Here is a 57,671-nt window from a genome sequence, read left to right as displayed (position 1 = left end):
CCCGGAGGCGGGTTCGCCAGTGCCCAGGACTCCGAGAGCACCGTCGCCGGGCGCCGCGTGGAGGGCGTCTACTACACCCTGGACGAGGATGCCCGGCGGCGGGAGGAGCCGCCCGCCCTCGATGAGAAGGTGCTCACCGGCTGGAACGGCCTCGCCATCGCGGCCCTGGCCCGCGCCGGGTTCGCATTCGCCGATCCCTCGCTCACACAGGCGGCCGCGACGGCTGCCGACCACCTGCTCGACCGCCACCTGCGCCGGGACGGCAGCCTCGTGCGGGCCTCCATCGCGGGGCGCACGTCTGCCGCCCAGGCCACCCTGGAGGACTTCGGGATGTGTGCACTGGGTCTCCTCGAGCTTGCTCTGGCCACAGGCGAGGTGCGCTATGCCACGGCCGCGCGCCGGCTCATCGACGGCACGCTGGGGGGAACGGATGCCCGAACGGTACCGTCCGCCGCCGACACTCCTGCCCTCGGCATTCCCGCCGCCGGACTCACCGACACCGACGCCGACACGGACACCCACGCCGACGCCGACGGCGACACGGTCGGCGGGATGCCGTTCCGCGCCACCGACGGGCCGGACCCGGTTCTGGAGGGGCAGGGACTCGCCCTTGACGTGGACCCGTCGGAGGGGGCCTACCCGTCGGGGATCACGGCGACCGCCGAGGCGGCGAACCTGCTCTACCAGCTGACCGCCGACGACCGCTACCGCACGGCCGCCGCCGCAGCGATGGCAGCGCTGGCGGAGCGCGCGCTCGAACGTCCGCTCGCTTTCGGAGCGACCCTGCGGCTGTCGGGTGTGCTGACCGGCCCGGTGGAACAACTCCTGGTGGTTCGGCCGGACACGGCCGGTTCGGACTCGGTACTGCCGGACGGGGGCGCCGCAGGGGAACCCGCCGCACTGCTCGACGTGGTGCGCCGACGCGGTGCCGGGCTCGTCGCATCCGTCACCGAGGCCCAGGCGCAGGCCTTCGCCGACGCCGGCTTCGAGCTGTTCCGCGACCGGGTCGCGCAGGGTGGCAGGCCGACGGCGTACCTCTGCCGCGATTTCGTCTGCCGCCTGCCCGTCACCGACCCGGCCGACCTGCCCGCCGCCTGAGCCCGAACCTGAACCTGAACCCGAACCCGCACCCGCACCCGAACCCGCACCCGAACCGGAACCCGGCCACTGATGCCGCGCGAGAGTGCCCGTTCCGGTCGAGAGTGACCGGCGCAACGGGCACTCTCGACCGGAACGGGCACCCAGCGTGGTCCCGGGGCTGGTCGAACGGTGGCCGCGCCGGGAACAGAATGGGGGGATGGGCATTCAGATCAAGCGGGTCTACGACGAACCATCCTCGAGCGACGGGACCCGGGTTCTGGTCGACCGGCTGTGGCCGCGGGGCGTCTCGAAGGAGGATGCCCGGCTCGACGCCTGGCTCAAGCAGGTTGCGCCCAGCCCGGACCTGCGCCGGTGGTGGGACCACGACCCGGCCCGCCTGGAGGAGTTCGGGGCGCGCTACCGGGCCGAGCTCGACACCGAACCCGAGACGGCGGCGGCCGTGCAGGAGCTTCGCACGCTGATCACCTGCGACGAGAGGACGAAGACGACCACCACGCTGCTCTACGGCGCTCGCGACCCGAAGGTCAACCATGCCGCAATCCTGGCCGAGTATGTGATCGGCGGGGCCTGACCGGTCCGGCCCGACGTGACCCCGGAACGAAAAATCGGGCCGGCTGCCCGGCCACCGCAGTAACCTCAATCCAGCCGACCTCACCGGGCGGCGCCGCCGACCGAAAGGACTCCTGCGATGGTTCCCGAAATCAACATCTGGGCCGTGCTCCTGGCCACAGCGTCCAGCATGATCGTCGGCGCGATCTGGTATTCCCGCCGGGTGTTCGGTGCCTACTGGATGAAAGCCGTCGGTCACGACGAGGAAAGCATGCGCACGGGAGCGACCGCGCCGCTCGTCGTCACCGTCGTCGTCAGCTTCATCACCGCCTGGGTTCTCGCCGGTGCCGCTGCGATCGCCCAGGCGTTCTACGGCGGGAATTTCCTGGTCAACACCCTGCTGACGGCCGTGATCCTCTGGGCCGGCTTCACCGCCGCTCGCATGGTCACCCACGACGCCTTCGACCGCCGGCCGTCCGGACTCACCGTGCTCAATATTGCCCACGAGCTGGTCACCCTGCTCCTGATGGCTCTGATCATCGGCCTATTCGGGATCAACGCCGGGTAACGGATGCCGCGCGAGAGTGGCCGTTCCGGTCGAGAGTGACCGGCGCAACGGGCACTCTCGACCGAAACGGGCACAGTGCCGCCGGGGCGGGAGTCCGGGCCGGGGTGCGGGCGGCATAGAATGAGGACGGCGCCACCGCGTTCCACCGGCTGCTCCCGGGCTCTGAACCGGTCGTCGCTGTCCGGCATCAACGGACGCACTCTCCCCGGCATTGCATGTGGTTGCCTCGTGAACGAGTGTTCCCAATTCTTCTCGAGGAGGACCATGACCACGTTCGATCGCCCGGAAACCGAGCGTCGCTCCTCGAACGACCCGGCAGGCAACCTGCCCGTGCTGACGCTGAGTCCGGAACCCGAGCTCGTGCTGCTCTCGCCCGACCCGCGCACCCGCCGGTTCGACCGCGACGACGTGGTCGTGCGCAAGGGCGAGATCAACTTGATCAACGGCCACTTCACCCCCCACGAGTCGATGGTCAAGGACCTCCTCGCGGTGCGCGACGCGCTCGAACGGGCGGGCATCGACTTCCTGCTCGTGCGCGGCGACGGGGACCGTCCAGTGATCGCGGTCGACCGAAAATGTCGCAAGAACCTCACCCGCATCCTCGCGGAGGCCTTCGCGAACGAGCCCTTCTACGCCAAACCCCTCGACGGGAACCTGACTCCGGCCCTGCTGCTGGCCGACGGCGCCCTGACCACGCTGCGCAAGTCATCCGTCTTCCGGGTCTACCGCCCTCGCATCGAGCCGATCGGCCGCCTGCGCTACGGCGCCGAGACGGCGTTCCAGTTCGAGCTCTGGCACTTCGGCGACGACGAGATAGTCGCGCCGGTCGAGAATTCGCTGATGCGGGCCCGGCTGCCGCGTTCCGAGGCCCGCGAGACCACGATCGACCTCTTCGGGCGCAGCTGGCGCACCCTGCAGCACATGTTCGACGACTTGGCCAGCGACATCAGCTTCGACATCGACATGGTCTTCTCCTGGGTCGACGGGTCGTCGAGCGACTTCCAGCGTGAACGGGCCAAGCGCATGAAGTCCTACGTCGTCGGTGACGGCGACGATTCGGATGCCCGTTTCCGCCAGATCGACGAGCTCAAGTACGCCCTCCGCAGCGTGTACATGTTCGCGCCCTGGGTGCGCCGCATCTTCATCGCCACGGATTCGCCTGCCCCGGCGTGGCTGGCCGAGCACCCGCGCGTCACGATCATGCGCAGCGAGGATTTCTTCCCCGACCTGAGCGTTCTGCCCACGCATAACTCGCACGCCGTCGAGAGCCAGCTGCACCGCATCCCCGGGCTGGCCGAGCATTTCCTCTATTCCAATGACGACATGTTCTTCGGTCGCCCCGTCGGACCGGAGCTGTTCTTCTCTCCCGGCGGCGTGACGAAGTTCATCGAGGCGTCCACCCGGATCGGTCTCGGTGAGAACAACACCAGCCGCAGCGGTTTCGAGAACGGGGCCCGCGTCAACCGCGCCCTGCTGCGGGACCGGTTCGGCAAGGTCACCACGCGGCACCTCGAGCACACCGCGGCGCCGCTCCGCAAGAGCGTGATGCAGGAACTCGAGGCCGAGTTCCCCGACGATTTCGCCCGCACCGCGGCCAGCCAGTTCCGCTCGGCGACCGACATCTCGGTCACGAACTCGCTGTTCCACTACTACGCACTGATGACGGGGCGCGCGGTCGAGCAGACCCAGGCGCGCTCGCTCTACATCGAAACCACGCTCAAGCTCGCGCTGCGTCAGATGAACGCCCTGCGCAAGCGCCGCGACCAGGACATGTTCTGCCTCAACGACGGCAGCAATCCGGAGATTTCCGACGAGGTGCGCCGCGCGGCCGTGACCGACTTCCTCGAACGGTACTTCCCGATCGTCGCCCCGTGGGAGCGCGAGAACCAGGTCGGCCCCGGTCAGGCCGCCCATACCCTGCCGTCTAGTGCAGAACCGGGATCGGCGTGGTCATCGGGGGTTCGCGGAACGCTGGCAGAGTACCCGCGGGCATGATCCGGATGCCGTCGCCGGCCAACCGGCGCGCGCTCTCCGTCGCGTCGATGTAGTCCAGTGCCGGGAAGTCGCCCAGCGGAACGACCGAGTGCAGAACCGTGTCCGCGAAGACGTGCACGAGGTTGAAGGTGCGGGCCCCGTCGCGGCCGCGCGTTCCGCCGACCGGCACGTTCAGGTCCTGCGTGTAGCAGGTGGCCGACGCCACCGACACCGGAATGCCCGCGAACGTCGCCATCGAGGAGTAGTGCAGATGCCCGGCGAGGATGCTGCGCACATCCGTGCCACGGAGCACCTGGGCCAGGCGGGTCTGGTCGCGCAACTCGACCGACACAGCCAGGTCGAGCACGCTCGGCACGGGCGGGTGGTGCATGGCGAGGATGGTGCCGTCCGGCGCGGGAACACTCAGCTGGTCGGCCAGCCAGCTCAGTTGATCGTCGGTCACGGCGCCGTGGTGGTGGCCGGGAACGGAGGTGTCCAGCGTGATCAGGCGCAGGCCGCCGATGTAGTCGACGTGGTCGATCGGCTCGGTGGTCGCCGGTTCGTTCAGAAGGGTGCTGCGGAACGACGCCCGATCGTCGTGATTGCCCATCACCCAGAAAACGCGGGCGCCGAGCCGTGCGGCGGCCGGCTCGACGATCTTCTGCAGGGCACGGTAAGCCTCCGGTTCGCCCTTGTCGGCCAGGTCACCTGTGATGATGATGGCGTCAGGTCGTCCGGAGGAGGCCTCGACCTCCGCGAACAGCTGCGCGAGATGGGCGGTGCTGTCGACCTGGTCGTACAGGCGACCGCCGTTCGCAAGCAGGTGGGTGTCGCTGAGGTGGAGCAGAAAATGATCCGGCCTGGGGTATTCGGCCGTTCGAATGTTCACGGAGCATCCATTCGTTGGGGCTAAGAACTCTTCGATGAGTTCGCTGACTCTACTCTGATTATTTGAGCAGCAGGGGCTGAACCGTGGGTGAATGGCAGGCGAACACAGTGAAGGGTCGCACGGGGGGTACCCTCCGGGCCCGCCCTCATCGCTGATCAGGACTGGATCCTCGTCGTGCTCTCCTTCACCTGCAACGGCTGCACGGTCGAGGCCTTGACCCCGGTCCGGCGCGCCCGCCCCGCTCTGCAATCGGCTGACGGTACCGATGTGTTCGCGCTCAGCGAAGAGGCGAAAATCACTACGGGTGAGTCAGCCCAGAGGTCGAATCGGGGAAGACCGGCTTGTCGAGGCTGTCGTCCTCGTAGGGCTCGGTCTGCTCATGGGCCGCCGCGGCGGCGCGACGCCGTTCCGCCTCGAAGTCTCCCTCCAGACCGGTGAAACCACCGATCTGTGCCTCACGCTGCCGACGCTCTTTTCGGGCGGCCCGTGCCTGCCCACGCTTTCTTGCGACCATTCTCGAAAAGCTACGCCGATGCCGAACGGAGTCAACCGTGCCGTCGCGTGCGAAGCTATACCGTGCGCACCTCTTCGACGATCAGCCCCGTTCGCTATCTGGTGGCGGCGTTCGCCGCGATCATTCTCTTCGCCGGGCTCTACCTTTACTTCGTGCGCACCCTCTCCGGCCAGGCGATGGACCAGCTCGCCTTCGACGGCGCCGAGTTCGGACGCCGCAGCGTCACGCCGCTCGCACAGGAGCTGTTGGATGCCGTTCCGCTGGTCTCCGTCATCGTCGGGTTGCTGCTCACCGGGGTCGTGACCGTCGTGCGGCGCAACGGCAAGACCCTGATCGTGGCCTTCGGGGCGGCTCTAGCCGCCGTCGTGAGCACGCAACTGTTGAAAATGATTCTCCTGACCCGGCCGGACCTCGGCGTGGAGGGCTACGACGGCAATTCATTCCCCTCGGGGCATACAACGGTGGCGGCGGCATCCGCTCTCGCTGTATTCCTGGTCGCGAGTCCCCGCACGCGCGGTCTCGCAGCCCTCGGCGGATCCGGGTTCGCCATCCTGGCCGGGGTGGCCACGCTCGCGAACGGCTGGCATCGTCCCAGTGACGTCATCGCGGCGCTGCTCGTCGTGGCGCTCTGGGGCTGCGTGGCCGGGCTTGTGCTGACCCGCGGGCCGTGGTCCAGAGGCGTCGCATCGCTCGGTGGGAAGAACGCGCGCCCGCCCGGGGTCGACCGTCTGCAGCTGCGTATCCTGATTCCATTCGCCGTGGTCGCAGTCGCCGCGTTCCTGGTCACCTACTTCCGCGCGTTCGGGGACACCCCGGGAACCCTCATCGCCTACATCGGCGGCGTCACCGCGATCGTCGCCGCGGGGCTCGGAATCGGGCTCACGGGCATCCGTCTGTTTGCCCCGCTGCCCTGATCTGACGGTGTTTTCAGGGTGTGCCGGGCCGGGCCCGCGTGTAACACTGGGGGCTATGTCCGTCACTCTCAGAGCGCTCCAGACCGTGGTCCCCCCGACAGTACTGATCCAGGATCAGGTGCGCGACGTCTTCGCCGCCCAGCCGGGACTCAGCCGTCTGGCCCAACGTCTGGTGAACGCGTCGTTCAACCTGTCCGGGATCGACACCCGGCACACCGTCATCGACGAGCTCACCCTCGACGGGGCGTCGCCCGATCCCCAGTTCTTCGACGCCGCCACGCAGGAGCTGCTCAAGCCGAGCACCCGGGTGCGCAACGAGCTCTACATCGTTGAGGCGACGAAGCTGTTCGTCGAGGCCGGGCGGCGGGCCCTCGCGGCGTGCCCCGGTATCGCGGCGGCGGACATCACGCATGTGGTGACCGTGTCGTGCACCGGGTTCTACGCACCGGGGCCGGATTACATGTTGGTGCGCGAGCTGGGCCTGAACCCCGCGACCCAGCGCTATCACCTGGGATTCATGGGCTGCTACGCGTCGATGCCCGCCCTGCGAACGGCGAAGCAGTTCGTCGACGCCGACCCGAACGCCGTCGTGCTGGTCGTGAGCGCCGAGCTGTGTTCCCTGCATCTGCGTACCTCGGACGACCCCGACACCATCGTGGCCTCCTCGCTGTTCTCGGATGGCGCGGCCGCCGGCATCGTGAGCTCCCGCGCCCCCGCGGCAGACGAGAAGGCCCTCAACCTCGACCTGTTCGAGACCGTGATCACCCCCATCGGCGAGGGGGACATGGCGTGGAAGATCGGCGACGAGGGGTTCGAGATGATCCTCAGCACCTACGTGCCGCACATCATCGACCAGCACATCGAGGGGGCGCTCGCCCCGCTCTTCGCCCGGGACGCCGCGCTCACCGCCGCACTGGCTCCGTCGCCGGCACCGCCCGGAGTGCAGGCCGGGGTGGCGCCGCTCGTTTCCGCCGGAGTGCCGGCGGGTGTGTCGGCGGGTGTGTCGGCCGGGTCGGTCGCGACCCTGGTCGCACCGGTTGCGGCCCCGACCCCGCCGGCGACACCGGCGACCGCGATCGCGCACTGGGCGATCCACCCGGGCGGACGCAGCATCCTGGACAAGACCGAGGCGAAACTCGGACTCAGTGAGGCGCAGCTGGTGCCCTCGCGGGAGACCCTGCGCAACTACGGCAACATGAGCAGCGCGACGATCCTGTTCGTGCTCAAGGCGATCCTCGACGCCCCGGCCACGGATGACGGCGAGCGGGTCTGCGCGATGGCGTTCGGCCCGGGGCTCACGGTCGAAACCGGGCTGATGACCGTCGCCGCCGGGTAGCGGGCGTGGGCATCCCGTCGCTGCGTGGCAAGTCACCGCGTCTGCCGTCACCGCGCTTGCCGTCACTGGACCGGCGCGCGATCGACGCCGTCGAACTCATGGACGACCCCGACTGCGACCCCGGCAAACTCGCCAGCACCTACGCGAACTTCCGGTTTGTGAACGCCGTGGTGTCGGGGTGGCGCGGGATGTACCGCCGTGACATCCGGCCGGCACTGTCGAGCACCAGGGAGAGCACGCTGCTCGACGTCGGCTGCGGCGGCGGGGACGTGGCGCGGTCGCTGGCCCGCTGGGCCGCCCGGGACGGCCTGCGCCTGAACATCACGGCCGTCGACCCGGATGCCCGCGCGCACGCCTACGCGACCGGCCTGCCTCCGCTGCCCGGACTCCGGTTTCGGCGGGCGCTCAGCTCGGACCTCGTCGACGAGGGGCATCGATTCGACTTCGTCGTCTCCAACCATGTGCTGCACCACCTCACCGGCGAACAGCTCGGCGGGCTGCTCGCCGACTCGGAGCGGCTCGCTGCGCGGCGGGTGCTGCACGCCGACATCGAACGCAGCCGGTTCGGGTACCTCGGGTTCGGGCTCGGCACCTGGCCGTTCTTTCGCCGGTCGTTCATCCGCGACGACGGGCTCACCTCCATTCGCCGCAGTTTCACGGCCCGGGAGCTTCGCGCTGCGGTGCCGCCCGGGTGGCAGGTGACGCGTGAGCATCCGTCGCGCCTCGTGCTGCGCTGGGAGGCGCGGACGGCCGCGGTGTCCGATGCTTCTGTCCCTGCCGAGGCGGATGCTGGCGGGCACGGGCACGGGCACGGGCACGGACGGGAGCGGGAGCGGACGTGGGAAGCAGCGGCCAACAATCCGCTTGGCTCGGGGCCGCGGATGCGGGAGGTGATCGTGGTCGGCGGGGGACCGGTGGGCATCTTGCTCGCCGGGCTTCTCGCGGTGCGCGGCGTCGACGTGGAGGTGCTCGAGCAGCGGGCCGAGCCCTCGCTGCGGTCTCGGGCCATCGGCATCCACCCGCCGTCCTTGCGGGCGTTGGAGCAGCTCGGGGTGGCGGAAGAGGTGCTCGACCGGGCGGTCCGGATCCGCGGCGGTGTGGTGCGCTCGGATGGGCGCACGCTGGGCCGGCTGGCGTTCAGCGCGACCACCGACCGGATGCAAAGCGTGATCTCGCTGCCGCAGTCCGAGACCGAGGCCGTGCTGCGCGCGCGGCTCGCCGAACTCGCACCCGGTCGGCTGCGCGGCGGCATCACCGTGACCGGGGTGTCCGACCGGGGCGATCGGGTCGCGGTCGAGACGGTCGCGGACGGCATGCCGTCCGGCGAGACTCTCGAAGCTCGCTATGTGGTGGCAGCGGACGGCGCCCGCAGTCTCGTGCGCGACCTGCTCGGCATCCGCTGCACGGCGCGCACTGGCGGTGAGACGTATCTGATGAGTGACTACCCCGACACGGGGGAGTATCTCGGGGAGGCCGTGCTCTACTTCGAGCGGGACGGAGTGGTCGAGTCCTTCCCGCTGCCCGGAGGCCGGCGCCGCTGGGTGGCCATGACTCCGACCCTGCTGACGGATGCGACGTCCGGCGACCTGGCTGCGCTCATCCGTGCCCGCACCGGCACGCAGCTGCCTCCGACGACCGCCGCGGCCAGCGCCTTCTCGGTGCAGCAGCGCCTCGCGACCAGTCTCGTGGCCGGACGGGTCGTGCTCGTCGGCGATGCGGGGCACCAGATCAGCCCGATCGGCGGGCAGGGGATGAACCTCGGCTGGCTCGACGCCCTGCAGCTGGCCCCGGCGCTGGAACGGGCGCTGCGGGAACCGGATGCCGCTACCAGCGTGCTCCGGGACTACGACCGCCGCCGTCGGCGCAGCGCCCGGATGGCCGCCCGGCAGGCCGGTTTCAACATGGCGATGGGCGGTCCGGTGGAGGGGCTGCGGCTGCGCGCGCGGAACGGGCTCGTGCGCACCCTGGCGGTGCCGCCCGCCAGCGCCGTGCTCGCCCGGGCCTTCACCATGCGCTGGCTGTAGTCCGCCGCCGGTCCGACCGGGCTCGGTCGGGGTGCGCGCTCGGCTCGGTCGGTTCGGTCGGTTCGGTTGGTTCGGTTGGTTCGCTCATCGGGGGCCAATTCAGGAGAATCCTGCGGATGGTGCGGCAGCCCCCGCAGAACTCCGCAGAACTCCGCAGGAACACGCGGAACTCTGCGGGGGCGCAGCCACCGCTCCCCGGAATCTCCTGAGTTGGCCACACACGTGGCCGGTCAGTCAGCGGTAGCCAGGCTGCCAGCCCCCTGGCCGGGTACAGCTAGCGGACCGGGGCCGAGACCAGCGGGGTGTGGAGGCCGCGCACGGTGACGTCGCCGACGACGGCGGGGGTGATCGGGGTGGAGGTGACACGGCCGGTGACCGGATCGGGTTCCAGACCGAGCACGGTGCCGAGCACGGACACGGCCGCCGCCGCGGACCAGGCCTGCGGGCGGCAGGCGGCCGGGTAGGGCACCGCCGCCGCGACCAGGCCGGACGCGTCGCCGGAGTGCAGCTCCGGCAGGCGGTAGTCGAACGATTCGGCCGCGGCGAGCAGCCCCTCGATCAGGCTGCCGGCCTCGGCGCCGAATCCGGCGCGTCCCAGTCCGGCGATCGCGATCGCGGTGTCGTGGGTCCAGACCGAGCCGCCGTGGTAGCTCAGCGGCCAGTAGCCGACCGAGTCCGTCGACATGGTGCGGAGGCCGTAGCCGGAGTTCAGTTCCGGGGACACGAGCCGGGCGGCGACGAGGGCGGACTCCTCCGCGGAGAGCAGCCCGGTTCCGAGCAGGTGGCCGATGTTGCTGGTCACGGTGTCGATGGGACGCTTGAAGGCGTCGAGGGCGACGGCCGGGTAGCGGCCGGCCGGCGAGTCGATCCAGAACGACTCCCGGAACCGGGTCTGGAGGGCTTCCGCCCGGGCACGCCAGGTGTCGCCGCCGGGCCGGTTGAACGCGTCGAGCAGGTCGGCACCGCCGATATACGCCTCGTAGGCGTACGCCTGCACCTCGCAGAGGGCGATCGGGCCGTCGGCGAGGCTGCCGTCGCGCCACTGGATGGAGTCGCCGGAGTCCTTCCAGCCCTGGTTCGCGAGGCCGTGGCCGGTGATGTCGACGTATTCGAGGAACCCGTCGCCGTCACTGTCGCCGAAGTCGCGCATCCAGCCGAGGGCCGCCTCGAGCGCAGGCAGCAGGGCCTCGACCTCGTCGGTGGCCAGACCCCACCGGTAGGCGTCGCGCAGCAGGCAGATCCAGAGCGGGGTGGCGTCGACGGTTCCGTAGTACAGCGGCGGCAGCGACAGGCTCTCGCCCGGCATCGAGAACACGTCGGGACGCAACTCGTGCATGATCTTGCCGGGCTGCTCAGCCGTCTCGGTGTCGCTCTTGGTGCCCTGCAGCTGCGCGAGCAGGCGCAGCGTGGAGCCCGCGATCTCGGTGCCGAGGGGCAGCAGGAAGCGCGCCGCCCACAGCGAATCCCGGCCGAAAAGGGTGAAGAACCAGGGTGCGCCGGCGGCCAGGAACGGCTCGTCCGGACTCTCGCGGGTGGCCATCCGCAGGCCGGTCAGGTCGTCGAGCGCGCGCGCCACCCAGCGGCCGAGGCGCGCGTCGCCGGAGCGAACCGACACGCCCGACCACTCCGGCAGCCCGGACGCGCCCTGCACCACGGTCGCCGCGTGCGCGATCTCGACGGACCACTCCACGGCGACGCTGCCCTTCGCGGGCACCGTGACCGACCAGGTGCCGGTGACCTCGGTGCCGGCGACCTCGGTGCCGGTGTCCTCGGTGCCGGTGTCCTCGGTGCCGGTGTCCTCGGTGCCGGTGACCTCGGGGTCGACTGCCCCAGAGGTGGCCGACCCGGCCAGCACCCCGTCGCCGCTGACAGCCACCAGCGCCGACACGGTGGCAGTCGACAGACGGATGCCGCCGCTCGCCTCCGTGACGGCGACATCCGGTGCCGCGGGCAGGCCCGCGCCCCCGAAAGCCACGCGCTCGGCCGCCCCCGCGAGGCCGGCCTTCACGGTCTGCATATCGGCGAAATCGGGCGTCAGGCGCACGGACACGGTCGTGTCGAGCGCCTGCCCCAGTCCCGAGCTGATCACGATCCGCTCGGAGAGGCGCCCCGCGGTGACCGTGCGGGTGACCTCGAGCCGCAGCCGCGGGTCGGCGGTGCGGTCGTCGAGGTGGCGCAGCAGCGACGTGAAGGTGACCGCTCCCACTCCGCGCTGGGCGTGTCCGATCGGCTCGCCGGCCCGGCCGCCGATCAGCAGGGACCAGCCGGAGAGAACGCGGGTGTCCGCGTGGTACAGCCCGTGGATGGGTTTGTCCGTCCGCCCGTCAAACCGCGACCAGGCCTGGGTGGGGGCCGCCAGAACGATGGCGGAGTCATGGAGCAAGGGCTGGACGGGGTGAGAGAGCATGAGTGAGGTGGGACTCCAGAGGTGTTGTGGTGCGGATCTGCGGAAAGAAGGACAGGGAAAGCGGGGGTACGGGAGGCGCCGGCGTGGCCGGCTACTCCTTCACCGCCCCGTCGGTGGTGTTCATGATGCGTTTCTGGAAGATGAAGAACATCACCGCGACCGGGATGGTCATGATCGCCGCCGCGGCCAGCTTGAGCGGGTATTGCGTGCCCTGGCTGAGCTGCCCGGAGGCCAGTGACGCCACGCCCTTGGTCAGCGTCGTCAACTCGGGGGACTGCGTGGCGACGATGAAGTGCGACAGCTCGTTCCACGACCCCTGGAACGACAGGATGATGATGGTTACCAGGGCAGGCCGGGCCATCGGCAGCACGATCGACCAGAACACGCGGAAGGTGCCGGCCCCGTCGATGCGGGCCTGCTCCTCCACACTCGCCGGAATCGACTCGAAGAAGTTCTTCATGATGAAGACGCCCGCGGCATCCGTGAGCAACGGCACGATCATGGCCACGTAGGTGTCGTAGATGCCGAGCTGGTTGATCACCAGGAACTTGGGGATCAGGAGCACGACGCCGGGCACGCTCATCACGGCGATGAGCAGCGCGAAGATCACATTGCGGCCCCGGAAATGCAACCGGGCCAGGGCGTACCCGGCCAGGGAGTTAAAGAAGACACGGCCGAGGGTGACGAAGACCGTGACGATGGCGGAGTTCTGGAACCAGACCGGGAAGTCCGAGTTGAGGAACAACCTCTCGTACGCGGCCGTGGACCAGGTCTGCGGCAGAAGCGACATGGGATTGCTGGCGGCATCGCCATCCGTCTTGAACGAGGTGGCAACCTGAATCAGGAACGGGGCGATGTAGATGGCCGCGAGCACGATCAGGATCGCGTAGAGCAGCGACCGGCCGGCGACCTGGCGGTTCGGCAGCTGTTCCCGGCTCAGGGCGCGCAGGCGCCGGGAGGGGGAGACGGTGCGCTCGCGGGTTTTCACCGTGCTGCTCATTTCGAACCTCCGGATGTCGGGATCGGCAGATACGGACGCATCCGCCGGGCTGAGACCCCGCGTTCGGCCAGCAGCCAACGCTGAAGCAGGGTGAAGACCACGATGATCACGAACAAAATGAAGGCGATCGCGGCGCCCTGGCCCCAGGCCTGGTTGGTGAACGCGGCCTGGTAGGAGAGATAGGCCGGGGTGAGCGTGGTCTTGCCGGGCCCACCCTGGGTGCCGGTGTAGATCTGGTCGAAGACCTGCCAGGCACCGATCAGGCCGAGGGTGAGCACGGTGAAGAGCGTCGGCCGCAGCTGGGGGAGGGTGACCCGCCAGAACCGCTGCCAGCCATTGGCGCCGTCCATCATGGCGGCCTCGACGACGTCGCCGCTGAGGTTCTGCAGCGCGGCGATGAACAGCAGCATGAACGTGCCGCTGGTGGTGAACACGGCCATCAGGATGAAGGCGCTCATGGCCACGGATGGCCCGGCGAGCCACTCCCAGAAGGAGATGCCGAGGAACGTGTTGCCGGTGAGTGCGGCCGGGCCGGTCTCGACACCGAACGCTCCCAGGAGGTTGTGCAGCACGCCGCTCGGGTCGTTGAACCAGTTCGGTCCGTTGACGCCGATGAACGCGAGCAGTTTGTTGACGGCGCCGCTGGCACTGAACAGGAACAGCCAGAGCACGGTGATGGCCACCGAGCTGGTCACCGACGGAAAGTAGAACGCGGTGCGGAAGAAGCCGCGGCCGCGCAGGATCTGCCGGTTGACCAGCACGGCCAGCAGCAGCGACAGCATGGTCTGGATCGGCACGACCAGGAGGACGTACCAGGCGTTGTTCCGCAGAGCAGTGCCGAAGTCCTGTTCGGCCAGGCCGCCGCCGCCGACCAGGGCGGAATAATTGTCGAGGCCCACGAACGACACCGTGCCGCCGAAGGGGCTGCCGCGGCCGTTCCAGTCGGAGAAGCTGACCCAGAGGGCCATCAGCACCGGGATGACCAGGAACAGGCCGAGCAGGATGATCATCGGGGCGGTGAAGAGCCACCCCGAGGCGGTCTCGCCGCCCCGGATACCGGAGCGGCGAGGCGTGCGTGCAGGCGTCGACATGGTGGACTACTTCAGCAGTGCTTCGAGGTTCTTCTGCACCGAATCGAGGATCGCCTGAGCGTCCCCGGTCTTCAGCGACTCGAGCTGCGCGTTCAGGTCGCTCGTGACGTCAGCGGCGCCCTTCACATTGGGTACGCCCTGGGCGTAGTCGGCGCCGTCCAGGAACGCCACGAGGGTGGGGTTGGCGTTCTTCCACTCGTCGGCGGCCGACTGGATCGAGGGCATCGGGCCGAAATCTTCGGAGAAGGTGAGCTGGGCGTCCTTGCTGGTGAGCTGTTCCACCAGCTTGAGGGCGGCAGCCTGGTTGGGGCTGTCGGCGGCGATTCCCCAGCAGTTGGTGAACTGCAGGGTGCCCTGGCCCTCCGGGCCCGCGGGCAGCTCGGCGACCGTGTAGTTGACCGCGGGGAAGTCGCTCTTCATCGCGCCCGTGATCCAGTTGCCCTCGATGGTCATGGCCGAGAGCTGCTTGCCGAACGCCTCGCCACCCCAGCCGGCGCCGATTTCGCTGGCATAGCTCATCACTCCGTCGTTGAGGAGCGTTTGCGCGTATTCGAGGCCCGCGACGCTCTCCGCGCTGTTCGCGGTGGCCTCGGTGTTGTCCTCGTTCATCAGGCTGCCCCCGGCCTGGGCCATGAACGCGCCCAGCCGGGCGTACTCGCCGCCGAGGGCGAGTCCGACCTGGGTGTCGGTGGTGAGGGTCTTGCTGACGGCCGCGAGCTCGTCCCAGGTAGTGGGAATGTCGGCGTCCGTCAGCCCGGCCTGGGCCCAGAGGTCGGTGTTGATGACCAGACCCAGGGTCGAGAAGTCCTTCGGCGCGCAGTAGAACTCGCCGTCGTAGGTGAAGGAGTTGACCAGGCTCGGGTAGAAGTCATCCTTGTTGGCCAGCTCGTCGCCGTAGGCCAGAAGCGAGCCGTTCGACGCGTAGCCGGCGAGGGCATCCGTCGACAGGTAGAAGACGTCGGCGGGCTTCTGGGCCGCGAAGCCCTGGGCGAGCTGCTGGTTGAGGTCGCTGGCGACGCTGACCTTGGCGTCGGTGCCGGTTTTCTCGGACCAGGCGGCGACGGCCGCGTTGACGGAGGCGGTCTCGGCGTCGCCGCTGGAACCGATCAGGACGTTGAGTCCCTGGGCGGAGTCGCTGGTGAGTTCACCGCCGGCGTCGGCGGTGTCGCCGAAGCCGGATCCGGAACCGCAGGCGCTGAGCGTGAGGGCGCCGGCCACGGCGAGCCCGGTTCCGATCAACCAGCGGGAGTTGCGTCGTTGCATCGTTTTTCTCCTTGAGTCGCGCATCGATGCGCGTTTGCTTGTGTAGAGGTCACGATAGCTGAATTTATTTGATCGATCAAACTTTTCTTTGGATCGATCCAATCCGCGTGTTTCCGGGGATCCGGGTTGGCCGGGGAGGTAAGCGGGAAATGCCCTGACCGGCAGGCGGATCGGACGCGGCGCCCTCATTCCCTGCGATCCGACGGGACGGGGTAGTCTCGGCAGAACAGTATTTGATCGTTCAATCCACGGGGGCAGGCGCGTCCGGCAGAGGCTTGGGGCAGGAGCGGCTATGGGTGGTTTCCCCACGGTGACGGATGTCGCGCTCGCGGCCGGCGTCTCCCGCCAGACGGTCTCGAATGTGATGAATTCGCCCGGCATCGTGCGCGCCGACACCCGCCAGCGGGTCGAGGCTGCCATCAAGGAGCTCGGATACCGGCCGCACGCCTCCGCCCGCCGGCTGCGGACGCGGCGCAGCTCGACCATCGGCATCCGTCTGGACCCCATGATCGACGGCATCTCCGGTTCGGTGCTCGACCGGTTCCTGCACGCCCTGACTGAGCAGGCCGACGCGCAGGGGCTACGCGTGCTGCTCTTCACGGCCACGAGCCCCGAAGACGAGATCACCCAGTTCCGGCGCCTGAACGACGGCGCGGATGTCGACGGTTTCGTGCTCACGTCGACATTCGCCGGTGACCCGCGAACCCGCTGGCTGATCGAGAACGGCATCTCCTTCGTCACCTTCGGTCGGCCGTGGGGAGCCGACGACATGAACGACCCGCAGCACCTGTGGGTGGACGTGGACGGCTGGTCCGGCCTGCACGAGGCCACCCGGGCGCAGCAGGAGGCCGGAGCCCGGCGGATCGCCTACATCGGCTGGCCCAGCCCGTCGGGCACCGGTGACGAGCGCCGACGGGGCTGGTACGACGCGATGATGGAGCGCGGGGAGGTCTCGGGCGAGGAACTCGCCCGGCTCGAGGTCGTCACCACCGACGGCGTCAGCCAGGGCACCGCCGCCATGCAGCGGCTGCGGCAGCAGGCCGGCCTGGTCGACGGGGTGCTCTGCGCGAGCGACTCCCTCGCCCTCGGGGCCATGATCGCCAACCCGGAGCGCGTGCCGGTCACCGGCTACGACAACACGCCTGTCGCCGCCGCGGTCGGGCTCTCCAGCGTCGATCAGGCCGTCGACGAGGTGGCCGCCGGGGTGCTCGAACTGCTGACCGGAGAGTTCGGCGGCAAGGTGCACGGGGCCCCCGAGTCGGACGAACCTCGGCACCGGTTGATCACTCCCCGGCTGGTCGTTCGGGAGTTCGCCGCCATCCCGATGGACGTGGCCCGGTAGCCGCTAGCATGGCGCCATGACGTTGCCTGAGGTTGTCGGTGCCCCGGTTGTCGGTGCCCCCGATTCCGTCGGGCTCCCGGGTTCTGCCGGTCTCCCCGTGCCTGTCGCTTTCGCCCTGCCCCTCGCGTGGAATCTCGCCGGCCGCACCGCCTTGGTCACCGGGGCCGGCAGCGCCTCCGGGATCGGTTTCGCCGCGGCACGGATGCTGGGTGAGCTCGGTGCGGACGTCGTGCTCACCGCCACGACCGAACGCGTGCACGAGCGCGCGGCCGAGCTGACGGAACTGGGCATCGCGGCATCCGGAATCGTCTGCACCCTCGACACCGAGGCCGGCGCCCTGGTGCTCGCCGACGCCCTCGCCGACGCGGGCCTGGCCCCGACGATTCTGGTGAACAACGCGGGCATGGTCGCGGTCGGCGACCCCGAGATGCTGCACGGCGACGTGAGCACCACGTCGCCGGAGGAGTGGGACCGTGGCCTCGCAATCAACCTGTCGACCGCGTTCCACGCCACCCGCACCGTGATCGGCTTCATGCACGCGGCGACGTGGGGGCGCATCGTCACGGTGTCGAGCGTCTCGGGGCCGGTGATGGCGTCGCGCGGGGACCTGACCTATGCGGCCGCGAAGGCCGGTCTGGCCGGGCTCACCCGAGCGCTCGCCGTGGATGAGGCCTGGCTCGGCATCACCGCCAACGCGGTCGCGCCGGGCTGGATCGAGACCGGGTCACAGCTGGAGAGCGAGGTGGTCGAGGGCGCGCTCGTGCCGGTCGGGCGCAGCGGGACCGCTGCGGAAGTGGCATCCGTGATCGCCTGGCTGGCCTCGCCGGGCGCGTCCTACGTCACCGGTCAGACCATCGTCGTCGACGGCGGCAACAGTGTGGCCGAGGAGCGCCGGTAGGGGCCGGCGGCCGGTGCGGCGGCCGGTGCGGCGGCCGGTGCAGCGGCCGGTGCAGTTGAATAGACGGGTGACTTCTGCCCTGATCGCCCGGCTTCGCTCCGACCTCGCCACCGCCAACTTTTCGGTTTCGGCCCTCACCGGGCTGTGGGGGAGCGAAGCGGATGCCGCGCTGCGCCGCAACCAGCGGGTCCCGGCGCTGCGTGCGCTCGACGGTCTCCGGGAGAGGCTCGGGCACACCGAGCCCTGCATTACGCTGGCCCGACTGTTCGTGCTCGGCCTGCCCGTTGACCGTGCGGATCTCGATGCCGCCCTCCCCGCACTGGGCGCCGCCGGGGCCGAGGAGCTCGGCCTCGCCGCATCCGTCGTCGCCTTCCCTGAACCCGATCAGGGCGGCGCCGTCCGCCCGCTGCTCGAACTGCGGCCCTACAGCTTCGTCGACGCTCACGGCGCGGGAAGCTGGTGGATCCTGTCCGACCTGGGCGAACTCGCACTCGGCCACCCGCTCGGCGAAAGCCATGTGCTCGGCGTGGGCGGGGCATCCCTCACCCTGAGCGGGCTGCTGATCCCGACGCCGGTGGCCAGCGCCCTCGATCTGGGAACCGGCTGCGGCATCCAGGCGATGCACGCGTCCCGGCATGCCGACCGGGTGATCGCCACGGATATCTCTGCGCGGGCGCTCGAGCTCGCCGCGGTGAACGCCGAGCTGAACGAGATCGACAACATCGAGTTCCGCCTCGGCAGCCTGTTCGAACCCGTCGTGGGGGAGCGTTTCGACCACATCATCTCCAACCCGCCGTTCGTGATCACCCCGCGGGTGCCGGGTGTGCCCGCCTACGAGTATCGCGACGGCGGCCTGGTCGGCGATGCCCTGGTCGAGGCGGTGGTGCGCGGTGCGGCCGGCCATCTGACCCCCGGCGGCATCGCCCAGCTGCTGGGCAACTGGGAGTACCACGCCGGGCAGGACGCCTTCGAGCGCCTGACCGGCTGGCTCGACGTCCCGGCTTCTGTCCCGGCTTCTGCGCCGGCTTCCGTCCCGACTTCTGCCCCGGCTTCCGTCCCGACTTCTGTCCCCGCTTCCGCCCCCGTGAGCCCTGACGAATTCGACGGAGATTTTGCCCGAAACACCCCGAATTCGACTCCGACGCCCCCTCTGGGAGCAAAATCTCCGTCGAATTCGTTCGCAGCCGGGGCTGGGGCCGAAGCCGAAGTCGGGGCTGGGGTCGAAGCCGAAGTCGGGGCCGAAGCCGGGGCCGGGGTCGGGGTCGAGCTCGCGGCTGCCTCGGCTGCAGAGGCCACGGATGACGCGGCACTCGACGCCTGGATCATCGAACGTGAGGTGCAGGCCCCCACGCTCTACGCCGAAACGTGGATCCGCGACGGCGGCACCCGCGCCGACACGGCCGACTTTGAGCGCCTCTACGGCGCCTGGCTCGACGACTTCGAGGCGCGCGGCGTGAGCCAGGTCGGCTTCGGCTACATGCTGCTGCGCCGCCCGGCCGCCGGCACCCCGACCCTTCGCCGCCTCGAACGCATCCCCGGAGCCCTCGGCCACAATCCGGGGGGCATGGGCAGCCACCTCGCCGCCTGCCTCGCCGCCCACGACTGGCACGCGGCGACGGATGACGCCCGCCTCGCCCGCGCGCGGCTCGCCGCCGCATCCGATGTCACTGAGGAACGGCACTACTGGCCCGGCCTGGAGGACCCCACCCTGATGACGCTGCACCAGGGCAGCGGCTTCGGCCGTTCGATCGCGCTGGACACCGGCCTCGCCGCGCTGGTCGGAGCCTGCGACGGTGAGCTCGACGTGGGCTCGATCGTCGCCGCGCTGGCCCAGCTGCTCACCGTCGACGAGGGCGAGCTCGCCGCGGACCTGCTCCCGCGCGTGCGGGAGCTGCTCGACGATGGCTTCCTGCAGCATCCGCTCGACTGACGTTTGGTCGCCGGTTGCGCTCGCGGCATCGCCCGCCCGTCAGCCCACGCGTCAGCCCACGCGTCAGCCCAGACGCCCGCCCACGCGCCCGCCGCCGGCGAACGTAAACCCGGAGATTTTCGCGACACGTCGTGATTCGGCGACGGATGCCGGGTGTCGCGGAAATCTCCGCAGTTACGTGCGCGCCCCCTCCGCCCCACGCGCGCCCCTCGCCCCTCGCGCCCCTGCCCCGACCAGCCACTTCACCCTCCGCTGAGGTAACTTGGTCGTACTGCCCGGCCCCGCTCGGAAAGGAGTACGCCGGCGCCACCCGTGGCGCGGACACAGCAATGAAACGACGAACCTTTCTGATCGGCTCGGTCTCCGGCCTGAGCCTGGTCGCGCTCACCGCGTGCGTGGCGCCGACGCCGCGGCCCACGGCATCCGTCACGCCCACACCGACGACGACCTCGCTCGTGCCGAAGCCGGCGGCCATGCGCCGCACGTCCTGGTCGGCCGACCCGTTCGCCCGCGGATCCTTCAGCTTTCCTGCGGTCGGCGCCACGCCCGAGCAGCGCGCCGCGCTCAGCGAGCCCGTCGACGACCGCCTGTTCTTCGCCGGGGAGGCCACGTCCACAGACGCATTCGGCACGGTGCAGGGCGCCCGCGACTCCGGGGAGCGCGCCGCCCGTGACGTGCTCGCCGCCGCGAATCCGGGGGAGCGCATCGCCGTGATCGGTGCCGGAATCGCCGGGCTCGCGGCGGCCCGCGACCTGGCAGACGCCGGCTACGACGTGGTCCTGGTCGAGGCCCGCGACCGCATCGGCGGCCGCATCGACACCGTCACCGACAAGGACTGGCCGTTCCCGATCGAGCTCGGCGCGTCGTTCGTCTGGCGCACCGGGCAGACCACCCTCGACGAGGACCTCACCGACCGCGGGGTCGCCACGGCCCCCTTCACCGCTGTGCCCGAGGTTCGCACGACTGCCGGCACGGTTCTGCAGGTGCCCGGCACCGGCTCGCAGGCGGTCGGCACGGCGCTGGCCTGGGCCGCCGACCAGCCCGCCGACGTGTCCATCGCGCAGGCCCTCGCCGACTCGGGTGCGTCCAAGCTTTCGACGACGGATGCCGACACCGGCGTTTCCGACGCCGACTGGCTCGATTACCAGATCACCGTGGTGCTCGACCCGAAGTGCGGTGCCCCCGTCGCCGAGCAGTCCTCCTGGTACTCGGAAGCAGACGCCCAGGCCGACCCTGACGCCGACCCCGGCGAGGACCGCATCGTGCTGGGCGGCTTCGCCACCCTGCTCACCGACCTCAGCGAGGGCATCGACGTGCTCGGGTCCAGCGTGGTCACCAGGATCGCCTACAGCGACGCCGGCGCGAGCCTCCGCCTCGGCAACGGCGAGTCCCTGTCCGCCGACCGGGTCATCGTCACCGTGCCGTTGGGGGTGCTGAAGACCAAGGTGATGGAGTTCGACCCACCGCTGCCCTTCACGCACCGCGGCGCCATCTCCGCCCTCGGCATGGGCGCGCTCGACAAGATCTGGCTCCAGTTCGACGAGCCGTTCTGGGACACGGATGCGCCGCTCTGGGCCACGGTCGGCGGCGACGACGACTTCCGCGTCTGGATCAACATGGTTCCGATCACCGGCGAACCGGTTCTGGTGGGCCTGGTTGCCGCGGAGACCGCTCTGCGCCTCGCCGAGGTCGACGACGACGAGTTCCTGGCCGCCGCCCTGAGCAGCCTCGAGCCGTTCAACTCGACCGTGCCGACGGCCACGCCGGCCCCGGAGTAAGCGCGGCACCCGCACGCGGTACTCACACGCCTCCCACCGCCAAAACACCTGTCCAGCGCCTCGCAAAAGTCAACCCTTCGCTATTCCAAGATTCGTGGTGTACGCTCCTTCCAACGTCCAGTCGGTGAATTCTGGCCCCCATTCAGGGCACTTTTTCATGCAGGCGCAGCCCGTCGTGGTGCAGCGCCCAGAGGTCCAGTCGTTACCCTGACTGGCTCTGCCGACGGATTCCTGAGGGGTGAATACCCCCGGTCCAGACCGGGCTCGTTCCGCCGGCCATCCCGGTGCGGTCGCCACCGGGATGCACCACCTCCGCCCGCGACTGCTTCACTCTTCTGCTTTACCGCGTGATTGCTGTGCTCCCCATGGATACCCTCCTCGACATCGACCTCGAATCAGTCGTCCTTCTGGACTTCGACCCTGACCTGCCCTGCGAGGGCACCCACCACATTCGCGGACTGAGCGGACATCAGCCCACCGCCCCCGGCTCCTTCATGGTGGTCTCGCCCTGCTGCGGACCCAAGGTCGTGCAGTGCACTCCCCGGGTCCTCGCGATGCAGGCATCCGGTGTGCTCTACTGCGGCGCCTGCCAGGGCGAGCATCTGACCAGCGAATACACCTTCACGCCGCTATAGGCTCGCGCCGCAATGCCGGCTGGGGCAGCCGCGACGTGGCCGTGAGTACGGCTGCGATCGCGGTGAAGAGCAGCAGAGCCGCCAGGCAGTAGACCGCGGTCTCGAGCGGTCCGCGCACCTGCACCGGGTCCAGGAAGAAGTACGGGTACCAGCCCACGACCGACCCGCGGATAAGCGTGAACACTCCCCAGATCGAGGGCACCACGAGAATCCAGGCCAAAATTTTCCAGGGCAGCCGGGCCTTGCCGGCATCCGTCAGCCAGTCGAGCAGCGCGATCGCGGGAATCCAGAAGTGCAACAACTGGCTCGACCAGGGCACCTCGATCGTGTAATCGCGGGTTGAGGACTGGATGACGATGGTCAGGAACACGATCCCCGAGACGGTGATGTAGGTCGTGACCAACAGCCGGAACCAGTCCAGCCACGGTGGGTCGGTCGCGTGCCGGAAGGCGACGATCGCGGCAACGACGAAGGCGACGACCGCGGCCATGCCGCTCAGCACGGTGAAATAGCTGAAGTAGTTGGCGATCTGGAAGGTGGCGAAACCGAGCACGTAGTCGAAGTAGCCGGCCAGGGCCACGACGCCCAGGAACGCGAGCAGCAGGCGGCCGATGCCGAACCCGCGGCGCACCGTGTGCACGGGGAAGGTCCGGGGGGCTCGGGCGACCAGGGCCGGATGGGTGGCAGCCGCAGGGAGTGCGCGCATGCCCGGATCCGTCGCCGGCGCGAGGACGCGCTTCGTTCTTTCCGTCCGAGCGGGATCGGCTGCTCGCGCGCACATGCTTCCACGCTACGCCAGCCTCGCCGTGAGTCGTGAGTCGTGCGTCGTGGGCCGTGGGCCGTGGGCCGTGGGCCGTGTGTCGTGGGCCGTGTGTCGTGGGTCGTGGGTCGTGGGTCGTGGGTCGTGGGTCGTGGGCCGTGGGTCGTGCGTCGTGCGTCGTCGGTCAGAAGCCGATCTGGAACCCGGTCTCGCCGATCGGCGGAATAGTGGTGACCTCGACCGCCTCCACCCGGGCCGACGGCGGGCCGTGTTGCAACCACGCGAGCATCGCCCAGACGGATGCCGCGTCGCCCTCCAGCTCCGCGTCCACCGCGCCATCCGTCCGGTTGCGCACGAACCCCGCGAGACCGAGGCGGCGTGCCTCGACCTGGGTGTAGTAGCGGAACCCCACTCCCTGCACCATCCCACGCACGACCGCCTGTTTGCGAACCATTCCTCCAGTGTGCCCGGCCCCCGGCCCACCCGCACCGGTCGTCGCCCGGCCCGCACGCCACCCGCCCCCGTCGCCTGCCCACCCGCCTGCCTGCTTGCTTGCTTGCCTCTCTGCGCGCCTGCCTGCCCGTCTGTCTGCCCGCCTGCCCGCCCGCCTGCCCGCCCGTCTGTCTGCCCGCCTGCGCGCCCGTCTGCGCGGTGGCGAACTCAGGAGATCCGGCGCGGGCATCCGTTTCGCCCCCGGAAATACGCGGGTCCATGCGGATGCGCGTAGCCGGCGGGAGCATTCTCCTGAGTTAGCCGCACGGGGCGGGGAGACTCGGCAGATCAGTGCTCGGCGGGGCTCCACGTCAGACTGCGTGCCTGCCCACCTGTTTGCCCGTCTGCGGGGTGGCGAACTCAGGAGATCCGGCGCGGGCATCCGTTTCGCCCCCGGAAATACGCGGGTCTATGCGGATGCGCGTAGCCGGCGGGAGCATTCTCCTGAGTTAGCCGCACGGGGCGGGGAGACACGGCCGGAATGCTCGTCAGACCCGTTGCCGGCCTCGCCGTGGGCCCGCCCGTACCCGCTGTGCGCCTGGCCGGACAGCAACGCACACCCGGCTCAGGCGGAGTCGCGCCAGACGATCGGAGTCTCCAGCAGGATGCCGCCGGCCGGCTGCTCCTCGCCGCGCAGCTGGCCGAGCACGCACTGCGCCGCCGCCGCGCCGAGGCCGAAGGCCGGCTGGTGGACGGTGGACAGGTGCGGCTGGGTGCGGAGCGCCCAGGAGCTGTCGTCGAAGCCGACGATGCCGACATCGCCGGGCACGCTGCGCCCGGCCTCGCGGAGAGCCTCCAGGGCTCCGGCCGCGACCGCGTCGGAAGCGGCGAACACACCATCGATCAGCGGGTCGCGGTCGAGCAAATCGCGCATACCCAGGGCCCCGTCGGTGAACGTGTAGAGCGGTACTCGGGCGACCAGGGCCGGGTCGAAACGGTCGCCGAGGGCATCCGTGAAGCCGGCCAGGCGGTCGGCGCCGGAATCGCGGTCGAGGGCCGCCGCGACCATGCCGATGCGCCGGCGGCCGGTCTGCATCAGGCGTTCCGTGATGGCGCGCGCCGAGGCCCGGTTGTCGATGCCCACGAAGGGAAGCTGACGCAGGTCGGGCGGATGTCCGACGAAGGCGGCCGGAAGGCGCAGCTTCTCGATCACGCGGATGATCGGGTCTTCCTGCCGGGCGGAGACGATGATGACGCCGTCGACGAAGCCGCCGCTGAGATAACGGGCGACGCGGTCGGTGTCGCGCTGGGAGTCGATGACGAGGCTGACCATCTGGTAGTCGGCGCGGGAGAGCACGGTGTTGGCACCGAGCAGGATACCGCCGATGTTGGGGTCGTCCAGGAACAGGGAGTGCGGCTCGTGCACGATGAAACCGACGGCCTCCGAGCGCTGCATGACCAGGCTGCGGGCGGCATTGTTCGGCACGTAGCCGACCTTCTCGATGGCGGCCTCGATGGCGATGCGGGCCGCCGCCGAGACGTAGGGCTCGTCGTTCACGACCCGGCTGACCGTGCCGCGGGACACTCCGGCTTCGACGGCGACGTCGTGGATCGTCGCACGTTTGCGTCGAGACGGGATGGTCACCATTTGATAACTGTAACGCCCCCGAACAGACTCCGCGCTTGACACGGCCGCCGAAACCTACCTACTCTGTGTACGTTCACAGAAAGCCCGACGGTGTGTTTTGCTCTCGACTCTGTGCACGTTCACAGAGTCGTCGACATCCCGGTTGCCGCAGGGCAGCGGAACCGGGAAGCCACAGTCAGGGAGCACATGAATTCGCGAGCAGCCACTTCGGACGGGAAGGCCACGGCCTCGGCCTCGGCCAGCCCGTTCGTGCACGAGGGCATCGCCTACGGCTGCGACTACAACCCCGAGCAGTGGGGTCCCGACGTCTGGGCCGAAGACGTGCGCCTCATGCGGGAGGCGGGCGTCGATCTCGTCGCCATCAACATCTTCGGCTGGTCGCACCTCGAGCCGCGGCCGGGCGAGTACGACTTCGCCACCCTCGACACGATTATTGAGCTGCTGCACGCCAACGGCATCCGAGTCAACCTCGGCACCGGTACCTCATCGCCGCCGCCGTGGCTGACCACGCTCCACCCGGAGATCCTTCCGGTGACCGACGACGGCACCACCCGCTTCCCGGGCGGCCGTCAGGCCTGGTGCCCGAGCTCGGCCGTGTTCCGCGAGCACGCGCTCGCCCTGGTCGAGCAGGTCGCGAAGCGGTACGGCCACCACCCGGCCATCGCCCTCTGGCATGTGTCCAACGAACTGGGTTGCCACAACGCGCTGTGCTACTGCGACGACACCGCGGCCGCATTCCGTCTCTGGCTGCAGGCGCGGTACGGAACCATCGATGCCCTGAACGCCGCCTGGGGCACCTCGTTCTGGAGCCAGCGCTACGGCCAGTGGGCCGAGATCCTCACCCCGCGGCTCACCCTGTCCAGCCAGAACCCCGGCCAGGTGCTCGACTTCCACCGGTTCAGCTCCGCCGAGCTGCTCGACTACTACCGGTTGGAGGCCGCGGTGTTGCGCCGCCACTCGGACGTGGCGGTGACCACGAACTTCATGGTCACCGCGCACATCCGTAACCTCGACTACTGGTCCTGGGCCGGCGACATGGACATCGTCGCCAACGACCACTACCTCGACCACCGTCTCGCCGACCCGGCCACCGAGCTCGCCTTCGCCGCCGACCTCACCCGCGGGCTCGCCCAGGGCGAGCCCTGGCTGCTGATGGAACAGGCCGCAGGCGCGGTCAACTGGCAGCCGCACAACCTGGCCAAGGCGCCCGGCGAGATGACCCGCAACTCCCTCGCCCATGTCGCCCGCGGCGCCGACGGCATCTGCTTCTTCCAGTGGCGCGCCTCCCTGCAGGGGTCGGAGAAATTCCATTCGGCGCTGGTGCCCCACGCCGGCACCGACACCGTGCTCTGGCGGGAGGTCGTGGCCCTGGGCGCGACCCTCGACCGGCTCGCCGAGGTCACCGGCAGCCGGGTCGTGGCGGATGCTGCGCTCATCTTCAGCTGGGAATCCTGGTGGGCCGGCGACGGAGAATCCCGTCCCTCCCACGCGGTGCGCTACCTCGACCAGGTGCATGCCGCGTACACGGCCCTGCACGACCTCGGCGTCACCGTCGACATCGTCTCCCCGGATGCCGACCTCTCGGGCTACCGCCTCGTCGTCGCCCCGAATCTCTACCTCGTCTCGGACGCGCAGGCCGAGAACCTGCGCTCCTACGTCGCGGCCGGCGGCCACGCCCTGATCACCTTTTTCAGCGGCATCGTCGACGAAGACGACCGGGTGCGCACCGGCGGCTACCCCGGCGCGTTCCGCGAGATCCTCGGCATCACGGTGGAGGAATTCTCCCCGCTGCTGCCCGGCCATCTGCTCGCCCTCGACTCCGGCGCCGCCGCGAGCCTGTGGAGCGAACGCCTGCGCGTCGACACCGCCGAGGTGTTCGCCAGCTACCTTGACGGGCCGCTGCCCGGCATCCCCGCCATCACCCGCAACCGGCACGAACGCGGCACCGCCTGGTACGTCGCGACCGCGCTGGAGGCCGGCGCCCTGCGCGACCTCGTGCGCACCGTGGCCCAGGAGGCCCGCGTCACCGCCGTCGGCCCGGAGCGTATTGCAACCCCGGAACGCACGGACGCCCCGGAGCGCACCGCAACCACGCAGCGCTCCGGCAGCATCGAGGTCGTGCGCCGCGTGGGTGCCACCCACAGCTATCTGTTCATCATCAACCACGGTCACGGCGACGTCGAGCTTGCGGCCGCCGGCCACGAGCTCGTCACCGACGAACCCGTCGGTCGAATTGTGCGCGTGCCGGCCGGAGCCGTCCGCGTGATTAGAGAGGACCCCGCATCATGAGCGCACCAGCCGTCCCCATGACGGATGCCCCGGGCAGCGCTGCCCGGAAGAGGCCCCGCGCCGCCAGGCCCCGCGTGCAGCACAGAGGCGCGATCCTCGCGTTCGTGCTGCCGTTCGGCACCCTGTTCGCCCTGTTCTACCTCGTGCCGATCGGCTACGCGATCTACCAGTCGCTGCTCGTGATCGAGCGCGAAGGCACCTTCGGTCAGGCCACCGAGGTGTTCGGCGGGCTGACCCAGTACATCCTGGTGTTCCAGAACGGCCCGTTCTGGCAGTCGATCGGCCGGGTACTCGCCTTCGGCGCCGTGCAGGTGCCGATCATGCTCGGCCTCGCACTGCTGTTCGCGCTGCTGCTGGACTCGCCGCTCGTGCGAGGCAAGAAGTTCTTCCGGCTGGCGTTCTTCGTTCCCTATGCGGTGCCGGGCGTCATCGCCGCGATCATGTGGGGCTACCTCTACTCACCCAACCTGTCGCCATTCAGCGCCGTCACCGAGAACATCAACTTCCTCTCGGCCGACCTGGTGCTCTGGGCCATCGCCAACGTCGTCACCTGGGTGTTCGTGGGCTACAACATGCTGATCATCTACTCGGCCCTGCTGGCGATCCCGACGGAGCTCTACGAGGCCGCCCGCCTCGACGGCGCCGGGCAGCTGCGCATCGCGTGGTCGGTCAAGATCCCGCTGATCATGCCGGCGATCATCCTGACGGCGATCTTCTCGATCATCGGCACCCTGCAGCTGCTCGCCGAACCCCAGGTGTTCCGCAGCTTCAGCTCGGCCGTGACCAGCACGTTCACCCCGAACCTGACGGTGTACTCCACCTCATCGATCCCGAACTTCAACCTGGCCGCCGCATTCTCCGTGGTGCTGGCCCTGGCCACGTTCATCCTCTCCTTCACGTTCCTGAAGTTCACGCAGCGGAAGGAAGCCAAGTGAGCACCCTGACCCCCACCACCCCCGCCAAGCCGACCCGCGGCATCCGTTCCACCGAGGCGAAGGCGCCGCGCGCCCAGCGCGAGAGCCCGTTCGCCCGGGTCAGCGCCATGATCGTGATGGGCGTCTTCACGCTCTACTTCCTGGTGCCGATCTGGTGGCTGCTGGTGGCGGCCTCGAAGAGCCGCTCCCAGTTCAACAGCACGAACCCGCTCTGGTTCGCCGACTTCTCCCTGTTCGAGAACATCGGCAACCTGATGGCGTACCGCGACGGCGTCTACCTCAAGTGGATGCTCAACAGCGCGCTGTATGCCGGTGGCGGCGCCCTCGTGGGCACCATCATCGCCGGCATGTGCGGGTACGCGCTGGCGAAGTACAACTTCCCGGGTCGGGAACTGATCTTCAACGTCGTGCTCGGCGGGGTGCTCGTGCCTGCCACGGCCCTGGCGCTGCCGTTGTTCCTGATCTTCAGCCAGATCAGCCTGACCAACACGTTCTGGTCTGTGTTCCTGCCCAGCCTGGTCAGCCCGTTCGGGGTCTACCTCGCCCGCATCTACGCCTCCGCCAGCGTGCCCGACGAGTTGATCGAGGCCGCCCGCTTGGACGGTGCCGGCGAACTGCGCACCTTCTTCACCGTCTCGGTACGGATGATGGTGCCGGCCCTGGTCACCGTCTTCCTCTTCCAGTTCGTCGCCATCTGGAACAACTTCTTCCTGCCGCTGATCATGCTGCGCGACGAGACTCTGTTCCCGGTCACGCTCGGCCTCTACGCCTGGAACTCGCAGGTCAACCAGATCCCCGTGCTGCGCGACTACGTACTGATCGGTGCGCTGCTGTCGATCATCCCGCTGATCATCATCTTCCTGCTACTCCAGCGCTTCTGGCGGAACGGCCTCAGCGCCGGTTCCGTGAAGTAGCCGGTTACCGTGACGTAGCACCCCCTCAAGCTGCACCACCCCACCCCACCCCACCAAGAGAAAAGAAGAACAATGCAGATCAAGAAGAGAGCAGCCGCCGTCGCCTTGCTCACCGCGGCCACGGTCGTGCTGACCGGTTGCGCGTCGGGTTCGACCACGTCGTCCGGCGGCGACGCCGCCGCCTGCGAGCCCTCCGAGGGCAAGGTCGACCTCACGTTCACCACCTGGATCCCCGGCATGGAAGAGGTCGTTGCCGTCTGGAACGAGGAGAACCCCGACGTTCAGGTGAAGGTGCAGACCGGGCCGAACGGCAACGGCGGCACCTACCAGAACTTCTTCAACCAGCTCAAGGCCGGCAACGCGCCCGACCTCGGCCAGATCGAATACGACGCGCTCCCGAACTTCCGCGTGCAGGACGGTCTGATGAACCTCGCCGCCTGTGAGGGTGTTCTCGACGCCAAGGCCGACTTCGTGGACTGGACCTGGGGTCAGGTCAACTTCGGTGAAGACGACGCCGTGTACGCGGTGCCTCAGGACGCCGGGCCCATGGCCATGTTCTACCGCGCCGACCTCTTCGAGGCCAACAACATCGCGATCCCCACCACCTGGGAAGAGTATGCGGTTGCCGCCGAGGCCGTGCGCGCCACCGGCGGGTACATCACCAACTTCTCGCAGAGCGACATCAACCAGTTCGCCGGATTCGTCTGGCAGGCCGGCGGAAGCTGGTTCGAGAACGACGGCGACAACTGGACCATCGACCTGACCAGCCCCGAGTCCGTCAAGGTCGCCGACTACTGGCAGGACCTGATCGACCGCGACCTCGTCTCGACCAACCCGCCGTGGACCGACGAGTGGAACAACGCCTACAACACCGGCTCCAACTGGACCTGGAACTCCGCAGCCTGGGGTGCCAACTCCATCGCCAGCGGCGCTCCGGACACCTCCGGCAACTGGTCCGTCGCCCTCTCCCCGCAGTGGGCTGCCGGCGACAACGCCGCCGGTAACTGGGGTGGCTCGTCCACCGCGGTGTTCACTGGCTCCAAGCACCCCTACGAGGCTGCCCAGTTCGCGCTGTGGCTGAACACCTCCGACGAGGCGCTCACGATGCTGAATAAGTCGGCCAACCTGTACCCGGCCGCCAAAAGCGGCCTCGAACTGCCGGCCCTCAAGGAAGGCGTCGAGTTCTACGGCGGCCAGGCCATCTACGACGTGTTCGCCGAGGCATCCGGTCACGTCTCGCCCGACTTCATCTGGGGCCCGACCATGACGCAGGTGTACAACGACACCTCCGACGGTTTCAAGGGTGCGGTCACCGGCAACGGAACTCTGTCGGATGCTCTCACGAGCGCCCAGAAGAGCACGATCGACGCACTCGAGGCTCAGTCGATCCCGGTCAACAAGTAGCATCAGCGTCACGGCAGTACCGCAACATCACCGCAGTGAACGATGAGAAGTGAGCAGTAACGGAATTGATGCACCCAGTCCCGGCCCCGTCGCCGACCGACCCCGTGTCGATTCCCTACCTCCGTGCCGCGGGCACCAGCCTCGTGCTGGATGCCCGCGGCACGGGTGTGCCCGTCATCGTGCACTGGGGTGCCGACCTGGGTGACCTGAACGGTGAGCTGCTGACCGCGTTGGCCGACGCATCCGTGCCGGCGATCTCGCCGAGCTCGATCGACGTGCCCCTGCGGCTCTCGCTGCTGCCCACCCTCGCGGAGGGCTGGAGTGGACGTCCGGGGGTGAGCGGGTTCCGGCCCGGCGGGCGCGGTGGCGGGGCCCTCGAGCTGCGCCTTGCCGAGGTGCAGGCAGGCCGGGGCTCCGGCTCCGGCCGCGTGCTGGGCGGCACGCAGTCCCTGGCGATCTTTCTGACGGATGCCGCGGCCCGGGTGGCCGTGCGCACCGACCTCGAACTCTCGGTCGAGGGTGTGCTGCGACTGCGCCACACCCTCACCAACACCGGCACCGACCCTCACCTCGCGGCGTTCGAGCTCGGCTCGCTCGACGTGATCCTCCCGGTGCCGGACCGGGCCGGGGAACTGCTCGACTTCACCGGGCTGTGGACCCACGAACGCCGGCCGCAGCGCAGCACGCTCGGCCACGGCGTCTGGAGCCGCGAGTCCCGCCACGGCCGCCCCGGCCACGACGACTCCTACCTGATGGCGGTCGGCACGCCCGGGTTCGGTTTCCGCACCGGCGAGGTGTGGGCCACCCACCTGGCCTGGAGCGGCGACAAGCGCGCCTGGGCCGAGAACAGTGCGCTGGGCTACTCGGCGCTGGGCAGCGGCGAACTTCTGGCCCCGGGTGAGCTGAGCGTGGCCAATGCTGCGAGCCACACCACCCCGTGGACCGTGGCCGTGTACTCGGCTGCCGGACTCGACGGGCTGTCGGCGCGGCTGCATCCGTGGATCCGGAGCTGGTCGACCATCACCGGCCCCCGCCCGGTCGTGCTGAACACCTGGGAGGCCGTGTACTTCGACCACGACCTGCCCACCCTGGCCCGCCTGGCGGACGCCGCGGCCACGGTCGGCGTGGAACGCTTCGTGCTCGACGACGGCTGGTTCACCGGCCGCTCGGACGACCGGCGGGCCCTGGGCGACTGGTTCGTGGATCCCGTGACCTGGCCCGGCGGACTGCACCCGCTGATCGAGCACGTGCACGCGGCCGGGATGGATTTCGGCCTCTGGGTCGAGCCCGAGATGCTCAGCCTCGACTCCGATGTGGCCCGCGCGCACCCGGACTGGGTGCTCGGCGGGGTGGGGGAGGACTCGGCTGGGGTTGGTGTTGGTGTTGGTGCTGGTGCTGGTGCTGGTGCCGGTGCCGGTGCTGGTGTTGCCTCGGCTGCGCTGACCTGGCGGTTCCAGCGGGTGCTCGACCTCGGCAACCCGGATGCCTTCGACTGGGTGTTCGCCCGGCTTAACGCTCTGCTCACCGAGTACCCCATCGCCTACCTGAAGTGGGACCACAACCGTGACCTGCTGGCCGGTTCAGCCCACCGGCAGACGGTGGCATTGTACCGGCTCATCGACGCCGTGCGCGCCGCTCACCCGGGCATCGAGATCGAGTCCTGCGCGTCGGGGGGAGCCCGGATCGACCTCGGCATCCTCGAGCGCGTGGATCGGGTCTGGACCAGCGACACCAACGACCCGCTCGAACGGCAGCAGATCCAGCGGTACTCGAGCGTGCTGCTGCCGCCGGAATACCTCGGCGGGCACCTCGGCGCGGCCACGGCGCACACCACCGGGCGCACCTCGGAGCTCAGCTTCCGGCTGGCCACCGCCCTATTCGGCAGTGCCGGCATCGAGTGGGACCTGACGCGTGCGAACGAGGCCGAGCTGATTCAGATCGCCGACTGGATCGCCTGCTACAAGCGGCTGCGGCCCCTGTTGCACTCCGGCGTCGTCGTGCGGGCCGACCCCAGCGACCCGGCTCTCGAGCTGCACGGCGTCGTCGCCCCCGACCAGAACTCGGCCCTCTTCGCCCAGGTGTCGCTGGCCGCCCCGCGCGCGGCACTCCCGGAGCGGATGCGGTTCCCCGGTCTCGCGCCCGACCGGCGCTACCGCGTGGCGTCACTGCCGCTGGGCGCGCCCCCGCGCACGATTCAGGATGCCCCGCCGGCCTGGCTGGCGGAGCCGGGCTCGCCCGGTGCTGGTGCTGCTGCTGCCGTCGCTGGTGCTGCCGGTGCTGGTGGTGCTGGTGGTGCCGGTGCTGGTGCTGCCGGTGCTGGTGCTGCTGCTGGCGCTGGTGGTGCCGTTGCTGGTGCTGCTGGTGGTGCCGTTGCTGGTGCTGCTGGTGGCGCTGGTGGTGCCGTTGCTGGTGGTGCCGTTGCTGGTGCTGCCGGTGGCTCCGTCACGTTGACCGGTGCGGTGCTCGCTCTCGTCGGGTTGCCCGCGCCGCTGCTCGCTCCGGAGCAGGCCGCGCTCTTCACGGTCGACGCGGTCGACTAGCATCCTGTCGAGGAGTCGCTGCTCACGCGTCCGTTGCTGCAGCATCCGTTGCCCCTTGCCCGTTGCCCGTTGCCCGTCCACGTCCCCCCCCGTCCACGTCCCCCCGTCCACGTCCCCCCATCCCGTCCGCCGACCGTCGCGTCGGCCGTCGCGTCGGCCGTCGCGTCGGCCGTCATTGCGCCGAGTGTCGCCGATTCTGCCGATAATCGCCCGTGCAGCGGCGTCGCTCGGCGAAAACGGCGATTGTCGGCGAACGTTGGCCGCATCGGCCGAGGCTGTCCGGCGCCCCGGTCGCCGAGTTCGACTGTTCCGGTCGAGTTTGGCGATCGAGCGATCGATTGGCACGAGGTCGACCGCGAGGGTCGACCTCGCCACCGGCGACGGATGCCCACCCCCGCGCTGGCACCCCTCTCGCGCTGGCACCACCCCCGCGCTGGCACCCCTCGCGCGCTGGCACCACCCCCGCGCTGGCACCCCTCGCGCGCTGGCACCACCCCCGCGCTGGCACCCCTCGCGCGCTGGCACCACCCCCGCGCTGGCACCCCTCTCGCGCTGGCACCACCCCCGCGCTGGCACCCCTCTCGCGCTGGCACCACCCCCGCGCTGGCACCCCTCTCGCGCTGGCACCACCCCCGCGCTGGCACCCCTCGCGCGCTGGCACCACCCCCGCGCTGGCACCCCTCGCGCGCTGGCACCACCCCCGCGCTGGCACCCCTCTCGCGCTGGCACCACCCCCGCGCTGGCACCCCTCTCGCGCTGGCACCACCCCCGCGCTGGCACCCCTCTCGCGCTGGCACCACCCCCGCGCTGGCACCCCTCTCGCGCTGGCACCACCCCCGCGCTGGCACCCCTCTCGCGCTGGCACCACCCCCGCGCTGGCACCCCTCTCGCGCTGGCACCACCCCCGCGCTGGCACCCCTCTCGCGCTGGCACCACCCCCGCGCTGGCACCCCTCTCGCGCTGGCACCACCCCCGCGCTGGCACCCCTCTCGCGCTGGCACCACCCCCGCGCTGGCACCCCTCTCGCGCTGGCACCACCCCCGCGCTGGCACCCCTCTCGCGCTGGCACCACCCCCGCGCTGGCACCCCTCTCGCGCTGGCACCACCCCCGCGCTGGCACCCCTCTCGCGCTGGCACCACCCCCGCGCTGGCACCCCTCTCGCGCTGGCACCACCCCCGCGCTGGCACCCCTCTCGCGCTGGCACCACCCCCGCGCTGGCACCCCTCTCGCGCTGGCACCACCCCCGCGCTGGCACCCCTCTCGCGCTGGCACCACCCCCGCGCTGGCACCCCTCTCGCGCTGGCACCACCCCCGCGCTGGCACCCCTCTCGCGCTGGCACCCCTTTCGCGCCGGTACCCCTCCAGCGCCGGCACCACCCCCGTGCCGTCGCCCGCTCAACTCCCTCGGTCAGTACTCGATGACGACGCGGCCGTCGATCTTGCCCTGCTTCATCTCGTCGAGCACCTCGTTGACCTCGTCGAGCGTGCGGGTGTGCACGGTGGGGTGGATGAGGCCGCGGGCGTAGAAGTCCATGGCCTCGACCATGTCCTGCCGGGTGCCCACGATGGAGCCGCGGATGGTGAGCGCCTTGAGCACGATATCGAAGATGGGCGCGGGGAAGTCGCCCGGCGGCAGTCCGTTGAAGACGATGGTGCCGCCGCGGCACGCCTCGCCGATCGCATGCCCGAACGCCCGAGGGTGCACAGCCGTGACGAGCACCGCGTGGGCGCCGCCGATCTCCCGTTGGATGACCTCGATCGGATCCTCGTTCATGGCGTTCACGGTCAGCTCGGCCCCGTGCTTCCGGGCCAGCTCGAGCTTGTCGTCGGCCACGTCGACGGCGGCGACGCGCAGCCCCATGGCCCGGGCATACTGCACGGCCAGGTGGCCGAGGCCGCCGATGCCGGAGATGACGACCCACTGGCCCGGCCGGGCCTCGGTCATCTTCAGACCCTTGTAGACGGTGACTCCGGCGCACAGCACCGGGGCGACCTCGACCGGGTCCACGCCGTCGGGAAGGCGCACCGCCTAGCGGGCGTCGACCAGCAGGTACTGGCCGAACGAGCCGTCAACGCTGTAGCCGCCGTTCTGGTGCTCCTCGCACAGGGTCTCCCAGCCGGTGCGGCAGTACTGGCAGTTGCCGCACGCCGACCAGAGCCAGGCGTTGCCGACCAGGTCTCCGACCGCGACGTCGGTGACGCCGTCACCGAGCGCGACGACCCGGCCGACGCCCTCGTGGCCCGGGATGAACGGCGGGCTGGGCTTGACCGGCCAATCGCCCTCGACCGCGTGCAGGTCGGAGTGGCACACGCCCGAGCTGATCAGCTTGACGAGTGCCTGGCCGTGTCCGGGCTGCGGAACCGGCACCTCTTCGATGGTCAGTTTCTGACCGAATGTCGTGACGACGACGGCACGCATGGTCGCCGTTTCGACGCACTGGGCGTCGACGGTGGTGTCTGTCTGCGTGGTGGATGTCATGGTGGATCCTCCTTTGACGAACGTCTATGTCCGTGGGTTAGAGGCTAGGTCGTGGCAGGTTGCGCCCGGTTGCGGCCGGGTCGCGGCGCCGAAAACCGGCACCGGGGCAGTACCCTCAGCGAAGCAGCAGCCTCGCACCGAAGCACCCGCGAAGAAGGAACTCCCATGAAAATCGAGAACATCGAGCTGCGGCGCGTGCATATTCCCCTCGTGCGGCCCTTTCGCACCTCGTTCGGCACATCGATCGCCCGGGAGATCACGATCGTGCGGGTGAAAACCGCGGATGCCGAGGGCTGGGCCGAGTGCGCCGCCGACACGCGCCCGCTCTACAGCTCGGAGTTCCTTGACGGCAGTGATCTTGTCATCCGCGACCATCTGATCCCACGGCTGCAGGCCCTCGGCGACCGGCTCACCGCCGAGCGCGTCGCCGGCGCCCTGGAACCGGTGAAGGGGCACACGATGTCCAAGGCCGTGCTGGAAACGGCCATCCTGGACGCGCAGCTGAAGGAGACCGGCGTCTCGTTCGGCGGCTACCTCGGTGCCGTGCACGACACGGTTCCGGCCGGGGTCTCGGTGGGCATCATGGACTCGATCGACGAGCTGCTCGAGGCCGTGGCCGGCTACCTGGAGGAGGGCTACCTCAGGATCAAGCTCAAGATCGAGCCCGGCTGGGACCTCGAGCCCGTGCGGGCCGTGCGCGAGCGCTTCGGCGACGAGTTGCTCCTCCAGGTCGACGCGAACACCGCGTACACCCTCGCGGATGCCCGCCACCTCGCCCGGCTCGATCCCTTCGACCTGCTCCTGATGGAGCAGCCGCTCACGGAGGACGACCTGCTGGGTCACGCCCACCTGGCGCGGCGGATCACGACCCCGATCTGCCTCGACGAGTCGATCGAGTCCGCCCGGGACGCGGCCACGGCCATCACCCTCGGCGCCTGCAGCATCATCAACGTCAAGCCGTCGCGGGTGGGCGGCTACCTGGAGGCCCGTCGCATCCACGATGTGGCGGCCGCGCACGGCGTGCCGGTCTGGTGCGGCGGGATGCTCGAGACCGGCATCGGCCGGGCCGCGAACGTCGCCCTGGCCGGGCTGCCGAACTTCGTGCTGCCCGGAGACACCTCCGCCTCCAACCGGTACTACGCCGAGGACCTGACCGCGCCGTTCGTGCTAGAGAACGGGCACCTGCGCGTGCCCACGGGCCCGGGCATCGGCGTGGAGGTGCTGCCCGACGTGCTGGCCGGCGTGACGGCATCCGTCACTGAGATCAGGTTCTAGTCGGCTGCTTCCCGACCATGACGGGCGACGGATGCCTGTGCCACTCGCCGGCCGTGCCGCTAGCCTGAGGGAGACGAGCCACCACACCGAACTCTGGAGGACACCAATGCTGTTGACCGCCGACCTGTACGACCAGCGCGGTGAAGACCTGCAATCCGTGCCGCTTCAGTTCCTGAACCTGGGCGGCCGCGCCCGCTTCAGCGGACCGATCCGCACCGTGACCTGCTTCGAGGACAACGCCCTGCTCAAGTCGGTGCTGTCGACGCCCGCCGCCGGCGAGGTGCTCGTGATCGACGGTGGCGGCTCGCTGAACACGGCGCTGATGGGCGACATGATCGCCGAGCTCGCGGTGCAGAACGGCTGGGCCGGCGTGGTGATCAACGGCGCGATCCGCGACCGGGTGGCCATTCAGGAGATGCCGCTGGGCGTGAAGGCCCTCGGCAGCAATCCGCGCAAGAGTTCGAAAGCAGGCGAGGGCGTCACGGATGCCGTCGTCCGGTTCGCCGGAGTGACGTTCACTCCCGGGCGCACGATCTTCTGCGACGAGGACGGGATCCTCGTCGAGCGGTGACGGGCTGCGCGTGGTGATGAGCTGCATCTGCCTCGCAGCCGACGCCGCGACCAGGACGCGCGGCGCCACCCGAGGGAGCTCACTCAGGTGGAGCCGCTGGTGCGTGTGTCCAACGTCATTGTTGTTCGTGTGGACGCTAGTCGTGCAACCGATACTCGTAAATCCGGCATTGTTTCGGTCCCACTGCTCCACGTTACTTTGTCACCGGTCCGCTTGTCATCACCTGCGAGCTAACGATTGGCGCCGACCGGTCGCGGCCCGGCGCCCGCGACGGATGCGCCGGCTCAGCGCAGCGTCGGGCGGTCGGAGCGCACGACCAGGCTGCGCTCGGTGAGCTCGACCATCCGTCTTGTGCCGTTCTCGAGGGTGACCTCCACCTCGAAAGCGTGGTCGAGCGCCTTGCTCCTGCGGAAGTCGGTGACGGTTCCGCTGCCGACCTCGGCCAGGGCGGCCTGCCCGGCGGTCGTGCGTTCGACGCTCGCGGTCTCCGCGGTGGTCAGCACGCGGGGTTCGGCGACGGATGCCGCGTCGCCACTCCAACTGGGTGTGCTCACCCACACGACCGTGAAAGTCTCATCGAGCTGAACCGCGACCTCGACCCCGTTCGGCAGCCGGGTGTCGACCGTGTAGGACCCGGCGGACCCGGCGGATTCCGCGGACTCGGAAAGCGCGGCGGGGCCGCGCTGGGCATCCGTCACGGTGCCAGGCCCGACCTCGGTCAGGGCCGCGCGGCTCGCGCGCGCCATTTCCGCGTCGGTCAGGGTGGTCTCGCCTCCCGGCCCCACGGCGGCCGCGATTCCGGCGGCACCGGCGCCCACGGCCACCGTCGCGGCGAGGGCCGCCGCGATCCAAGTCGACTTTCGGATTCCGGGCACCTTGATTGCATTCACACCCCCAGTCTGGGGGACTCCGGGCTGCCCCGATGCCACGGCGGTCTCCGACGCGCCTTCACCGCGAGCCTCCGCCGCCGGTTTACATTAGAAGCTAAACTAAATGAAATCGATGAAAGGCGTGGCCCATGTCCGGCTTCTCGTCCGCCGCGGCTCGCGGTGACTCCACCGCAAGCGGCGACTCCACCGCAAGCCGCGACCAGGGTCTCGCCGTGGTGCTCGCGGCCCTGGGCTCCGTCACCCGGGAATTCAATGCGCGCGGCAACTACCCGTTCAAGAGCCGCTCCCTGGGCCGGTCCCAACTGGACATCCTGTTCGTGCTCTCGGAGGCCGCCGACGCCACTGCCGCTACCGCCCACGCCGCCGCCACCGCCCATGCCGGCGTCACTGATGACCCCGGCGTCGGGGTCGGCGGCCTCGCCGCCGCGCTCGGGGTGACCAGCGGTGCGATCACTCAGCTGGTCGACACCCTGCGTGCGGCCGGTTGGGTGACGAGCGAGGTCAACCCGGCGGACCGTCGGGCCCGCATCATCCGTCTGACGGATGCCGCCGCGCACGAACTCGAGGACTTCCGGCGGGACTACGTGAGCAGCCTCGCACCGCGCTTCGATTGCCTGACCGTCGGCGAAATCACCGAGCTCGGCCGGCTCTTGCGGAAGGTGCAGTCCGCGGCAGCCGAGGTCTCGTCCCGGACGGTCATCTGATGGGCGCCATCCTCGTCACCGGAGCGTCCGGTACGGTCGGCCGGGCCGTGGCCGCCGCGCTCGTCTCCGCCGGGGAGAGCGTCGTCTCCGCGGTGCGGAATCCGGCCGGCTCCGAATTCGCCCTGAACCCTCCGGCCGGCACGCCCCGCGCCTTCGACTTCGCCGACCCGACCGGCTGGGACGGTGCGTTCTCCGGGGTCGACCGGCTGTTCCTGCTGCGCCCACCCGCGATCGCGAACGTGGCGGACACCCTGATCCCGGTGATCGACACGGCACTGGAGCGCGGCATCCGTCAGATCGTCTTCCTCTCCCTGCAAGGCGTCCAGTTCAACCCGGCCACCCCGCACCACGCCGTGGAGAAGCACCTGCGGCTCCGGCGGGCCCCGTACACGTTTCTGCGGCCGAACTTCTTCATGCAGAACCTGTCGACCGTCTACCGCGACGGCATCCGGGAGCAGGGCGAGATCTATCTGCCGGCCGCCCGGGCGCGCACCGCATTCGTCGATGCGCGCGACATCGGTCGGGTCGCCGCGCGGGTATTCACCGAGCCGGGGCACCTCCGCACGGCGTACACGCTGTCCGGCGAGCAGTCGCTGAACTACGACCAGGTGGCGGAGATCCTCTCGGAGGTGCTCGGGCGCCGCATCACCTATGCGCGGCCAAGTTCCGGCGACTATCTGGCCCGGCTGGCCGAGCAGGGCGCTCCGGCCGACTTCATCGCCGTGCAGAAGATGATCTACCGGGTAGTTCGCCTCGGAGTGTCCGCGTTCCCGAACCGGGCGATCCGGCGGCTCACGGGCGAGCCGGCAACCACCTTCCGGCAGTTCGCCGCGGACCACCGGGACGTCTGGCTGTAGGCGAGGCCCGCACCCGTGCCCGCACCCGTGCCCGCACCCGTGTCGGCAGCCGTGCCCGCACCCGTGCCCGGACCCGTGCCCGCACCCGTGTCGGCAGCCGTGCCCGCACCGTCGCTCCGTGCACGCGGTGCGCCAGCCGCCACGCCGTGGATACCCCCCTTCGGGGACTGCGTGCTCCCGTGCCCCAGTCGCTAGATTCGAGACAGCAAGGGGGGTTTGCGATGGCGTTCGACAGTGCCACGATGCAGGGGAGCTTCGAGGCGCAGTCGGTCGACGAGCAGCTTCTGCGGGTGCAGGGATGCGCGCCCCGCCGCCCGCTGTTCGCTCGGTTCTTCGGCCGTCCCCCGCTCGGCGTCGACAGCATGTCCTGGTACCGCGGGGCCGAAGGAGAGATCGTGGTGGGCACCATCCTTGCGTCGCTGCCGCCCGAGTGGACGGCGTTGCACGCGGTGCCGATCGACTGCCCGAACGCCGCGACCGACCACCTCGTGATCGGCCCCGGCGGAATCTTCACGATCACCACGAAGCGCCACCCGATCCATGACATCCGTGTCGCCCGCGACTCCCTGCAGATCGACGGCGAGTCGGTGCCCTACCTGCGCAACGCGGAATACGAGGCCGAGCGCATCACGAACCTGGTGCGAGAACGGATGCCGCTGGTCGCGCCCGTGCAGCCGGTGCTCGTGTTCGTGGAGCCCGGGCTGCTGACCATCGAGCAGAAGCCCCAGCAGGTCAAGGTGCTCGACGCCCAAGACCTGCGCCGATGGTTGGTGCGGCTGCATCCGGTGCTGTCGGCCGGTGAGGTGCAGGAGGTGGCCGACCTTCTCGACAGCCCCAACGTCTGGCGAGCACTGCCCGACACCCCTCCCGACGATCTGCGCGAGCCGTTCCCGGCGCTCTACCCGCGGGTTCCCTCGGTGGGCCGCCGACGGATGCTGTGGGGCCTGATCGCCGCGGCGGGAACCGCCCTCGCCGGTTACGCGGTGTTCCAGCTCGTCCAGGCGGCGCTCGCGACCGCCTGAAATCCCTACTCGGGCAGTCGGCGGCGGAACTCGTCCGTCAGCGCGTCGAGTGCGGTGCAGATGGCCACGAGTGACTCCTCCACCCCGCGGGGTGCGGCGGCATCCTCTTTGATCGTGTTGATGTGGCTTTCCAGCAGTCCGAGCTGCGTCTGCACGACCCTCATGTTGTTGACCATCCCACCATCGTAGGGGGGGCGTTCAGGCGTGCCCCAGAGCGGGTGCCACCCGTTGAGGTGAGCCGTTACACTCAACGATGGGGGACCAGGACAGATGACGTTGGAAAGTACCACCATGCGCCGGCGCTTCGCGGCCCAGTTCATGATCGAGAAGCTGCTGCGCGAGCAGGGCAGCACACCTCCGCGAACCCTGTGGGCCCGGTTTCTGGGACGTTCCCCGCTCGGCATGAACTGCGAGGGCTGGTACCTGGGTGCCCAGGGTGAGATCGAGGTGGGCCAGAAGCTGGCCGCACTGTCACCGGAATGGGCGGTCTTCCACGCGCTGCCGATCGGTGGGCACGGCTGGGACATCGACCATGTGCTGGTGGGCCCCGGCGGGGTCGTCACCGTCAACACCAAGCAGCACCGCCGCCAGCGCGTGATCGTGGAGCAACGCAGCGTTCTCGTGGACACCCGGCCGGTGCCCTATTTGCGCCACGCAAAATTCGAGGCGGAGCGGGTCACGACACTGCTGGAAGAGCGCCGCCCGCTGTCCACTCCCGTGATCGGCCTCGTCGTCTTCGTCGGGGCGCGCAGCATCCACGTGCGCTCGTCGCCGGCTCCCGTGACGGTTCTCGACGCCGAGGAACTCGTTCCGTGGCTGACGGCGCTGCCGATCGTGCTGGGACCGGCGGATCGCCTGGGCATCATCGAACTGTTGGACGACCCGGACATGTGGATCGACGTTCCGCTGGGGTCAGGCGAGGGCCTGATAGAGGGTTTCACCCGTCTCGACGCCGAGGTGCGCGGCGCCGCCCTGCAGCGCAGGGTGCTCTTGCCGCTCGAAACGGCGGCGGCGGCCGTGGCCGCCTTCATCGTGCTCAACGCGGCGACGACGATGGTTGTGGAGATACTCGCAGCCCAGTGAGGAAGCGGGGAGTCGGGCTGCATACACCCTGAACCTTAACGCGCGGGGTCATTCTCACAGGCGACAGGCGTACCCTTCATTCACAGCCCGTCACGAAGGCTGGAAGGGGAGTCAGTGGTGTATACCCGCGTTGAGACCAGCGTCGCGGTGCAACAACTCGCTAACGGTCTGCACCATGCGGGCCGTGATCGTCCCTGGGTTGTGGTGTCGTCGCCGTTCGGCACTGCTGTACCCGAAATCGGCATCGACCAGCTCGCCGGCCAGATCGGCGACGTCGCGCGCGTCTTCCTGATCGGGACCGGAGAGCTCACCCGCCAACTCGGCGACCTGCTCCCGGCCCAGTTCCAGGTCTACGGCAGCGCCGGCCGGTCCTACCCCGTCGGCGACGCGTTCGCCGAACTCTCCCGGTCCCGGCTGCGGTTCACGCACGGCGACCCGCAGCATGCCACCGATCAGCTGGTGACGGATGCCCTCGCCCACGCGCATCAGGCAGGCCTCTTCGCGCTCGCCCCGGCATCCGTCATCACCGTGAACGGCACCGTCAAGGGGTTCATGTTGGGTGGGTCCCGCGCCCTCGTCGAACTCGACGGCGGCGGCATGGCCACCGTCTGGCAGGAGCTGACCTACCCGCCGGTTCCCCTCGACTGGACCCTGAAGCCCGGCCAGCGCATTCAGGGTGCGCTCGACGCGCCCACCCATCGCCTCAATGTCGAGATCAAGCCGCCCTCCGTGGCCGCGATCGCGAGGCGCTACCCGCACGGCAGCATCACCCTCGCTTTGGTGCAGAAGGTCAGCGCGCGGCGGGCGGTTCTGGCCCTGCACCCGCACTTGGCCCTCACGATCACCCGGGCTGACATCTCCGCAAACCCGCTCGACCAGGTCGACGCCCTCCTCTCCGAGGGCGACGTCGTGGCGGCGCGGGTCATCCACCTGCCCAGCGGTGCCCTGCACCTGTGCCTGAGCGACGTCGACGACGACGAAACGGTGCTGCCGCCGCTCTGCGCCGTGCGGAACGGTCCGCCCTGGCTGCAGGAGAACCGTCCATTGCTGCCTCTGGTCGAGGAGGACGAAGGCGCCGCCGCGGTCGTCGAACTCGACGGCCAACCCGCGCTCGTGGGAGCCTCCGCATCGACGGGCCATCGGGTGGTGGTCGACCTCGTCGCGGCCGGCCCTGCTGCCGGTGCTGCCGGGCTCTTCGGTTCGGCGGGCGCTGCCGGTGCCTCCGCCCTGATCACCGCCGGACCGACATCGGACCGCCTGCACCCGCGCCCGTCGCCCGGGCCCGGGCGCGTGCACGCCCTGCGCCCGGCCACGACGGGGGCCATCCCGTTCCGGGTCACGCCGACTCCGGCTCCCGCGCCGCATTCGGCGCTGCAGTCCACCCAACTGTCCCTCGCCGAGGCGAAGTCACGCATCGTGCGGCTGGAGACCCAGCTGGTTGAGGCCGGCGCCACCGATTCCGACATCGCCAAGCTCCGTGAGCAGGCCCGCTCCGCCCAGATGCAGTTGCGGGACACCCTCGTCGAACTCGCCACCCTGCGCCACACGGTAGCGGAGCTGCGCGACGACCAGCGCGCCCAACGACGGATGCTGCGCGAATCCCGCCGCACCGCCCCCGCCCATGCCGCGGTCAGTGAGTACGAGTCGCGGCGAGGCGCCTGGGAGGAACCGTCCGGCTGGGTGCGGCACGAGATCCTCCTGGCCTGGGTCGACCGGGTTCCGGAATCGGACCGCGAGGAGTGGAAGTTGCCGCAGAGTTACGTGCTGGGGGAGCGGTTCGCCGAATCTCTCACCGGGCTCGACGACGGCCAGCTGGCCAAGGCGTTCAAGGCATCCGTGGATGTGCTGACCGGCCGGGTGAAGACCCTCCAGGGCAGGCACCTGCACGCACTGCGCCAGGGCGCCGGGCCGGCCGACCCACACCTGCTGCGCTGGGACGGCGCGCGCTGCATGCGCGTCTCGATCGAGCAAAACACTCCTGCCGCGCGCCGCATGCACTTCTGGCAGCTCCCGGATGGCGGCATCGAGCTGGGCCGCATCGTCACCCACGACGACATGGAGGCCTAGACCGCTTTCGCCCTCACCTCTTCGGGGCTACCCTGATCTGCGCACAGACCGTTGACGCTCGGAGAGTCGCGTCGTCTGGGCCCCTGTCGATCGGCCCTCCAGAGGCACGAAGGAGTACCCATGTCTGCCACAGAACACGAGTTGCGGGTCAAGTCTCTCGACTCACCCGACGAACGCCGCACGCCGCAGAAGACCAACCTCGATCTCAATCGACTGGGGCAATACACGATCGGACGCCTGACGATGCAGCCCGGCTGGACCTGGGCGGACTGCATCAGGCCCATCGTCCAGACGGATTCCTGCCAGCTGCTGCACGTGGGCTTTTGCGTCTCCGGCACGCTGGAGACGGTGCTGGACGACGGCACTGCGGCCACCATCTCGGCCGGAGACTCATACACGATCCCGCCGGGCCACAACGCCCGTGTCGTGGGTGACGAGCCGTTCGTCGGCATCGAGTTCGCCAGCGCCGAGGCCTTCGCGGTTCCCATAACCTACTCGTCCTGACCCTCACCCGGCCGCGAGCCGACAACTTTGGGGGCACGGATGCCGCCACACCCCAAAGCTGTCGCCTCACCGCCGTCCAGGCGGCCTCAGCTGAGCGCGGCCAGCGCCGCCCCGTACTTCGCCGCGAGCCGCACCTGCATGCTGGCGTCCAGCTGCTCCACGCGCCAGGGCTCCAGGTTGTCGGCGATGTCCGCCCGCTTCACGGCGAGAGCGATCGGGTTGGCGCGGATGCCGGCGTAGTAATCGGCGTCGCTGACGGCATCCGTTCTGGTGAGCACCGTGACAGCCTCGACCACGCCGCCGGGAATGCCGGCCTCGAGCAGGTCGTGGCGGGTGATGCTCGAGTCTTCGAGCACGTCGTGCAGCCAGGCGGTGGCCTGCTCGAGCGGGTCGTTGAGGCGCTCGGAAACGCGACGGGGATGGTCGATGTACGCTGCGCCGAGCTTGTCGACCTGGCCTTCATGTGCGGCTATGGCGATTGCTTGTGCGGTGGCGACATAGGCATCGTCGGTGGTGATTGTCATGGAGACCCCCTTGGCAGTACGAACGGAACAGTGCGAGCGGCTGACCCACGTCTGCAACGTTAGCCCGGGCCCAGGTTTGGTGCTAGAAGCCGTTTTCGGAGAAATCGCGCCGCGGAAGGCATCATCTTTCGCGCTGGTGGCCGTGCCCCTCGATTTGGGGGGATTCTCGGAGGCGATTATTCTCGCCGGGGCGGTTGTGCGCCGAATCGGACTGATAAGTTTTTCTCAGGTGACCTACTGGTCGCTGGAGAGACGGTCACTTTCACGTCAATCGCAAGGGCACACTCGTCGTGAGGCGGGGTCGCAAAGGCACGGAACCCTCGGGTTAGCCGGCCTACCGAATGAGAAGGAACCGCCCCAGATGAACTTCACCTCCCTCGAGGCCGACACGAGATGCGGCCGTCCAGGCCTGGCTCTGTCCCCTCGTGGCGCGGTGGACAAAACCTCCGTCACGTCGTCCCCTTGGGTAGGCGCGCGACTGTAACGGTGGAAGCCGGGCAAGATTAGGGATCTTGTCCTGATATGGCATTGCGATCGGGAATCGATTCGGGTTCGGTTCTCGATCGCATGCTTGTTTCACACCTCTGAACGGCCAGCGCGCAGGTGCCCGGCCCACAGCTTTTAGAACGTCGGATTCACGCGGAAACACCGCCCTCAACGACTGCATCGACGCAGGCACGGAATTGCACAGCCGCAGAATTAAGGACCGGTAAGAGAACATGGCAACGCACGCGAGGCGCCGCTGGCGTTCCCTTCCCCGCCGCTTCGGCGTGCAGATGGTCTCGGCCATGCTGCTGGTTTCGGTGCCGCTCATGATCGTGCTCGCGGTGCTCCTGACGACCGAGTCATCGGCGAGCCTGTCCACGGCCGCCGAACGCAAGGGCGTCACCCTCGCGCGCGCGGCCGCGCTGCGCCTCGAGGACTGGGTGGCCGAGCGCCACAGCGACCTGAAACTGATCGCCCAAACCGTCACCGAGTTCGACACCCCGGCCACCACGGCCCGGCTGGCGGCCATTGACAAACCGTTCGGCGGCTACACCCTGGTTCAGATAGTGGATCCCTCGGGCACCGTTCTGTCGACCAGTCGCCCCGACGGCGCCCTCGCCACGGTCGGCGAAGACTGGTTCGCCACCGCGCTCGCCGGCGACCGGGTGCTCACCTCCATGCTGCGCAGGGGCGACCGCATCGAGTGGGTTCTAGCCCAGCCGGTGCTCGGCAACAACGGAACCGTGCTGGCCGTCGTCGTTGCCAACCTCGACCCGGGCATGCTGCCCGGCCTGCTCGACCCTGACCTCGGGTCAACGGAGGGCGTGGTCGTCGTGGATGCCGACCAGCGGCTGATCTACGACGCGAGCCTGTCAGCGGCAACCGATGACGCGGCTCTGCTGGCCGGCGGGGTGCTGAGCACCGTCGTGGACAACGCCGCCATCCGACTGGCCTCGAAAAGTGGTGAACCCGGCTCCGCCCGCTACACCAACCAGGAGGGCGTCGACCTGATCGGCGGTTTTGACACCGTCTACGGCCTCGATTGGGTGCTCATCGTACGGGAACGCGCGAGTAGCGTGCTGGCCCCCGTCGAAGCCCAGCGCGAGCGGGCCATCCTCCTGGTCGCGGTCGGCGCCGCACTCGCCGTCGCCGTGTCGATCGGGCTCGCCTGGCGCACCACCCGTTCCGTCAACCGGCTGACCGCGGTGGCCCGGAGGGTCGAGCGGGGTGACCTCACGGCTCGCGCCACCCCCACCGGGTCCGTGGAACTGCGCATGCTGGCGGAATCCTTCAACGCCATGCTCACCAATTCCCAGCAGCTCATCGCCCAACTCGGCTCGGCCGGGGTCGACGTGAATGCTGCGGCCACGCAATTGTCGGCATCCTCTGACGAGTTGGCGGCGATCACCACCCAGCAGAGTGCCGCGGTCACCCAGGCAACCGCAACCACCGAGGAACTCGCCCGCTCGTCGGTCGCCATCGCGGACACCGTCGACGCCGTCGCCCGCCAGACCACGGAAACCCGGCATAACCTCCAGCGGGCCGAAGGCGATTTCATCCGGTCGAGCGAACGCACCCTCGCCCTCGCCGGCCGGGTCAACGACATCGACATTCTGCTGGTGCTGATCAATGACATCGCCGACCAGACGAACCTGCTGGCCCTCAACGCCGCCATCGAAGCGGCCCGCGCCGGCGAACACGGCCGCGGATTCGCGGTGGTCGCCGACGAGGTGCGCCGCCTGGCCGAACGTTCGAAGACCTCTGCGGGCGACATCGCCGTGATCGTCACGGCCGTGCAGCGGGAAACCAACGCCACCGTGATGGCCATGGAAAAGGGTGCCAAACAGATGCAGCAGGGACTGCAACTGCTCGAAGCGGTGACGGATGCCAACGGCCAGGTCAGCCTGACCACCCAGCAGCAGCGCAGTGCCACCGCCCAGGTCGTCGAGACCATGGAACAGCTCACGGATGCCAGCCGCCAGGTTTCGATCACGGCGCAGCAGATCGCGGACTCCGCCGGTGACCTTGCCGACCTTGCCCACAATCTCGAGTCCACCGCAGGAGCCGGCAGCAGCAGCCGATGACATCCGTGCACGCCGTGCTCCTCCCGGTCGGACCGGATCTCTTCGCCGTTCCGATCGATCGGGTCCGGGAAGTCGTGGCGGCCCCGCCGCTGACCCGGCTGGTCACCGCACCCAGGCTCGTGCTCGGCCTGTTCAACCTGCGCGGCCAGATCGTGCCGCTGCTCGACACGGCGGCCCTGCTCGGCCTGCCGGTGATCGATGCGGTCGCCTTCGCCGTTGTGCTGCAGACCCGGCACGGTCTGCTCGGCCTGGCCGTGACGGGATTCCCCCGGCGGGCCATGCTCGACGGGTTGATTGGTCCGTCGGAACTCGTCGGCACCGCCGGAACCTTCCGGGTGGGGGAACGGGTGGCTGTGCTCCTCGACCCCGACACCCTGCTCGCCGCCGAACGGTTCGGGCGCGCCCCGAGCAGTGAGATCGTCGCCCCGAGCCGCGTGGACGCATGAGCGTGCTCGGCCTGGACCAGATCCGGGAGCTGTTCTCCCAGGAAGCGGAGGTGCGCCTCGCGCACCTCGACCGGCTGCTGCTGCAACTCGAACAGACCCGCAACGACGAAACCCTGATTCGCTCCATCTTCCGGGAACTGCACACGCTGAAGGGGTCCTCGGCCATGGCCGGCCTCGACCAGGTGAGCGCCATCGCGCACGGGCTCGAGGAGATCGTCGAGGGCCTTCGTGCGGGAACCCAGGTGGTCACGCCGGTGATCATCGACACTCTGCTCGCCGGAGCCGACCGGCTCGGCCAGGCGATCGCGGGCCTGCCGGTCGCGGGCCTGCCGGTCGCGGCGGAGCCCGAGTCGCTGCCCGATCCGCCGGCCGGCAGTGAGCTGGTGCAGCTCGAGGTCCTCCTGCCGTCCGCCGCCGACGTTCCGCCCGTCGCCCCCGGGGCGGCCGCCGCCGAGGCTGCCGGAGCCCGCGATGTGGGCGGTGTCGTCATGGTGCCGATGGAACGGCTCGATGAGCTGGTGCGCTTGATCGGCGAGTCGGCATCCGCTCACCTGCGCGTCGGCCGGATGCTGACCGAGAAATTCGGCGTCGACCCGACCCTGAACACCGAGTTCAACGACCTGTCCCGCACCCTCAACGAACTGCAGGATCGGGCCCTGCGCACACGCATGGTTCCGCTGTCCACCATCACCGACAAGCTTCAGCGGGCGGTGCGGGACCTGTCGCGTGCGCAGGGGAAGACCATCCACTGGGAGGTGCGCGGCGCCGACACCGAACTCGACCGCGGTGTGCTGGTGCAACTCTCCGACTCACTGCTGCACCTGGTGCGTAACGCCGTCGACCACGGCATCGAGGCCGACGCGGTGCGGGCGGAGGCCGGCGAACCGGTGGGCGGAACCATCCGTCTGCACGCGATGCAGCTGGGCTCTGAGGTGATAATCGCCGTCACCGACGACGGTGACGGTATCGATACCCTGCGCGTGCGGGAGCAGGCCGAACGCCAGGGGATCGACACGACGGGGCTCAGTGAGGACGACCTCCTGCACCTGGTGTTCCACCCGGGGCTGTCGACCACCACGTTCGTTACGGACGTCTCGGGTCGCGGGGTCGGCCTCGATATCGTGCGCGCCAACGTGGAGGCGGCGCACGGCCGGGTCGAGGTGCGCTCCAAACTGGGGCTCGGCACCGAGTTCCGGATCATCGTGCCGATCACCCTCGCCGTGATGCGCTGCTTGCTCGTGGAGGCGGGCGGTCAGCGGTTCGCGTTGCCTTTTCACCGCGTAGTGCTTTCCAGACGTTTCGACCCGGCAACCCAGTCCAGCGTCGAGGGGCGCACCGTGATCTTCGTCGAGGACCAGCCGGTGCCGGTCTCCATCCTCGCCGACACCGTCGGCCTGCCTGCCACACAGCCGGGAACGCAGGCGGAAACGCCGGCTGGAACACAGGCGGGAACACGGCCCGGGACCGGCCCGATCGTGGTGCTCGCCGACACCGCCAGGCGCCACGGATTCCAGGTGGATCGCCTGGTCGGCCAGCGTGACGTGGTGGTCAAAGGCCTGAACGGACTGCTGGCGCACTTTCCCGCGGTCGCGGGCGCGAGTGTCGAACCCGACGGCTCCATTCTGATCGTGCTCGACCCGCCCGGCCTCATCCAACGCGCCCGGCAGGCGGGCCGCGGCCCGAGCGCGCGGAAACCGGATGCCGCGGCCGCCGGCACCGGCGCCCAGCGCATCCTGGTCGTCGACGACGCCCTGACCATCCGGGAACTGCAGCGCAGCATCCTCGAACGAGCCGGTTTCCAGGTCAGGGTCGCGGTCGATGGCACGGATGCCCTGGCGCGCCTGGCCGAGGAACCCAGCGACCTGATCCTCACGGACATTGAAATGCCGAACATGGACGGGTTCGAACTGACCGAGGCGGTGCGCGCGCATCCGGCACTGGCGAATATCCCGGTGCTGATCCTCAGCTCCCGCTCGAGCGACTCGGACCGGCAGCGCGGCCTCGACGCCGGCGCCGACGGGCTGATCCCGAAGAGCGGCTTCGATGCCGGAAGCCTGCTCACCGCCGTGAACCGACTGATTGGCCAGAGAACATGATGAAGGCACAGCCCGGCACACCGATCCGGGTACTGCTCGTGGAGGACTCTCCCACCCAGGCCGGTCCGCTCACCCGCGCCCTGCAGCACGAGGGAGACATCGTGCTGCTCGGCCAGAGCGTGACCGGTGACGCCGTGCTCACCCGGGTGCTCAGTGAGATGCCCGACGTGATCATTCTCGGCCTCAGCACGGCCGACGCCGCCGGCCAGTGCTTCATCGGGCAGGTGATGGCACACGCTCCCACACCCATCCTGGTGCTCTCCGCCCTGATCATGGATCGGCACTCGGCGGCAGCCACCGAGGCCCTCGTCGCCGGGGCACTCGAGGCCCTGCCGCTGCCGGGCGTCTGGAACGCCGAGCGCGAAGCCGCTCTGCGGCACACGGTTCGCCAACTCAGCAAGGTGCATGTGATCCGGCATCCGCGCGGAGGACAACTGCGGAGTGTGAGCGTTCCGGGTCCGGGTCCGGGTGCGGGTGCTGCGGCTACTGCTGCGGGTTCGGCTGGTACCGCTTCGGATGCGCCGCCGCGCGGCGGAGTGCAGCGCGCGGTCGTGGCGCTGGCCGCATCGACCGGCGGCCCCAAGGCTCTGGCCACGGTGCTGGCCGGGCTCGGCGGACTGCGCGCGCCGGTGCTCGTGGTGCAGCACCTGCATCCGGATTTCACCGGTGGACTCTTCGACTGGATGCGCCGCGATTCCGCGCTGCCGGTGGAAATGGCCGTGCACAACCAGATCGCCCGGGCCGGGTGCGTCTATCTCGCTCCGGGTGGAACCCACCTGAGGCTGGCCGCTAACCTGCGCCTCGAGCTGGCGAGCACTCCCGTCTCGATCCACCAGCCGTCCGCCGATGAGCTCTTTCGCTCGGTGGCGCAGCACGCCGGGCCGGCCGGTGTCGGCGTGATCCTGACCGGCATGGGCGACGACGGCGCCCGGGGGCTGCTCGAGCTGCGCAACCGTGGTGGTAAGACCTTCGGTCAGGACCAGGCCTCCTGCGCGGTCTTCGGGATGCCGCAGGCCGCCCACCGCCTCGGCGCGGTCACCAGTCTGTTGCCGCCCGATCAGCTCGCCGACGAGATCCTGCGCGCCGTGACGCCGGTGTGGTCATGAGCAGCGGCGACCCGTCGGAGACCATCGTGGACCGGGTGGCCGAACTCCTCCGCACCGCGGTCGGGCTCAAGCCGGAGCCGACCCTGCGTGCCCGGCTGCGCCGGTGCATCCGTGACGAGGCCGCCGGCCTGACCGTGGATGCCGAGACGTACATTCAGGCGCTCACGACCAGCACCACGCTGCGCCAGGCCCTGCTCAACCGGGTCACCGTGCAGGAGACGGGGTTCTTCCGTCACCCCGAGCATTTCGACGTGCTCATGCGCGAGATCCTGCCCACGCTGACCCCGCCGCTCACGATCTGGAGCGCCGGTTGCGCCAACGGCCAGGAGGCGTTCAGCCTGGTGATGCTGTTGGAGGAACTCGGGATCGACGGCTCGGTGATCGCCACGGACGTGTCGACCGCGGCGCTGCGTCGCACGAGTGCCGCGCGCTACTCGGACCGAGAGATCAGTGGCCTCACACCCACACGCATCAAGCGCCACCTCACCCGCGCCGGCCTGGAATGGCAGGTCAACCAGTCGCTCCGGGACCGGGTCAGCACGCTGCACCACAACCTGATCGCACCGGTCCCCGATCAGGCGCGCGGGAGCCAGGTCGTGTTCTGCCGCAACGTACTGATCTACTTCTCCACCGAGCATGCCCGGATCTTCCTCGACCGGATCGCGAACGCCCTGCCCACCGCGTGGGTGTTCCTCGGGGCGGCCGAGACGATCTGGTCGATCGGTGACCGCTACGAAACCGTGCGGATCGGCGGTGCGTATGCCTACCGGCCGCGGGTTGAGGAGGGAGCCATTCCCGCGGTGGTGTCGGCGATGCCGGCCGCCGGGTCGGTGGCGGCGGGATCGGTGTTGAGGCTGCCCTCGGCGGCTGGCGCTGAGAGTGAGCCTGAAACCGGGTCTCGGGCCGGGTTCGGGTCTGGGGCCGACGTTGCGGACGACTCCGCGGCGATCGCCCGACTGGTGCGGGACGGGCAGGATGCCCTCGCGGCGCGTAACGACCAGGCCGCCGTCGTGCTCTTCCGCAAATGGGTGTACCTCGCCCAGGACGACGCGCTTGCCCACTTGCATCTCGCCCTCGCCCTCGAAGCAGTCGGCGACCAGGCCTCCGCACACCGGGCATTCGGGGCCTCCCGCCGTGCCCTGCTCGAGTCGGATCCGGCTCAGATCAGCGCCGCCGTCGGCGGCTACGACGCGGCCGAACTGCGCGCGCTGCTCGACGGCCGGCAGCCCGACGCGGCGCGTTCCGAGACCGCGCGTTCCGACGCGGTGCCTTCCGCCACCGGCCAGTCCGTCGCCTGGCGGCCCGACAAACAGCAGGAGTTCAGCTGATGATGACCATGGTCTGTTTCCGGGCTGCCGGGGATGCGTACTGCCTTCCCGTGGAGTCCACCCGCGCTGTGCGCACGAGTGACGGCATCCGTTCTCTGCCGGGTGCCGCCTTCGATATCGTCGGAATTCTGCCTGGCGCCGTGCCCTTGACGGTCATGTCGGCGCTGGGCGACGGCGGCAGCCACGTGCTCGTCGTCGAGAGCGCCGAGACAACGTTTGGGCTGCTCGTGGACAGCGTTTCCGGGCTACGACGCATCGAAGAAGCCGAGATCCGGCCGCTGCCGACGGGCCACGGGCGTGCGTTCGTTTCGGGATCGCTCGACACGGATGGTGAACTCATGCTCGTCGCCGACCCGCAGGCCCTGGCGGCGCGGCTGTGACCGGCGGTGCTGTGACAGACCGTGCTGTGACCGGGGAGGCGGGGGCCGGGATCACCGTGCTGATCACGGACGATTCGCTCGTGATCCGCGCCGTCGTGCGTTCGCACCTCGAACTGGAGGGCTACACCGTCGTCGAGGCCATGGAGGGTCTGGACGCGCTCGACCGGTGCCGACAATCGCCGCCGGATGTGATCCTGCTCGACATCGAAATGCCGGGGCTCGACGGCTACGAGGTGCTGGCGATCCTCAAGGCCGACCCGCTGCTTCGGGACCTCCCGGTGGTCTTCCTGACCACACTCACCGACATGAAGAGTGTGCTGCGGGGGCTGCGCGGCGGAGCCCACGACTACCTCAAGAAGCCGTTCGAGCCGGCCGAGCTCGTAGCCCGGGTCGCCGCGGCCGCGCACGTCAAGAAGTTGCAGGACCAGCTGCGCCAGCGCAACACCGAACTCGACCTGCTCAGTCGCACGGATGTGCTCACCGGCCTCCACAATCGACGTCACCTGGAGGAGGAACTCGCCCACCACCACTCGCGCGCCATGCGCCACGGGGATCCGTTGAGCGTGCTGCTGCTGGACATCGACCACTTCAAACGCGTCAACGACGGCTACGGGCATCCCGCGGGCGATGTCGTGCTCGCGGTGTTCGCCGAGAGGCTGCGGCAGGAGCTGCGCGATGGGGACGTGGCCGGACGGTGGGGCGGCGAGGAGTTCCTCGTGGTGCTGCCGCGCACCGACCTGGCCGGCGCCCTCTCGGTGGCCAACCGCATCCGTCGGGTCGTCGCGGCGACGCCCATCGTCGCGGCGGGCGTGGGGATCGCTGTCACCGTCAGCGGAGGCTGCGCTTCCGGACCACTCGGTGGTTCTGATCAACTCGTCGACGTCGCCGATGCCCAGCTCTACGCCGCCAAGGCCGCCGGCCGCAACCGCATCATGGCTCCGGCCGCGCCGCTCGGCCTCGCGTTGGAGTTGGACGAGGCGTCGGCCGAGCCGCGCCCGCCTGAGTCCCTCGGCTGAGTTGCGCCCGCCGGAGCCGCTCGGCTGAGTTGCGCCCGCCTGAGCCGCTCGGCTGAGTTGCGCCGGGCTCCTTCAGACGCGGAATCGTTGTCTACACGGCCTCACCGCCGGCTTCGGCGCGCTCCTCGACGGTGAAGCCGCGCTTGTCCTTCTTGCGCACATCCGTCACGTAACGACCGAGGTTCGCGCTCATCGCGGCGACCTCGCCAGGAGCTGCGGCGAACGTCATGGAGCTGGCGGCGTCGAAGCCGAGCGTGGCACCGGTGAGCACGGCGTCCTGGTTGGCGCCGAGGAACACAAAGTCCCAGCTGTACGTCTCGGTCTGCCGGTTGATCAGGGCGCGCACGGCAGCCGCGGAGTATTCGCTGCTCGAGTTCTCGCCGCCGTCGGTCACGACCACGACCTGCACGGTGCCGGGGCGGGCGTGTTCGGGCAGCACCCGAAGCGTCTCGCCGAACCCCGTGACGGCGATGCCGATCGCGTCGTGCAAGGCCGTCATGCCACGGGGGTCGAGTTCGATAGTGATCTCGTTCGGGGCGGCGAGGGTGTGGGTGTGCTCGATCTCGTCGTCGAAGGTGACGACGTCCACGGTGAGCAGGCCCGGCTCAGCGGCTTGCTCGGCAAGCATCGCGGTCAGGCCGCCGACCATGTCGTCACGGATGCTCGACATCGAGCCGCTCCGGTCGATCACGAGCAGCAGAGCGGTGTAGTTGGGATCAGTCATCTGTACCTCCTGGTTGAGGCTCCCTCGTGGGGAGTACTTCAGAGTCTCAGGAGCCACTGACATTGGCGGCGGCCCGGCGGCACACGGCCAGGACGGATGCCCGGCGGCACACGGCCAGGACGGATGCCCGGCGTCGAACCAATTCGACGGAGATTCTGGAGGAAAGGCGGCTTTTCAGCCTGCTCGGGGTCGTTTTGGGCAAAATCTCCGTCGAATTCGCTCGGGGTGCGGCTCAACTCACCGGGGCCACAGTCGGGGGAGTAGGTTGCCCACTACGTGGCACGACCCGGGGATATGGGCCGGACCTTCACAGAGGGGTAGACGAACAATGTTCGAAAGCAGTGTGGTGTGGTTCAACGAGATCGGTCTGGGCGACATTCCGCAGGTCGGCGGCAAGAACGCGTCGCTGGGCGAGATGGTGCGTGCCCTCAGCGACGACGGCGTGCAGGTGCCGGACGGGTTCGCGACGACCGCCAACGCCTATCGCGCGTTCATCGCGGCGAACGAGATCGAACCGGCACTGCGGCGCCAACTGGACCTGTTCCACGCCGGCCGCGCCTCGCTGCGCGTCACGGGTGAGGCTCTGCGCGAGCTGTTCCTGGGAGGTGAGTTTCCCGCGGACGTCGCCGACGGCATCCGTGCCGCGTATCGGGAGCTGTCGGAGAAGGCCGGTCACCCGAACCTGCCCGTGGCCGTGCGCAGCAGTGCCACCGCCGAGGACCTGCCCGATGCCAGCTTTGCCGGGCAGCAGGAGACGTTCCTCAACGTGACGGGCGAGCGCGACCTGCTCGACGCCTGCCGCCGATGCTACGCCTCGTTGTTCACCGACCGAGCGATCAGTTACCGCGAGGTGAAGAAATTCGACCACCTGGATGTGGCGCTTTCGATCGGCGTGCAACGGATGATCCGAGCCGACGTCGGCGGCTCCGGGGTGATGTTCTCCATCGACACCGACACCGGCTTTCCGGGCGTGGCCGTGATCAGCGCCGCCTGGGGGCTCGGCGAAACGGTGGTGCAGGGCACCGTCAATCCCGACAAATATCTGGTGTTCAAGGCGCTGCTCGACCAACCCGGCGCCACGCCCATCATCGAGAAGACCCTCGGCGAGAAGGCCCGCAAGATGGTCTACGCCAAGGGCGGTAGCGCCCGCACCCGAACCATCGACACCCCCGAGCGCGAGCGGCGGTCGTTCGTGCTGACCGACGCAGAGATCGTGAAACTGGGGCGCTGGGCCGTGATCGTGGAGAACCACTACGGCCGCCCGATGGACATGGAGTGGGCCAAAGACGGTGTGACCCGCGAATTGTTCCTGGTGCAGGCGCGTCCGGAGACCGTGCACTCGCAGGCGAGCGGAACCCGGTTCACGGTGAGCACCCTCACCGAAACCGGGCCGCTGTTGGTGACCGGGGTCGCGATCGGCGACAGCATCGCGAGTGGCGTGGCCTGCGTGATCAAGGACCCGGCCGACATCGAGAAATTCGTCGACGGCGCCATCCTGGTCACCGAGATGACGGACCCCGACTGGGTGCCGATCATGACCCGCGCGGCCGGCATCGTCACCGACCACGGAGGTCCCACCAGCCACGCCGCGATCGTCAGCCGCGAGCTGGGCGTGCCGGCCGTCGTGGGCACGGGCATCGCCACCGACACGCTCACGGATGGCAAGCTGATCACCATCTCCTGTGCCGAGGGCGACGAGGGCTACGTCTTCGAGGGTCAGCTGGCCTTCGAAACCGAGGAGATCGACCTCGGCACCGTTCCGAAGACCCGCACCAAGGTGATGGTCAATATCGCCAGCCCGGCCGCGGCGTTCGAGTGGTGGCGGCTACCGGCCGACGGTGTGGGGCTGGCCCGGATGGAATTCATCATCAACAACCTGATCAAAATCCACCCGATGGCGCTCGTGCACCCGGAGCGGGTCACCGACCGGTCCGCCATCCGTCAGATCGAAGAGCTCACCCGTGGCTATATGGACCCGAAGGAATATTTCGTACAGGCGCTCGCGCTCGGCATCGCGAAGCTGACCGCGCCCTACCACCCGGACCCCGTGATCGTGCGGATGAGCGACTTCAAGACCAACGAATACGCGCACCTGATCGGCGGGTCGGTCTTCGAGCACTCGGAGGAGAACCCGATGCTCGGCTTCCGCGGTGCCTCACGCTATTACGACGAGCGCTACCGGGAGGGGTTCGCCCTGGAATGCCGGGCGATCAAGCAGGTGCGGGAGAAGATCGGCTTTGACAACGTGATCGTGATGGTGCCGTTCTGCCGCACCACGACCGAGGCCGACAAGGTGCTCGCGGTGATGGCGGAGAACGGGCTGGTGCGCGGCGAGGCCGGACTGCAGATCTACATGATGTGCGAGATCCCGGCCAATGTGATCCTGGCCGAGCGGTTCGCCACGCGCTTCGACGGCTTCTCGATCGGCTCCAACGACCTGACCCAGCTGGTGCTGGGTGTCGACCGCGACTCCGAGGATCTTGCCGCCCTCTTCGACGAACGCGATGACGCCGTGAAGCTGATGATCAGCGAGGCCATCCAGAAGGCTCACGCCGCCGGCATCAAGATCGGCATCTGCGGGCAGGCGCCGAGCAACTACCCCGAATTCGCGGCCTTCCTGGTGGAGGAGGGAATCGACTCCATCTCGCTCAACCCGGACAGCTTCCTCAAGACGGTGGCCCGCATCGCGGAGGCGGAACGGAACCACGACACGACGTAGCGCGGAGCGCTCGGCGAGTGGGCGGCTCGGCGAGTGGGCGGCTCGGCGGGCGCGCGGCTTGGCGGGCGGGTGGCTCGGCGGGTGGGCGGCTCGGCGAGTGGGCGGCTCGGCGGGCGCGCGGCTTGGCGAGTGGGCGGCTTGGCGGGTGGGTGGCTCGGCGGGGGAGAGGCTTGG

Annotated in this window: 46 protein-coding genes, 1 pseudogene and 1 riboswitch (1 of these 48 running past the window's edge); of the genes and pseudogenes, 33 read left to right on the top strand and 14 right to left on the bottom strand. The window is 69.4% G+C overall.

Features of this window, described 5'->3' with window-relative positions; all coding sequences use genetic code 11:
* The 4 genes from E3T28_RS15485 to E3T28_RS15465 form a co-directional block, all read left to right on the top strand.
* Window positions 1-1,098 carry the 3' portion of a thioredoxin domain-containing protein gene (locus E3T28_RS15485; protein WP_134432961.1) on the top strand. The gene continues 972 nt to the left of window position 1, outside the view, so the window shows 1,098 of its 2,070 coding nt (coding positions 973-2,070); the start codon falls outside the window, past its left edge; the stop codon is at window positions 1,096-1,098.
* Window positions 1,099-1,297: 199 nt separating this feature from the next.
* A complete protein-coding gene (locus E3T28_RS15475) occupies window positions 1,298-1,672 on the top strand; it encodes a DUF488 domain-containing protein (RefSeq protein ID WP_134432959.1) in 375 nt (124 codons plus the stop codon).
* Window positions 1,673-1,789: 117 nt separating this feature from the next.
* Window positions 1,790-2,218, top strand: a complete 429-nt coding sequence (locus E3T28_RS15470; protein WP_134432957.1) for a DUF1761 domain-containing protein — start codon at window positions 1,790-1,792, stop codon at window positions 2,216-2,218.
* A 264-nt stretch (window positions 2,219-2,482) separates the two neighbouring features.
* Window positions 2,483-4,213 carry a stealth family protein gene (locus tag E3T28_RS15465; RefSeq protein WP_134432955.1) on the top strand — a complete coding sequence of 577 codons (1,731 nt, stop codon included), beginning with the start codon at window positions 2,483-2,485 and terminating at the stop codon, window positions 4,211-4,213.
* Here the strand turns inward: E3T28_RS15465 and E3T28_RS15460 are convergent.
* Window positions 4,143-5,081 carry a phosphodiesterase gene (locus tag E3T28_RS15460; protein ID WP_134432953.1) on the bottom strand — a complete coding sequence of 313 codons (939 nt, stop codon included), beginning with the start codon at window positions 5,079-5,081 and terminating at the stop codon, window positions 4,143-4,145. The two genes, E3T28_RS15465 and E3T28_RS15460, sit on opposite strands and share 71 nt — an antisense overlap.
* A gap of 298 nt (window positions 5,082-5,379) precedes the next feature.
* A complete protein-coding gene (locus E3T28_RS15455; protein WP_134432951.1) occupies window positions 5,380-5,595 on the bottom strand; it encodes a hypothetical protein in 216 nt (71 codons plus the stop codon).
* Window positions 5,596-5,657: 62 nt separating this feature from the next.
* Between E3T28_RS15455 and E3T28_RS15450 the strand changes: the two genes are divergently transcribed.
* From E3T28_RS15450 to E3T28_RS17165, 3 genes are read left to right on the top strand one after another with little or no spacing between them, the layout of a single operon-like run.
* Window positions 5,658-6,509 (top strand): phosphatase PAP2 family protein, encoded by an 852-nt coding sequence (locus tag E3T28_RS15450; RefSeq protein WP_134432949.1) that lies wholly within the window; start codon window positions 5,658-5,660, stop codon window positions 6,507-6,509.
* Window positions 6,510-6,564: 55 nt separating this feature from the next.
* Entirely contained in the window at window positions 6,565-7,845 is a 1,281-nt protein-coding gene (locus E3T28_RS15445; RefSeq protein WP_241979392.1) for a type III polyketide synthase, read from the top strand.
* 56 nt (window positions 7,846-7,901) lie between these two features.
* Complete coding sequence (locus tag E3T28_RS17165) at window positions 7,902-9,869, top strand: FAD-dependent monooxygenase (protein ID WP_198417216.1); 1,968 nt, start codon at window positions 7,902-7,904, stop codon at window positions 9,867-9,869.
* 274 nt (window positions 9,870-10,143) lie between these two features.
* On the opposite strand, the gene E3T28_RS15425 is transcribed toward E3T28_RS17165, so the two are convergent.
* The 4 genes from E3T28_RS15425 to E3T28_RS15410 form a co-directional block, all read right to left on the bottom strand.
* Complete coding sequence (locus E3T28_RS15425; protein WP_134432947.1) at window positions 10,144-12,276, bottom strand: glycogen debranching N-terminal domain-containing protein; 2,133 nt, start codon at window positions 12,274-12,276, stop codon at window positions 10,144-10,146.
* A 91-nt stretch (window positions 12,277-12,367) separates the two neighbouring features.
* Window positions 12,368-13,276 (bottom strand): carbohydrate ABC transporter permease, encoded by a 909-nt coding sequence (locus tag E3T28_RS15420; RefSeq protein WP_134432945.1) that lies wholly within the window; start codon window positions 13,274-13,276, stop codon window positions 12,368-12,370.
* Window positions 13,273-14,367, bottom strand: a complete 1,095-nt coding sequence (locus tag E3T28_RS15415; RefSeq protein ID WP_134432943.1) for a carbohydrate ABC transporter permease — start codon at window positions 14,365-14,367, stop codon at window positions 13,273-13,275. Before E3T28_RS15415 ends, E3T28_RS15420 begins: the two co-directional genes overlap by 4 nt.
* 6 nt (window positions 14,368-14,373) lie before the next feature.
* Window positions 14,374-15,630, bottom strand: coding sequence for a sugar ABC transporter substrate-binding protein (locus tag E3T28_RS15410; protein WP_134432941.1), 1,257 nt, complete (start codon window positions 15,628-15,630; stop codon window positions 14,374-14,376).
* A gap of 292 nt (window positions 15,631-15,922) precedes the next feature.
* On the opposite strand from E3T28_RS15410, the gene E3T28_RS15405 reads away from it, so the two are divergent.
* The 5 genes from E3T28_RS15405 to E3T28_RS15385 all read left to right on the top strand — a co-directional run bounded on the left by E3T28_RS15405 (window position 15,923) and on the right by E3T28_RS15385 (window position 22,213).
* Window positions 15,923-16,972, top strand: coding sequence for a LacI family DNA-binding transcriptional regulator (locus E3T28_RS15405; RefSeq protein ID WP_134432939.1), 1,050 nt, complete (start codon window positions 15,923-15,925; stop codon window positions 16,970-16,972).
* Between the two features lie 16 nt (window positions 16,973-16,988).
* The gene (locus E3T28_RS15400) at window positions 16,989-17,870 is read left to right on the top strand and encodes an SDR family oxidoreductase (protein ID WP_134432937.1); all 882 of its coding nucleotides are present in this window, start codon (window positions 16,989-16,991) and stop codon (window positions 17,868-17,870) included.
* A 67-nt stretch (window positions 17,871-17,937) separates the two neighbouring features.
* Window positions 17,938-19,800, top strand: a complete 1,863-nt coding sequence (locus E3T28_RS17475) for a DUF7059 domain-containing protein (RefSeq protein WP_241979391.1) — start codon at window positions 17,938-17,940, stop codon at window positions 19,798-19,800.
* 329 nt (window positions 19,801-20,129) lie between these two features.
* A complete protein-coding gene (locus tag E3T28_RS15390; RefSeq protein WP_166787062.1) occupies window positions 20,130-21,578 on the top strand; it encodes a flavin monoamine oxidase family protein in 1,449 nt (482 codons plus the stop codon).
* A gap of 347 nt (window positions 21,579-21,925) precedes the next feature.
* The gene (locus E3T28_RS15385; RefSeq protein ID WP_135101772.1) at window positions 21,926-22,213 is read left to right on the top strand and encodes a hypothetical protein; all 288 of its coding nucleotides are present in this window, start codon (window positions 21,926-21,928) and stop codon (window positions 22,211-22,213) included.
* On the opposite strand, the gene E3T28_RS15380 is transcribed toward E3T28_RS15385, so the two are convergent.
* From E3T28_RS15380 to E3T28_RS15370, 3 genes are all read right to left on the bottom strand, one after another.
* Window positions 22,200-22,919 (bottom strand): Pr6Pr family membrane protein, encoded by a 720-nt coding sequence (locus E3T28_RS15380; protein WP_134432931.1) that lies wholly within the window; start codon window positions 22,917-22,919, stop codon window positions 22,200-22,202. The genes E3T28_RS15385 and E3T28_RS15380 overlap by 14 nt on opposite strands.
* A 238-nt stretch (window positions 22,920-23,157) precedes the next feature.
* Window positions 23,158-23,427: an acylphosphatase gene (locus E3T28_RS15375; RefSeq protein ID WP_134432929.1), complete on the bottom strand. Its 270-nt coding sequence runs from the start codon at window positions 23,425-23,427 to the stop codon at window positions 23,158-23,160.
* 603 nt (window positions 23,428-24,030) lie between these two features.
* Window positions 24,031-25,053 carry a LacI family DNA-binding transcriptional regulator gene (locus E3T28_RS15370; RefSeq protein WP_134432927.1) on the bottom strand — a complete coding sequence of 341 codons (1,023 nt, stop codon included), beginning with the start codon at window positions 25,051-25,053 and terminating at the stop codon, window positions 24,031-24,033.
* Window positions 25,054-25,239: 186 nt separating this feature from the next.
* Between E3T28_RS15370 and E3T28_RS15365 the strand changes: the two genes are divergently transcribed.
* From E3T28_RS15365 to E3T28_RS15345, 5 genes are all read left to right on the top strand, one after another.
* A complete protein-coding gene (locus E3T28_RS15365; RefSeq protein WP_134432925.1) occupies window positions 25,240-27,342 on the top strand; it encodes a beta-galactosidase in 2,103 nt (700 codons plus the stop codon).
* Window positions 27,339-28,277: a carbohydrate ABC transporter permease gene (locus E3T28_RS15360; RefSeq protein ID WP_134432923.1), complete on the top strand. Its 939-nt coding sequence runs from the start codon at window positions 27,339-27,341 to the stop codon at window positions 28,275-28,277. Before E3T28_RS15365 ends, E3T28_RS15360 begins: the two co-directional genes overlap by 4 nt.
* 5 nt (window positions 28,278-28,282) lie before the next feature.
* Window positions 28,283-29,191 (top strand): carbohydrate ABC transporter permease, encoded by a 909-nt coding sequence (locus E3T28_RS15355; protein ID WP_370259926.1) that lies wholly within the window; start codon window positions 28,283-28,285, stop codon window positions 29,189-29,191.
* Window positions 29,192-29,263: 72 nt separating this feature from the next.
* Entirely contained in the window at window positions 29,264-30,595 is a 1,332-nt protein-coding gene (locus E3T28_RS15350; RefSeq protein WP_134432921.1) for a sugar ABC transporter substrate-binding protein, read from the top strand.
* Between the two features lie 68 nt (window positions 30,596-30,663).
* Window positions 30,664-33,135 (top strand): alpha-galactosidase, encoded by a 2,472-nt coding sequence (locus tag E3T28_RS15345; RefSeq protein ID WP_134432995.1) that lies wholly within the window; start codon window positions 30,664-30,666, stop codon window positions 33,133-33,135.
* A 1,409-nt stretch (window positions 33,136-34,544) separates the two neighbouring features.
* Here the strand turns inward: E3T28_RS15345 and adhP are convergent.
* Window positions 34,545-35,555, bottom strand: a pseudogene (gene adhP, locus E3T28_RS15340) (alcohol dehydrogenase AdhP).
* 225 nt (window positions 35,556-35,780) lie between these two features.
* On the opposite strand from adhP, the gene menC reads away from it, so the two are divergent.
* Window positions 35,781-36,890: an o-succinylbenzoate synthase gene (gene menC / locus E3T28_RS15335; protein ID WP_134432919.1), complete on the top strand. Its 1,110-nt coding sequence runs from the start codon at window positions 35,781-35,783 to the stop codon at window positions 36,888-36,890.
* 106 nt (window positions 36,891-36,996) lie between these two features.
* Window positions 36,997-37,461 carry a ribonuclease E activity regulator RraA gene (gene rraA / locus E3T28_RS15330; RefSeq protein WP_134432917.1) on the top strand — a complete coding sequence of 155 codons (465 nt, stop codon included), beginning with the start codon at window positions 36,997-36,999 and terminating at the stop codon, window positions 37,459-37,461.
* Window positions 37,462-37,745: 284 nt separating this feature from the next.
* On the opposite strand, the gene E3T28_RS15325 is transcribed toward rraA, so the two are convergent.
* The gene (locus E3T28_RS15325; RefSeq protein WP_134432915.1) at window positions 37,746-38,351 is read right to left on the bottom strand and encodes a hypothetical protein; all 606 of its coding nucleotides are present in this window, start codon (window positions 38,349-38,351) and stop codon (window positions 37,746-37,748) included.
* Between the two features lie 128 nt (window positions 38,352-38,479).
* Between E3T28_RS15325 and E3T28_RS15320 the strand changes: the two genes are divergently transcribed.
* From E3T28_RS15320 to E3T28_RS15305, 3 genes are all read left to right on the top strand, one after another.
* Window positions 38,480-39,055, top strand: coding sequence for a MarR family winged helix-turn-helix transcriptional regulator (locus E3T28_RS15320; protein ID WP_134432913.1), 576 nt, complete (start codon window positions 38,480-38,482; stop codon window positions 39,053-39,055).
* Window positions 39,055-39,912, top strand: a complete 858-nt coding sequence (locus E3T28_RS15315; RefSeq protein ID WP_134432911.1) for an SDR family oxidoreductase — start codon at window positions 39,055-39,057, stop codon at window positions 39,910-39,912. Before E3T28_RS15320 ends, E3T28_RS15315 begins: the two co-directional genes overlap by 1 nt.
* Window positions 39,913-40,133: 221 nt before the next feature.
* A complete protein-coding gene (locus tag E3T28_RS15305) occupies window positions 40,134-40,934 on the top strand; it encodes a nuclease-related domain-containing protein (protein ID WP_134432909.1) in 801 nt (266 codons plus the stop codon).
* A 5-nt stretch (window positions 40,935-40,939) separates the two neighbouring features.
* Here the strand turns inward: E3T28_RS15305 and E3T28_RS17010 are convergent, their stop codons facing one another.
* Window positions 40,940-41,110 carry a hypothetical protein gene (locus E3T28_RS17010; RefSeq protein ID WP_166787061.1) on the bottom strand — a complete coding sequence of 57 codons (171 nt, stop codon included), beginning with the start codon at window positions 41,108-41,110 and terminating at the stop codon, window positions 40,940-40,942.
* Between the two features lie 94 nt (window positions 41,111-41,204).
* Here E3T28_RS17010 and E3T28_RS15300 point away from each other — a divergent pair, with 94 nt between their 5' ends.
* The 3 genes from E3T28_RS15300 (at window position 41,205) to E3T28_RS15290 (ending at window position 44,588) form a co-directional block, all read left to right on the top strand.
* The gene (locus E3T28_RS15300) at window positions 41,205-42,017 is read left to right on the top strand and encodes a nuclease-related domain-containing protein (protein ID WP_134432907.1); all 813 of its coding nucleotides are present in this window, start codon (window positions 41,205-41,207) and stop codon (window positions 42,015-42,017) included.
* A 117-nt stretch (window positions 42,018-42,134) separates the two neighbouring features.
* Complete coding sequence (locus E3T28_RS15295) at window positions 42,135-44,084, top strand: S1 domain-containing protein (protein ID WP_134432905.1); 1,950 nt, start codon at window positions 42,135-42,137, stop codon at window positions 44,082-44,084.
* A 120-nt stretch (window positions 44,085-44,204) separates the two neighbouring features.
* Window positions 44,205-44,588 (top strand): cupin domain-containing protein, encoded by a 384-nt coding sequence (locus tag E3T28_RS15290; protein ID WP_134432903.1) that lies wholly within the window; start codon window positions 44,205-44,207, stop codon window positions 44,586-44,588.
* Between the two features lie 86 nt (window positions 44,589-44,674).
* Here E3T28_RS15290 and E3T28_RS15285 read toward each other — a convergent pair whose 3' ends face one another.
* The gene (locus E3T28_RS15285; protein WP_134432901.1) at window positions 44,675-45,112 is read right to left on the bottom strand and encodes a phosphohydrolase; all 438 of its coding nucleotides are present in this window, start codon (window positions 45,110-45,112) and stop codon (window positions 44,675-44,677) included.
* A 268-nt stretch (window positions 45,113-45,380) separates the two neighbouring features.
* A riboswitch (cyclic di-GMP riboswitch) is annotated at window positions 45,381-45,454 on the top strand.
* Window positions 45,455-45,831: 377 nt separating this feature from the next.
* Here E3T28_RS15285 and E3T28_RS15280 point away from each other — a divergent pair.
* Genes E3T28_RS15280 through E3T28_RS15250 form a run of 7 tightly spaced genes read left to right on the top strand, consistent with a single transcriptional unit; the run spans window position 45,832 to window position 54,054 of the window.
* Window positions 45,832-47,682, top strand: coding sequence for a methyl-accepting chemotaxis protein (locus tag E3T28_RS15280; RefSeq protein WP_134432899.1), 1,851 nt, complete (start codon window positions 45,832-45,834; stop codon window positions 47,680-47,682).
* Window positions 47,679-48,128: a chemotaxis protein CheW gene (locus E3T28_RS15275; protein WP_134432897.1), complete on the top strand. Its 450-nt coding sequence runs from the start codon at window positions 47,679-47,681 to the stop codon at window positions 48,126-48,128. The genes E3T28_RS15280 and E3T28_RS15275 overlap by 4 nt, the downstream gene beginning before the upstream one ends.
* On the top strand, window positions 48,125-50,224 hold the full coding sequence (locus tag E3T28_RS15270) for a hybrid sensor histidine kinase/response regulator (protein ID WP_134432895.1): 2,100 nt from the start codon (window positions 48,125-48,127) through the stop codon (window positions 50,222-50,224). The genes E3T28_RS15275 and E3T28_RS15270 overlap by 4 nt, the downstream gene beginning before the upstream one ends.
* Entirely contained in the window at window positions 50,221-51,330 is a 1,110-nt protein-coding gene (locus tag E3T28_RS15265; protein WP_134432893.1) for a chemotaxis protein CheB, read from the top strand. The genes E3T28_RS15270 and E3T28_RS15265 overlap by 4 nt, the downstream gene beginning before the upstream one ends.
* Window positions 51,327-52,658, top strand: a complete 1,332-nt coding sequence (locus E3T28_RS15260) for a CheR family methyltransferase (RefSeq protein WP_134432891.1) — start codon at window positions 51,327-51,329, stop codon at window positions 52,656-52,658. The genes E3T28_RS15265 and E3T28_RS15260 overlap by 4 nt, the downstream gene beginning before the upstream one ends.
* The gene (locus E3T28_RS17005) at window positions 52,658-53,038 is read left to right on the top strand and encodes a chemotaxis protein CheW (RefSeq protein WP_166787060.1); all 381 of its coding nucleotides are present in this window, start codon (window positions 52,658-52,660) and stop codon (window positions 53,036-53,038) included. Before E3T28_RS15260 ends, E3T28_RS17005 begins: the two co-directional genes overlap by 1 nt.
* An 11-nt stretch (window positions 53,039-53,049) precedes the next feature.
* Window positions 53,050-54,054 carry a GGDEF domain-containing response regulator gene (locus E3T28_RS15250; protein ID WP_167726439.1) on the top strand — a complete coding sequence of 335 codons (1,005 nt, stop codon included), beginning with the start codon at window positions 53,050-53,052 and terminating at the stop codon, window positions 54,052-54,054.
* A gap of 91 nt (window positions 54,055-54,145) precedes the next feature.
* Here the strand turns inward: E3T28_RS15250 and E3T28_RS15245 are convergent, their stop codons facing one another.
* Window positions 54,146-54,778: a vWA domain-containing protein gene (locus E3T28_RS15245; RefSeq protein ID WP_134432885.1), complete on the bottom strand. Its 633-nt coding sequence runs from the start codon at window positions 54,776-54,778 to the stop codon at window positions 54,146-54,148.
* Between the two features lie 328 nt (window positions 54,779-55,106).
* Here E3T28_RS15245 and ppsA point away from each other — a divergent pair, with 328 nt between their 5' ends.
* On the top strand, window positions 55,107-57,497 hold the full coding sequence (gene ppsA, locus E3T28_RS15240; RefSeq protein WP_134432883.1) for a phosphoenolpyruvate synthase: 2,391 nt from the start codon (window positions 55,107-55,109) through the stop codon (window positions 57,495-57,497).
* Window positions 57,498-57,671: the final 174 nt, after the last annotated feature.

Origin of the sequence: Cryobacterium sinapicolor, from assembly GCF_004403465.1 — a bacterium.
Taxonomy (GTDB): Bacteria; Actinomycetota; Actinomycetes; order Actinomycetales; family Microbacteriaceae; genus Cryobacterium; species Cryobacterium sinapicolor.
Note: the sequence above shows the minus strand (reverse complement) of the source record. Positions and strands in the feature narration are given on the sequence as shown.

Excerpts from the sequence above, each read along its gene's own strand:
- ppsA (WP_134432883.1), top strand. The coding sequence starts at position 55,107 with ATGTTCGAAAGCAGTGTGGTGTGGTTCAACGAGATCGGTCTGGGCGAC.
- E3T28_RS15475 (WP_134432959.1), top strand. The coding sequence starts at position 1,298 with ATGGGCATTCAGATCAAGCGGGTCTACGACGAACCATCCTCGAGCGAC.
- rraA (WP_134432917.1), top strand. The coding sequence starts at position 36,997 with ATGCTGTTGACCGCCGACCTGTACGACCAGCGCGGTGAAGACCTGCAA.
- E3T28_RS15315 (WP_134432911.1), top strand. The coding sequence starts at position 39,055 with ATGGGCGCCATCCTCGTCACCGGAGCGTCCGGTACGGTCGGCCGGGCC.
- E3T28_RS15290 (WP_134432903.1), top strand. The coding sequence starts at position 44,205 with ATGTCTGCCACAGAACACGAGTTGCGGGTCAAGTCTCTCGACTCACCC.
- E3T28_RS15375 (WP_134432929.1), bottom strand. The coding sequence starts at position 23,427 with ATGGTTCGCAAACAGGCGGTCGTGCGTGGGATGGTGCAGGGAGTGGGG.
- E3T28_RS15455 (WP_134432951.1), bottom strand. The coding sequence starts at position 5,595 with ATGGTCGCAAGAAAGCGTGGGCAGGCACGGGCCGCCCGAAAAGAGCGT.
- E3T28_RS17005 (WP_166787060.1), top strand. The coding sequence starts at position 52,658 with ATGATGACCATGGTCTGTTTCCGGGCTGCCGGGGATGCGTACTGCCTT.
- E3T28_RS15275 (WP_134432897.1), top strand. The coding sequence starts at position 47,679 with ATGACATCCGTGCACGCCGTGCTCCTCCCGGTCGGACCGGATCTCTTC.
- E3T28_RS15305 (WP_134432909.1), top strand. The coding sequence starts at position 40,134 with ATGGCGTTCGACAGTGCCACGATGCAGGGGAGCTTCGAGGCGCAGTCG.
- E3T28_RS15420 (WP_134432945.1), bottom strand. The coding sequence starts at position 13,276 with ATGAGCAGCACGGTGAAAACCCGCGAGCGCACCGTCTCCCCCTCCCGG.
- E3T28_RS15245 (WP_134432885.1), bottom strand. The coding sequence starts at position 54,778 with ATGACTGATCCCAACTACACCGCTCTGCTGCTCGTGATCGACCGGAGC.
- E3T28_RS15415 (WP_134432943.1), bottom strand. The coding sequence starts at position 14,367 with ATGTCGACGCCTGCACGCACGCCTCGCCGCTCCGGTATCCGGGGCGGC.
- E3T28_RS15260 (WP_134432891.1), top strand. The coding sequence starts at position 51,327 with ATGAGCAGCGGCGACCCGTCGGAGACCATCGTGGACCGGGTGGCCGAA.
- E3T28_RS15405 (WP_134432939.1), top strand. The coding sequence starts at position 15,923 with ATGGGTGGTTTCCCCACGGTGACGGATGTCGCGCTCGCGGCCGGCGTC.
- E3T28_RS15425 (WP_134432947.1), bottom strand. The coding sequence starts at position 12,276 with ATGCTCTCTCACCCCGTCCAGCCCTTGCTCCATGACTCCGCCATCGTT.
- E3T28_RS15350 (WP_134432921.1), top strand. The coding sequence starts at position 29,264 with ATGCAGATCAAGAAGAGAGCAGCCGCCGTCGCCTTGCTCACCGCGGCC.
- E3T28_RS15360 (WP_134432923.1), top strand. The coding sequence starts at position 27,339 with ATGAGCGCACCAGCCGTCCCCATGACGGATGCCCCGGGCAGCGCTGCC.
- E3T28_RS15300 (WP_134432907.1), top strand. The coding sequence starts at position 41,205 with ATGACGTTGGAAAGTACCACCATGCGCCGGCGCTTCGCGGCCCAGTTC.
- E3T28_RS15445 (WP_241979392.1), top strand. The coding sequence starts at position 6,565 with ATGTCCGTCACTCTCAGAGCGCTCCAGACCGTGGTCCCCCCGACAGTA.
- E3T28_RS15270 (WP_134432895.1), top strand. The coding sequence starts at position 48,125 with ATGAGCGTGCTCGGCCTGGACCAGATCCGGGAGCTGTTCTCCCAGGAA.
- E3T28_RS15410 (WP_134432941.1), bottom strand. The coding sequence starts at position 15,630 with ATGCAACGACGCAACTCCCGCTGGTTGATCGGAACCGGGCTCGCCGTG.
- E3T28_RS15365 (WP_134432925.1), top strand. The coding sequence starts at position 25,240 with ATGAATTCGCGAGCAGCCACTTCGGACGGGAAGGCCACGGCCTCGGCC.
- E3T28_RS15285 (WP_134432901.1), bottom strand. The coding sequence starts at position 45,112 with ATGACAATCACCACCGACGATGCCTATGTCGCCACCGCACAAGCAATC.
- menC (WP_134432919.1), top strand. The coding sequence starts at position 35,781 with ATGAAAATCGAGAACATCGAGCTGCGGCGCGTGCATATTCCCCTCGTG.
- E3T28_RS15390 (WP_166787062.1), top strand. The coding sequence starts at position 20,130 with ATGAAACGACGAACCTTTCTGATCGGCTCGGTCTCCGGCCTGAGCCTG.
- E3T28_RS15280 (WP_134432899.1), top strand. The coding sequence starts at position 45,832 with ATGGCAACGCACGCGAGGCGCCGCTGGCGTTCCCTTCCCCGCCGCTTC.
- E3T28_RS15370 (WP_134432927.1), bottom strand. The coding sequence starts at position 25,053 with ATGGTGACCATCCCGTCTCGACGCAAACGTGCGACGATCCACGACGTC.
- E3T28_RS17010 (WP_166787061.1), bottom strand. The coding sequence starts at position 41,110 with ATGGTCAACAACATGAGGGTCGTGCAGACGCAGCTCGGACTGCTGGAA.
- E3T28_RS15265 (WP_134432893.1), top strand. The coding sequence starts at position 50,221 with ATGATGAAGGCACAGCCCGGCACACCGATCCGGGTACTGCTCGTGGAG.
- E3T28_RS15345 (WP_134432995.1), top strand. The coding sequence starts at position 30,664 with ATGCACCCAGTCCCGGCCCCGTCGCCGACCGACCCCGTGTCGATTCCC.
- E3T28_RS15320 (WP_134432913.1), top strand. The coding sequence starts at position 38,480 with ATGTCCGGCTTCTCGTCCGCCGCGGCTCGCGGTGACTCCACCGCAAGC.
- E3T28_RS15400 (WP_134432937.1), top strand. The coding sequence starts at position 16,989 with ATGACGTTGCCTGAGGTTGTCGGTGCCCCGGTTGTCGGTGCCCCCGAT.
- E3T28_RS15465 (WP_134432955.1), top strand. The coding sequence starts at position 2,483 with ATGACCACGTTCGATCGCCCGGAAACCGAGCGTCGCTCCTCGAACGAC.
- E3T28_RS15380 (WP_134432931.1), bottom strand. The coding sequence starts at position 22,919 with ATGCGCGCACTCCCTGCGGCTGCCACCCATCCGGCCCTGGTCGCCCGA.
- E3T28_RS15470 (WP_134432957.1), top strand. The coding sequence starts at position 1,790 with ATGGTTCCCGAAATCAACATCTGGGCCGTGCTCCTGGCCACAGCGTCC.